This is a genomic window from Kribbella catacumbae DSM 19601, from assembly GCF_000372465.1.
Taxonomy (GTDB): domain Bacteria; phylum Actinomycetota; class Actinomycetes; order Propionibacteriales; family Kribbellaceae; genus Kribbella; species Kribbella catacumbae.
In genome coordinates, this window is the sequence record NZ_AQUZ01000043.1 from 1 (window position 1) to 57,435 (window position 57,435).

General features: G+C 67.2%; 50 protein-coding genes and 1 rRNA gene (1 of these 51 only partly in view). 24 read left to right on the top strand and 27 right to left on the bottom strand.

Features of this window, described 5'->3' with window-relative positions; translation table 11 throughout:
* The 5 genes from A3ES_RS0132890 to A3ES_RS0132910 form a co-directional block, all read right to left on the bottom strand.
* A 16S ribosomal RNA gene (locus A3ES_RS0132890) occupies positions 1-173 on the bottom strand; the annotation flags it as partial.
* A 798-nt stretch (positions 174-971) separates the two neighbouring features.
* A complete protein-coding gene (locus A3ES_RS0132895; RefSeq protein ID WP_020391100.1) occupies positions 972-2,024 on the bottom strand; it encodes a serine hydrolase domain-containing protein in 1,053 nt (350 codons plus the stop codon).
* 50 nt (positions 2,025-2,074) lie between these two features.
* Positions 2,075-2,302 (bottom strand): hypothetical protein, encoded by a 228-nt coding sequence (locus tag A3ES_RS0132900; protein ID WP_020391101.1) that lies wholly within the window; start codon positions 2,300-2,302, stop codon positions 2,075-2,077.
* Positions 2,303-2,381: 79 nt separating this feature from the next.
* Positions 2,382-2,591 (bottom strand): KTSC domain-containing protein, encoded by a 210-nt coding sequence (locus A3ES_RS0132905; protein WP_026163427.1) that lies wholly within the window; start codon positions 2,589-2,591, stop codon positions 2,382-2,384.
* Between the two features lie 59 nt (positions 2,592-2,650).
* The gene (locus A3ES_RS0132910) at positions 2,651-3,037 is read right to left on the bottom strand and encodes a helix-turn-helix domain-containing protein (protein WP_020391103.1); all 387 of its coding nucleotides are present in this window, start codon (positions 3,035-3,037) and stop codon (positions 2,651-2,653) included.
* 143 nt (positions 3,038-3,180) lie between these two features.
* Here A3ES_RS0132910 and A3ES_RS0132915 point away from each other — a divergent pair, with 143 nt between their 5' ends.
* Entirely contained in the window at positions 3,181-3,471 is a 291-nt protein-coding gene (locus A3ES_RS0132915; RefSeq protein ID WP_237745129.1) for a hypothetical protein, read from the top strand.
* Positions 3,472-3,530: 59 nt separating this feature from the next.
* Here the strand turns inward: A3ES_RS0132915 and A3ES_RS0132920 are convergent, their stop codons facing one another.
* Together A3ES_RS0132920 and A3ES_RS0132925 are read right to left on the bottom strand one after the other, a co-directional pair.
* On the bottom strand, positions 3,531-4,415 hold the full coding sequence (locus tag A3ES_RS0132920) for a hypothetical protein (protein WP_020391105.1): 885 nt from the start codon (positions 4,413-4,415) through the stop codon (positions 3,531-3,533).
* Positions 4,416-4,743: 328 nt separating this feature from the next.
* On the bottom strand, positions 4,744-5,373 hold the full coding sequence (locus A3ES_RS0132925; protein ID WP_020391106.1) for a hypothetical protein: 630 nt from the start codon (positions 5,371-5,373) through the stop codon (positions 4,744-4,746).
* 241 nt (positions 5,374-5,614) lie between these two features.
* On the opposite strand from A3ES_RS0132925, the gene A3ES_RS0132930 reads away from it, so the two are divergent.
* Entirely contained in the window at positions 5,615-6,403 is a 789-nt protein-coding gene (locus tag A3ES_RS0132930; RefSeq protein ID WP_272944656.1) for an aldo/keto reductase, read from the top strand.
* 74 nt (positions 6,404-6,477) lie between these two features.
* Here the strand turns inward: A3ES_RS0132930 and A3ES_RS0132935 are convergent, their stop codons facing one another.
* The 4 genes from A3ES_RS0132935 to A3ES_RS0132950 all read right to left on the bottom strand — a co-directional run bounded on the left by A3ES_RS0132935 (position 6,478) and on the right by A3ES_RS0132950 (position 12,608).
* Complete coding sequence (locus A3ES_RS0132935; RefSeq protein ID WP_020391108.1) at positions 6,478-6,873, bottom strand: hypothetical protein; 396 nt, start codon at positions 6,871-6,873, stop codon at positions 6,478-6,480.
* Between the two features lie 106 nt (positions 6,874-6,979).
* On the bottom strand, positions 6,980-9,874 hold the full coding sequence (locus tag A3ES_RS0132940; RefSeq protein WP_020391109.1) for a vitamin B12-dependent ribonucleotide reductase: 2,895 nt from the start codon (positions 9,872-9,874) through the stop codon (positions 6,980-6,982).
* Between the two features lie 92 nt (positions 9,875-9,966).
* Positions 9,967-10,446 (bottom strand): transcriptional regulator NrdR, encoded by a 480-nt coding sequence (nrdR, locus tag A3ES_RS0132945; protein ID WP_026163430.1) that lies wholly within the window; start codon positions 10,444-10,446, stop codon positions 9,967-9,969.
* Between the two features lie 329 nt (positions 10,447-10,775).
* Positions 10,776-12,608, bottom strand: coding sequence for a glycerophosphodiester phosphodiesterase (locus tag A3ES_RS0132950; protein WP_026163431.1), 1,833 nt, complete (start codon positions 12,606-12,608; stop codon positions 10,776-10,778).
* Between the two features lie 99 nt (positions 12,609-12,707).
* Here A3ES_RS0132950 and A3ES_RS0132955 point away from each other — a divergent pair, with 99 nt between their 5' ends.
* Positions 12,708-13,661 (top strand): nucleoside hydrolase, encoded by a 954-nt coding sequence (locus A3ES_RS0132955; RefSeq protein WP_020391112.1) that lies wholly within the window; start codon positions 12,708-12,710, stop codon positions 13,659-13,661.
* A 106-nt stretch (positions 13,662-13,767) separates the two neighbouring features.
* Positions 13,768-15,093: a Gfo/Idh/MocA family protein gene (locus A3ES_RS0132960; RefSeq protein WP_026163432.1), complete on the top strand. Its 1,326-nt coding sequence runs from the start codon at positions 13,768-13,770 to the stop codon at positions 15,091-15,093.
* A 1,051-nt stretch (positions 15,094-16,144) separates the two neighbouring features.
* Here A3ES_RS0132960 and A3ES_RS0132965 read toward each other — a convergent pair.
* Positions 16,145-16,669, bottom strand: coding sequence for a LysM peptidoglycan-binding domain-containing protein (locus tag A3ES_RS0132965; RefSeq protein WP_051084865.1), 525 nt, complete (start codon positions 16,667-16,669; stop codon positions 16,145-16,147).
* 344 nt (positions 16,670-17,013) lie between these two features.
* On the opposite strand from A3ES_RS0132965, the gene lexA reads away from it, so the two are divergent.
* The 3 genes from lexA (at position 17,014) to A3ES_RS0132980 (ending at position 20,938) form a co-directional block, all read left to right on the top strand.
* Positions 17,014-17,799 carry a transcriptional repressor LexA gene (gene lexA, locus A3ES_RS0132970; RefSeq protein ID WP_020391115.1) on the top strand — a complete coding sequence of 262 codons (786 nt, stop codon included), beginning with the start codon at positions 17,014-17,016 and terminating at the stop codon, positions 17,797-17,799.
* 48 nt (positions 17,800-17,847) lie between these two features.
* Positions 17,848-18,360 carry a glutathione peroxidase gene (locus A3ES_RS0132975; RefSeq protein WP_020391116.1) on the top strand — a complete coding sequence of 171 codons (513 nt, stop codon included), beginning with the start codon at positions 17,848-17,850 and terminating at the stop codon, positions 18,358-18,360.
* A gap of 325 nt (positions 18,361-18,685) precedes the next feature.
* Positions 18,686-20,938, top strand: coding sequence for a Vgb family protein (locus tag A3ES_RS0132980; protein ID WP_020391117.1), 2,253 nt, complete (start codon positions 18,686-18,688; stop codon positions 20,936-20,938).
* 12 nt (positions 20,939-20,950) lie between these two features.
* Here A3ES_RS0132980 and ligD read toward each other — a convergent pair whose 3' ends face one another.
* Positions 20,951-21,919 carry a non-homologous end-joining DNA ligase gene (ligD, locus tag A3ES_RS0132985; RefSeq protein WP_020391118.1) on the bottom strand — a complete coding sequence of 323 codons (969 nt, stop codon included), beginning with the start codon at positions 21,917-21,919 and terminating at the stop codon, positions 20,951-20,953.
* A 38-nt stretch (positions 21,920-21,957) separates the two neighbouring features.
* Entirely contained in the window at positions 21,958-23,934 is a 1,977-nt protein-coding gene (locus A3ES_RS0132990; protein ID WP_020391119.1) for an ATP-dependent DNA helicase, read from the bottom strand.
* A gap of 372 nt (positions 23,935-24,306) precedes the next feature.
* Here A3ES_RS0132990 and A3ES_RS51765 point away from each other — a divergent pair, with 372 nt between their 5' ends.
* The 4 genes from A3ES_RS51765 to A3ES_RS0133010 all read left to right on the top strand — a co-directional run bounded on the left by A3ES_RS51765 (position 24,307) and on the right by A3ES_RS0133010 (position 28,272).
* Positions 24,307-24,861 carry a MauE/DoxX family redox-associated membrane protein gene (locus A3ES_RS51765; protein ID WP_020391120.1) on the top strand — a complete coding sequence of 185 codons (555 nt, stop codon included), beginning with the start codon at positions 24,307-24,309 and terminating at the stop codon, positions 24,859-24,861.
* 9 nt (positions 24,862-24,870) lie between these two features.
* A complete protein-coding gene (locus tag A3ES_RS51770; RefSeq protein WP_020391121.1) occupies positions 24,871-25,437 on the top strand; it encodes a TlpA family protein disulfide reductase in 567 nt (188 codons plus the stop codon).
* A gap of 1 nt (position 25,438) precedes the next feature.
* The gene (locus A3ES_RS0133005) at positions 25,439-27,445 is read left to right on the top strand and encodes an ABC transporter ATP-binding protein (RefSeq protein WP_020391122.1); all 2,007 of its coding nucleotides are present in this window, start codon (positions 25,439-25,441) and stop codon (positions 27,443-27,445) included.
* Between the two features lie 371 nt (positions 27,446-27,816).
* Positions 27,817-28,272, top strand: coding sequence for a S26 family signal peptidase (locus A3ES_RS0133010; RefSeq protein WP_020391123.1), 456 nt, complete (start codon positions 27,817-27,819; stop codon positions 28,270-28,272).
* A gap of 69 nt (positions 28,273-28,341) precedes the next feature.
* On the opposite strand, the gene secD is transcribed toward A3ES_RS0133010, so the two are convergent.
* A complete protein-coding gene (gene secD / locus A3ES_RS0133015; protein WP_020391124.1) occupies positions 28,342-30,642 on the bottom strand; it encodes a protein translocase subunit SecD in 2,301 nt (766 codons plus the stop codon).
* A 284-nt stretch (positions 30,643-30,926) separates the two neighbouring features.
* Here secD and A3ES_RS0133020 point away from each other — a divergent pair, with 284 nt between their 5' ends.
* Positions 30,927-32,111: a S8 family peptidase gene (locus tag A3ES_RS0133020; protein ID WP_020391125.1), complete on the top strand. Its 1,185-nt coding sequence runs from the start codon at positions 30,927-30,929 to the stop codon at positions 32,109-32,111.
* 55 nt (positions 32,112-32,166) lie between these two features.
* On the opposite strand, the gene A3ES_RS0133025 is transcribed toward A3ES_RS0133020, so the two are convergent.
* Positions 32,167-32,805, bottom strand: a complete 639-nt coding sequence (locus A3ES_RS0133025; protein WP_020391126.1) for a response regulator — start codon at positions 32,803-32,805, stop codon at positions 32,167-32,169.
* The gene (gene macS, locus A3ES_RS0133030) at positions 32,802-33,956 is read right to left on the bottom strand and encodes a MacS family sensor histidine kinase (RefSeq protein ID WP_237745132.1); all 1,155 of its coding nucleotides are present in this window, start codon (positions 33,954-33,956) and stop codon (positions 32,802-32,804) included. The genes A3ES_RS0133025 and macS overlap by 4 nt, the downstream gene beginning before the upstream one ends.
* Before the next feature lie 239 nt (positions 33,957-34,195).
* On the opposite strand from macS, the gene A3ES_RS0133035 reads away from it, so the two are divergent.
* Positions 34,196-36,571 (top strand): immune inhibitor A domain-containing protein, encoded by a 2,376-nt coding sequence (locus A3ES_RS0133035; RefSeq protein ID WP_020391128.1) that lies wholly within the window; start codon positions 34,196-34,198, stop codon positions 36,569-36,571.
* A gap of 1,281 nt (positions 36,572-37,852) precedes the next feature.
* Here A3ES_RS0133035 and hflX read toward each other — a convergent pair.
* The 4 genes from hflX to A3ES_RS0133055 all read right to left on the bottom strand — a co-directional run bounded on the left by hflX (position 37,853) and on the right by A3ES_RS0133055 (position 41,557).
* On the bottom strand, positions 37,853-39,331 hold the full coding sequence (hflX, locus tag A3ES_RS0133040; RefSeq protein WP_020391129.1) for a GTPase HflX: 1,479 nt from the start codon (positions 39,329-39,331) through the stop codon (positions 37,853-37,855).
* 82 nt (positions 39,332-39,413) lie between these two features.
* On the bottom strand, positions 39,414-40,256 hold the full coding sequence (gene dapF, locus A3ES_RS0133045; RefSeq protein WP_020391130.1) for a diaminopimelate epimerase: 843 nt from the start codon (positions 40,254-40,256) through the stop codon (positions 39,414-39,416).
* A gap of 18 nt (positions 40,257-40,274) precedes the next feature.
* Positions 40,275-41,045: a hypothetical protein gene (locus tag A3ES_RS0133050; RefSeq protein WP_020391131.1), complete on the bottom strand. Its 771-nt coding sequence runs from the start codon at positions 41,043-41,045 to the stop codon at positions 40,275-40,277.
* Positions 41,042-41,557, bottom strand: coding sequence for a SigE family RNA polymerase sigma factor (locus A3ES_RS0133055; protein WP_020391132.1), 516 nt, complete (start codon positions 41,555-41,557; stop codon positions 41,042-41,044). Before A3ES_RS0133055 ends, A3ES_RS0133050 begins: the two co-directional genes overlap by 4 nt.
* Positions 41,558-41,642: 85 nt before the next feature.
* Here A3ES_RS0133055 and A3ES_RS0133060 point away from each other — a divergent pair, with 85 nt between their 5' ends.
* Positions 41,643-41,918 (top strand): hypothetical protein, encoded by a 276-nt coding sequence (locus A3ES_RS0133060; RefSeq protein ID WP_020391133.1) that lies wholly within the window; start codon positions 41,643-41,645, stop codon positions 41,916-41,918.
* A gap of 162 nt (positions 41,919-42,080) precedes the next feature.
* On the opposite strand, the gene ggt is transcribed toward A3ES_RS0133060, so the two are convergent.
* The 4 genes from ggt to miaA form a co-directional block, all read right to left on the bottom strand.
* Entirely contained in the window at positions 42,081-43,955 is a 1,875-nt protein-coding gene (ggt, locus tag A3ES_RS0133065; protein ID WP_020391134.1) for a gamma-glutamyltransferase, read from the bottom strand.
* 78 nt (positions 43,956-44,033) lie between these two features.
* Positions 44,034-44,750 (bottom strand): hypothetical protein, encoded by a 717-nt coding sequence (locus A3ES_RS0133070; RefSeq protein WP_020391135.1) that lies wholly within the window; start codon positions 44,748-44,750, stop codon positions 44,034-44,036.
* A 3-nt stretch (positions 44,751-44,753) separates the two neighbouring features.
* On the bottom strand, positions 44,754-45,275 hold the full coding sequence (locus A3ES_RS0133075) for a SigE family RNA polymerase sigma factor (RefSeq protein WP_020391136.1): 522 nt from the start codon (positions 45,273-45,275) through the stop codon (positions 44,754-44,756).
* Positions 45,276-45,439: 164 nt separating this feature from the next.
* Positions 45,440-46,402: a tRNA (adenosine(37)-N6)-dimethylallyltransferase MiaA gene (miaA, locus tag A3ES_RS0133080; protein WP_020391137.1), complete on the bottom strand. Its 963-nt coding sequence runs from the start codon at positions 46,400-46,402 to the stop codon at positions 45,440-45,442.
* A gap of 190 nt (positions 46,403-46,592) precedes the next feature.
* Between miaA and A3ES_RS0133085 the strand changes: the two genes are divergently transcribed.
* The 4 genes from A3ES_RS0133085 to A3ES_RS0133100 all read left to right on the top strand — a co-directional run bounded on the left by A3ES_RS0133085 (position 46,593) and on the right by A3ES_RS0133100 (position 49,878).
* A complete protein-coding gene (locus A3ES_RS0133085; protein ID WP_020391138.1) occupies positions 46,593-46,823 on the top strand; it encodes a hypothetical protein in 231 nt (76 codons plus the stop codon).
* Between the two features lie 75 nt (positions 46,824-46,898).
* Positions 46,899-47,159, top strand: coding sequence for an antitoxin (locus tag A3ES_RS0133090; protein WP_237745133.1), 261 nt, complete (start codon positions 46,899-46,901; stop codon positions 47,157-47,159).
* 332 nt (positions 47,160-47,491) lie between these two features.
* Positions 47,492-47,944 (top strand): NUDIX hydrolase, encoded by a 453-nt coding sequence (locus A3ES_RS0133095; protein WP_026163433.1) that lies wholly within the window; start codon positions 47,492-47,494, stop codon positions 47,942-47,944.
* Positions 47,945-48,135: 191 nt separating this feature from the next.
* Positions 48,136-49,878, top strand: coding sequence for a LamG-like jellyroll fold domain-containing protein (locus A3ES_RS0133100; protein ID WP_020391141.1), 1,743 nt, complete (start codon positions 48,136-48,138; stop codon positions 49,876-49,878).
* A gap of 59 nt (positions 49,879-49,937) precedes the next feature.
* Here the strand turns inward: A3ES_RS0133100 and A3ES_RS49265 are convergent, their stop codons facing one another.
* Together A3ES_RS49265 and miaB are read right to left on the bottom strand one after the other, a co-directional pair.
* Positions 49,938-50,513 carry a phosphotransferase gene (locus tag A3ES_RS49265; protein ID WP_020391142.1) on the bottom strand — a complete coding sequence of 192 codons (576 nt, stop codon included), beginning with the start codon at positions 50,511-50,513 and terminating at the stop codon, positions 49,938-49,940.
* A 103-nt stretch (positions 50,514-50,616) separates the two neighbouring features.
* The gene (gene miaB / locus A3ES_RS0133110) at positions 50,617-52,098 is read right to left on the bottom strand and encodes a tRNA (N6-isopentenyl adenosine(37)-C2)-methylthiotransferase MiaB (RefSeq protein ID WP_051084866.1); all 1,482 of its coding nucleotides are present in this window, start codon (positions 52,096-52,098) and stop codon (positions 50,617-50,619) included.
* A gap of 101 nt (positions 52,099-52,199) precedes the next feature.
* Here miaB and A3ES_RS0133115 point away from each other — a divergent pair, with 101 nt between their 5' ends.
* The 6 genes from A3ES_RS0133115 to A3ES_RS0133140 form a co-directional block, all read left to right on the top strand.
* Positions 52,200-53,744: an amidohydrolase family protein gene (locus A3ES_RS0133115; protein WP_020391144.1), complete on the top strand. Its 1,545-nt coding sequence runs from the start codon at positions 52,200-52,202 to the stop codon at positions 53,742-53,744.
* Positions 53,745-53,865: 121 nt separating this feature from the next.
* Entirely contained in the window at positions 53,866-54,636 is a 771-nt protein-coding gene (locus A3ES_RS0133120) for an amino acid ABC transporter ATP-binding protein (RefSeq protein ID WP_020391145.1), read from the top strand.
* A gap of 70 nt (positions 54,637-54,706) precedes the next feature.
* A complete protein-coding gene (locus tag A3ES_RS0133125; RefSeq protein ID WP_020391146.1) occupies positions 54,707-55,624 on the top strand; it encodes a transporter substrate-binding domain-containing protein in 918 nt (305 codons plus the stop codon).
* A gap of 66 nt (positions 55,625-55,690) precedes the next feature.
* Positions 55,691-56,338 carry an amino acid ABC transporter permease gene (locus A3ES_RS0133130; RefSeq protein ID WP_020391147.1) on the top strand — a complete coding sequence of 216 codons (648 nt, stop codon included), beginning with the start codon at positions 55,691-55,693 and terminating at the stop codon, positions 56,336-56,338.
* Positions 56,338-57,189 (top strand): amino acid ABC transporter permease, encoded by an 852-nt coding sequence (locus tag A3ES_RS0133135; protein ID WP_026163437.1) that lies wholly within the window; start codon positions 56,338-56,340, stop codon positions 57,187-57,189. The genes A3ES_RS0133130 and A3ES_RS0133135 overlap by 1 nt, the downstream gene beginning before the upstream one ends.
* Before the next feature lie 130 nt (positions 57,190-57,319).
* Positions 57,320-57,435 carry the beginning of an aminoglycoside phosphotransferase family protein gene (locus A3ES_RS0133140; RefSeq protein WP_026163438.1) on the top strand. The gene runs 784 nt beyond the window's last position, so only the first 116 of its 900 coding nucleotides appear in the window; the start codon lies at positions 57,320-57,322; the stop codon falls past the right edge of the window.

The window sequence follows — 57,435 nt, forward strand, 5'->3', positions numbered from 1 at the left end:
ATCCGGTATTAGACCCCGTTTCCGAGGCTTATCCCGAAGTTGAGGGTAGGTTGCTCACGTGTTACTCACCCGTTCGCCGCTCGTGTACCCCCGAAGGGGCCTTACCGCTCGACTTGCATGTGTTAAGCACGCCGCCAGCGTTCGTCCTGAGCCAGGATCAAACTCTCCGTTGAAATCCATATGTCAACCACAACAAAAGCTGCGGATAACAGACTACTTCGAGTGATCCTTTGATATCTCAGAAACAATCAAACTGACTTGAATCATAATTTCTCAAAGGAATCCGAACACGAACAACAGACAACCCAACACCCAAAATCCCGAAGGGACCAGGGCGGACAGGATCATCCAATGCCGTGAAACGGGTTAATGCTAAAATTTCGGCATTGACTTTCGGCACGCTGTTGAGTTCTCAAGAATCGGACGCACACCGCGCTTGATTCTTCCGAACCAAGCTCCGGGGCAACCCGCCGAACATTACTGTTTCGTTTGCAGCCAGTCAAACTGGCTACTTTCGTCCCAGTCTCCCCGTGTCGCAGTGACCGAGACCCGCACGAGGCGTGTTTCGGCTTCTATGATCTTCAGGGAGTTTGGAGCGTCCGGCCGCTTTCGCGTCCCGCACCCGCTCCAACAAGAAGAACATTACTGACATTCGCGGTGAAGATGCAAATCGGGTCCGGGACCCTGTCCGAACCCTTGCAGAGCCTCTCCGGCGAGCCAGCCGCCGTCCCTCTGGTCACACCAGTCACCCGCGTCTCCGCGAGCCACCTCCCCATGGTGCCGAACCCGATCAAGTCATCCCACCGGAGACGGCAGATGGGTGGGAGACCGGATCAACCAGCTCCCACCCATCGAAGTACCGCACCGTCCAGCAGACGCCTCTCGGCGAGTGGCCGCTCGTAGCGGCTGAGTGTGAGGCCCGGGGGTCATGTACCGGACGGCATCAGATGTAACCCACTCCCCCCACGCACCTATTCCCAGCCGTACGACGCAGCGATCCGGGCGAAGGCTCTCTCCACGACGGAGCTGCCGTTGTGCCCGTTGGTCATCACGGCTGCGCCGTGGCCCGTGTCCCGGTACGCGAGCAGATGGCACTTGAAGCCCCTGTTTCCTCCACCGTGTCCGAATCGCTTCCCGCCATCAGCCAGGAACACCCCGAGCCCCAGCGCATCCATCCCGTCGATTCGCTCGACCGTGGGGACATGCGGCGTCAGCTGCTGCCGAGCCAGCTCCTGGGAGATGAGAGCTCCCTCGACGCCGTCGTACGCGCTCTGGACTGCCAGCGCGAAGGTCACGAGGTCAGTTGGCGTGGTCCAGAGGCCGGCTGCGGCTAGTTCGGGATACGAGTGCCATCGGCCATCCACTGGTCGACCGAGTTCGTCGTGGGCGGTGGCTGCGCGACCGTGGAGCTCCGCCGGCAATGGTTGCGCGAAGTCGCTGTCGGACATGCCCAGCGGATCCAGGACGAGTTCGCGCAGGAGCTGGCGGAACGGCGTACCGGTGACATCTTCGAGGAGTTGCTGCATGACGACGGTTCCGCCGCCGGAGTACCGGAACTGGGTGCCGGGCACCAGGTCAACGCGGACCTCGGAGGTGTTCGCCGGCGGCACGCCGTTCAGGATCTGCACCGGGGTCGGCAGCTCGGCGCCTTGCCTGTACCCCGGGAAGCCGTGAACCGTCAGACCCGCACTGTGACTCGCAAGCTGCCGCAAAGTGACGACTGGCTGCCGCTCGTCCGTCGGCGGAATCTGCCAGGAAGTGAGTCTCCCGTTGACGTCCTCATCGAGGCCGAGCAGCCCTTGGTCAACGAGCCGAAGCATGGCGACCACCGCGACCGGCTTGCTGATCGAGCAGGCCTGGAACAGCGTTCCCGCGGTGACCGGATCCGCGCGGCCGGCCTCGACCACACCGGCGCTGCCCCGATCGGTGATCTCGCCGTTGCCGATCACCGACCAACTGATCCCTGGAACCTTGAACTCCTCGAGATCCCTCTCGATCTCGCTCCTCAGCCCGTCCGCCAACACCGTCGCCTCCCCAGTCAGGTTGCTACGGAGCCTAGACGTGGCGAGGCGTGTCAGCGGGACGGTTGTGGGGCTTCGCAATCGATCTTCGGGTTGGCGCCGACGTAGTTCAGGGGGCCGGCGATGATGGTGACGGCGACTGTGCCGATCTTCGCGCAGCTGGCATCCGAGCCTTTGAAGTAGTTTCGCTGGGCGGCCGCTGCGACGCCGATCAGCAACCACACGACCACAAGCACCGTGATGACACGAGACCCGGTCCTGGACGCTGTACGCGTGACCATCTCCACCTCCTGACGAGATCGCCCCCGTGAATCCACCTTCCGGTGCCCGCCCAATCACGCAGCGAAACGTGGCCGGCGCTCAGACCTCGGCGACATCGAAGTACGGCTTGATCTGGGTGTTGACGTAGTTGCCGATGCTGGGGGCGGCCAAGAGGCCGGCGTACGTCGGCTGCGGCACGTCGTAGTACTGGTAGGTGCTGCCGTTCACGTACTCCAGCTCGAGGGTGCCGCTGGACATGTCGTACCCCACCGACTTCACACTCGTCGAGGTCACCGGCCGTCGCCTCATCTGCCTGTCCCTTCGCTTTCCAAGCCGACGACAGTACGCCGTACTCGAACCGATTGGCGTCAAGGCGGCCCCGGCGACTCGGTCGTCGCGACGCCCCTGCCGGCCGGCTGAACGTCAACGGTCTGGAGCACCGCCAAGATGCGCGACAGCTCGCCCAACGCAGCGTGAAGTTGGTCGACCGTCGAGTCGTCCAGGCTCGGTTGGTCAGTCTGCGGTACGCCGATGCTCGCGGCGAACCTCGTCTGTGCCTCCGGCGAGGCCAGGTTGAGCGAGGTGTCGAGCGCCTCCTGCAGCTGAGGGCTGGGCACCATGTCGGGGCGCTTGCGCCACTTGGCCACGGTGCGTGGCGAGACGCCGAGGTGCTCGGCGAATGCCTCGCCGGTCAACCGCATCGCCGCCTGCAAGGCGCGTGCGTGCCGGCCCGTCCACTGGTCGATGACTGTCATCGGCCCCGCTCCTCCCAGCTTGCGATATCACTCTGTGCAATCAGATTACGTCGATCGAGTGACCTCGTGGGTGCATGTTCGGTGCCCTGTGGATACCGGTCGGGTTCATGGTCGAGCCAGGCTCGCGAGCGTTGACTGTCGGTATGGACGAGATCAGCGGCAGACCCGCGACGATGCTCCGGCCACCGCGAAGACATCTGAAAGTCGCGGCCAAGGCGGGACCACGACGCTTTCACCTCTTCCGGGAGCGCGACGTCTCAGGTGTCAGCGGCACCGGCATCGTCGCCGAGGGCGTCGAGTGGACCGACGGCACCGTCACCCTGCACTGGGGTGGCCGATACCCCACCACCACCGTGTGGCAGGACGGCATCGACGCCTTGCTGACCATCCACGGACACAACGGCGCCACCACAATCCAATGGATTGACAACTGAAAAGCCCGGTAGAGCCGGCGCCACCCCTGCACCAGCGCCGGCTCTACCGACCAAGCCGATCAGCCTTGCTCAGAAGGATTTTCGCCCGGATCCTCGGCCTTCTGAGCCAGCTGATCATCACGTCCGGACACCTCCGGTACTACGAGCGCCAGCGGGCCGTGTTCGTTCTCCCACCGGCGTTCGAGGGCCTCGAGCGGGAGGTCGTTGGCTGCCGCGGACAGCCGGGTGAGGGTGCCCAACAGATCCACACACTTGGCGACCTCGCCCGGATTGTTGGCCAGCCACCAGACGACGGCCGAGCCAGGCGTGGCGAGGACGTCGTCACGGAGGTAGGCGCGTTTGTCCTGCTCCAGTTGGCGTTCCAGCAGCAGTGTCTGCGCGCGGCGGTGAAGGGCGGTGACGTTCTGGAGGTGCTTGAGATCGGCGTCCGGAAGCTTCAGCCGTACCTCGGTGGCCCAGGTGCGGACCTGGCCTCGCTCGTCGAGATCAGGTTCGCCGAGCAGAGACGCCAGGCGGTGCTGGTTCAGCGCCTCCTCCGACGGTTGCTGAGCTGCCGTCAGCGCCTTCGCCCTGCTGAGCAAGGCGTCGACGGCGACACTGCCGAGGTCTGCATGCCGCAGTCCTGTCATCACAGGCGACCACTGGACGATCGCCGAGAAGCTGAAGGAGTAGTCAGGCGACGCCGACGGAAGCCGTACGCCGGCGATGGTTCGCGTGGGCGGCGTGGTGAAGACAGGTTCGCGATCCACCGGTTTCGGGGCGGGTGGAGTGGGAGCCACGACGGGTGCCGGTGGCTCTTGTTTCCAGACCAGCGCCAGGAGGATCAGCAGGAGTGTCGACGCCGCCGCCGCAGCCCAGGTAGGCAGGCTCAGCATCGTTGCAAGGAGGTAAGGAACGGCAACGACCACGGCCGCTGTCAACAGCACCCGCTTGGTGTGCGTCATCGCGGATCGCCTTCACCAGTGGGGGAAACTCCACGCACCCGACCGTCGATCGCCACGGCTGCTCGCCTCTCACCCCGCGCTGATCCTCACACCAGAGCCACAAAGAGTCTGCCACGCATCACACACGGTAGCGACGCCAAGCGTGTCGCCAAGCCGAACACCGGTGGAGTGGGTTTGGCCCGCAGTACCGAGGACAGCGACGGCCTGGTGCGGGCCACTTAGCAGCAGTACCGCGGGCAGAGACGTGCTGCGTGTCGGTCTGGTGCGGACCACCTAGCAGGAGTGCCGCGGGCAGCGACAAGGTGCGGGGCGGTTGGTTGTGGGCCGATTAGCCGGCTAGGGAGCGGAGGGCTCGGCGGCTGGGGGTTAGGAGGACTGGTTTGTAGGGGCAGCGGGCGTCGGTGAGGGTTTCGTAGGCGCGGATGGCTCGGTCGGCGGCGTCCCAGCCTTGTTCGGCGGGGCTTTTGCCTAGGCCTCGGTTGCGGACCAGGGCGCCGTAGAAGGCGGAGCAGAAGACGGTGGCTTCGTACCAGCCGATGACGGTGCTGGTGCCGATGTAGGTGATGTCGTCCTGGAGGCAGTCGCGGATGGCGCGTTGCCATTTGCCGATGCCGGTTTTGCAGCCGTCGGCGATGACCACGCCGCTGGCGATGCCCCAGGAGCGGTCGAGGAACCAGTCGGCCAGTGCGGTCAGGGAGACCTGGGTCTGGCCGTCCGTCGAGAGGAAGGACGGTTCCTCACTGTGATCACCGTGTGCCATCACGTGGAGAACGGACGAAGGGGTGGTGAGGGCGGAGAAGGCGGTTTCGTGGTCGCGGGTGCGGACGAAGTTCACATCGATCACCGGGCTGTCCCAGCCCGCGTTGATATTGCCCGTGATGCCCTGGACGAAGGTCATCGAGGCGTCGAAGGAACTGTCCAGGCCAAGGTCCACCAGCGTGATCAGTCGGTTCTTCATCGCCCCACCCCTCACCATGTTCCCGGTCCCGGCAACCCATGATGACCCAGCCCACCGACAATCCGCTCCCCACGTCTCGCCGCGCAGGCTCGGCGGCCGAACTGGTCCCGATCGGCTGCTGGGCAAGGGCTGAGGAAAAGGGTTGCCAGGTCCGGGATACGGTGGCCAGGAGACTGTCGGCGTGCTGTTTGGAGGATCGATGATGACCGTTCCAACCGTCACTTTGAGCAACGGAGGCGTCATGCCCCGGCTAGGGCTCGGGACCTCTCCGATGAACGACGACGACGCTGAGCGGGCCGTCGTACGGGCTCTCGAGGTCGGGTACCGGCTGGTCGACACGGCGGAGAACTATCGCAACGAGGTCGGCGTCGGGCGGGCGCTCGCGGCGTCCGGATTGGCGCGGGAGGACCTGTTCGTCACCTCCAAGTTCAACAAGCGGTGGCACAGCGTCGAGGGGGCGCGGACGGCGTTCGAGGCGAGCGCGGAGAAGCTGGGACTCGAGTACCTCGACCTGTTGCTGATCCACTGGCCGAATCCGGACCAGGACCGGTACGTCGACGCCTGGCGCGGGCTGATCGAGCTCCGCGAGGCCGGCCTGGTCCGTGCGATCGGCACCTCCAACTTCAAGCCCTCCCACCTCCAGCGGCTGATCGACGAGACCGGTGTCGCCCCTGAGGTGAACCAGGTCCAGTTGAGCCCGGTCTGGACCAAACAGACCGAACGCGAGTTCCACGCCACCCACAGCATCGTCACCGAGGCCTGGAGCCCTCTCGGCAAGGGCACCGACCTTCTGGACCACCCAACAGTCGCAGCAGTGGCCAAGGCCCACGACAAGACGCCCGGCCAGGTCGTACTCCGCTGGGAGGTCCAGCAGGACGTAGTACCGATCCCTAAGTCAGCTAACCGCGAGCGCCTTGAGCAGAACCTCGCAGTGTTCGACTTCGAGCTCACAGCCGACGAGCTGACTGCCCTCGACGCGATGGACGGCACTGGCAAGGCCCCTGCCGACTCGGACAGGTTCGGCCACTAGAAACAGCCAACTCAGTCAGTGACCTTGGCCAGTTCGGTCAGTAGCGTCGGGAGGACTGACTCCATCCGACGAGGTCAGGTGGTGAAGGAGCCGGTGACGACCGAATACGACTCGACGCCGTCTTTCTGGGACCAGAGGCGGATGCGAACCAGGGTGCCGTCGGTGACAGAGAAGTTGCAGAACGACCAACCCTGGTAGTCGGCGACCGTGGTGTCGTCGAAGCACTCGTGGGCGTCGTACCAGAAGCCGACCTGGCTCTGGTAGAGCTGAATGGCTACGCGGGCGCTGTGGCGGTCTACCTGATCGTCATGCACGCCGAGCCATTCGCCGTCGGTGCAGTAGACCGCAGCGCTGAGCCGCGAGTTCAACAGTTCCTTGGTCGGGTGGGCGTAGCAGTTCGCTGGCGAGTTGGCGTAGGCGGGCGCAGCGGTCAGCGCTGATGCGGCCAGCACGCCGGCGGCGGGATCCACTGGCCAGAACCGGAACCTGTCCAGTACTTGCCAACGGCAAGCAGACGCGCTGCGGCCCCCGGGGGAATGGGAAGTTCCCGGGGGCCGTGGCGCTGTCAACTAGGGGTTAGCTGCAACCCGAGGTGCTGCCGCAGCCTTCGCAGACGTAGCAGGAGCCGGAGGGGCGCATCTTGGTGCCGCAGGTGAAGCAGAGGGGGGCGTCGACCGAGGTGCCGGTGATGAGTTCGAACATCTCGGCGGTCGTACGGACCTCTGCGGTGACCGGCTTGGCGGCCGCGGCTTCGACCGGAGCCGAAGGCTCTTCGACCTTCTCCGCGACCTTGTCGACGGACTTCAGCGACTCTGCTTCCGACACCTCGACCGGGGCCGGCTCGTAGGAACCGGTGTCGAGCTGGCGGGAACGCTCTTCGGCGGAGTAGATGCCGAGGGCGGCGCGGTCGTCGAAGGCCAGGTGGTCCAGCGCCAGGCGGCGGAAGATGTAGTCCATGATCGACTGCGCCATCCGGACGTCCGGGTCGTCGGTCAGACCGGCCGGCTCGAACTTCAGGTTGGTGAACTTCTGGACGTAGGTCTCCAGCGGCACACCGTGCTGCAGCGCGACCGAGATCGCAATCGAGAAGGCGTCCATCACCCCGGCCAGGGTCGAGCCCTGCTTGCCCATCTTCAGGAAGACCTCACCCAGACCGTCGTCGGGGTAGGAGCCGGCCGTCATGTAGCCCTTGGCACCGCCGACCGTGAAGGACGTGGTGCGGGACGGACGCGACTTCGGCAGGCGCTTGCGGGTCGGCCGGTACTCGATGATCTTCTCGACGACCGGCTCGGCGGCGGCCGCGTCGGCGGCCGCGCTGGCCTTGGCGGACTTGGAGTCCGACAGCGGCTGGCCGACCTTGCAGTTGTCGCGGTAGACGGCGAGTGCCTTCAGGCCGAGCTTCCAGCCCTGGAAGTAGACGTCGGCGATCTCCTCGACCGTCGCGGTCTCCGGCAGGTTGACCGTCTTCGAGATCGCGCCGGACAGGAACGGCTGGGCCGCCGCCATCATCCGCACGTGGCCCATCGGCTTGATCGCGCGCTCGCCCATCGCGGTGTCGAAGATCTCGTAGTGCTCGGTCTTCAGACCGGGCGCGTCGACGACGTGACCGTGCTCGGCGATGTACTCGACGATCGCCTCGATCGTCTCCTCGGTGTAGCCGTACTGACGCAGCGCCCGCGGCACCGTCTGGTTGACGATCTGCATCGAGCCGCCGCCGACCAGCTTCTTGAACTTGACCAGCGAGAAGTCCGGCTCGATCCCGGTCGTGTCGCAGTCCATCATGAAGCCGATCGTGCCGGTCGGCGCGAGCACCGAGGCCTGCGCGTTGCGCCAGCCGTTCTTCGTACCGATCTTCAGTACGCCGTCCCACGCGGCCGTCGCGTGCTTCTGGACGTCCTTGTCGATCTCGTGCACGGTCCGGATCGCGTCATTGGCCGCGGCGTGCTTGCGCATCACCCGGGTGTGCGCGTCCTTGTTCCGCTCGAAACCGTCGTACGGCCCGACGATGCCGGCCAGCTCGGCCGACCGCTTGTACGACGTACCGGTCATCAGGGAGGTGATAGCGCCCGCCAGTGCGCGACCACCGTCTGAGTCGTAGGCGTGTCCGGTCGCCATCAGCAGCGCGCCGAGGTTGGCGTAGCCGATGCCTAGCTGCCGGTACGCGCGGGTGGTGTCGCCGATCGCCTCGGTCGGGAAGTCGGCGAAGCAGATCGAGATGTCCATCGCGGTGATGATCAGCTCGACGGCCTTGACGAAGTTGACCGAGTCGAAGGAGTCGTCGTCCTTGAGGAACTTCATCAGGTTCAGCGACGCGAGGTTGCAGGACGAGTTGTCCAGGTGCATGTACTCCGAGCACGGGTTGGACGCGGTGATCCGGCCCGTCTCCGGGGTGGTGTGCCAGTCGTTGATCGTGTCGTCGTACTGGATGCCCGGGTCGGCGCACGCCCACGCGGCGTGGCTGATCTTGTCGAACAGCTCGCGTGCGTCGACGGTCTCGATGATCGAGTTGTCGATCCGTGCCCGCAGCCCGAAGTCGCCCTTCTCCTCGACCGCGCGCATGAACTCGTCCGTCACCCGGACCGAGTTGTTCGCGTTCTGGTACTGCACCGAGGTGATGTCGCGGCCGCCGAGGTCCATGTCGTACCCGGCGTCGCGGAGGACACGGATCTTGTCCTCCTCGCGCATCTTGGTCTCGACGAACTCCTCGATGTCGGGGTGGTCGACGTCCAGCACGACCATCTTGGCCGCGCGCCGGGTGGCGCCGCCGGACTTGATGGTGCCGGCCGACGCGTCCGCGCCGCGCATGAAGCTGACCGGGCCGGAAGCGGTGCCGCCCGAGGACTGCAGCAGCTCCTTCGACGACCGGATCCGGGACAGGTTCAGGCCGGCACCGGAGCCGCCCTTGAAGATCAGGCCCTCTTCCTTGTACCAGTTCAGGATCGAGTCCATCGAGTCGTCGACGGCGAGGATGAAGCAGGCCGACACCTGCTGCGGGGACGTGGTCCCGACGTTGAACCAGACCGGCGAGTTGAAGCTGAAGTACTGGTGCAGCAGCATCCAGGTGAGCTCGTGCTCGAACACCTCGGCGTCGGCGGGGGTGGCGAAGTACCCGTAGTCCTCGCCGGCCTTGCGGTAGGTCTTGACGACCCGGTCGAGCAGCTGCTTGAGGCTCCACTCGCGGTTGTCGTGGCCGACGGCGCCGCGGAAGTACTTGGTGGTGACGATGGTGGAGGCGTTCACGCTCCAGTAGTCGGGGAACTCGACCCCGCGCTGCTCGAAGACGGTCTCACCCGTCTTCCAGTTCTGCTGTACGACGTCGCGGCGCTCCCACGTCACGTCGTCGTACGGGTGAACACCTTCGGTCGTGAAAATGCGGTCGATGGTGAGTCCCGCGGGCGCGTTCTTGCGCCCCCGGAACCCGGCCGTCGACCTTTTGGTCGACCCCGAGTGGCCGGTCACCGTCTCTGTCATGGTTGCTCCTCGCCTGGTGTCAATGCCGCGGTCTGTCGGGACCGCCCCGTTGGGTGCTGCTCTTTACCGCTCTTTACTGCTGGTTCCCCGATTTATGTCTGTACGGACGGCTCGGTGCCTTCGGGCTCTTTCTCCGCCCGGAGCAACGCGATCTCCGTCTCGAAGTCGTCGGCCGACTCGAACTGCCGGTAGACGCTCGCGAAGCGCAGGTACGCCACCTCGTCGAGCTCACGCAGCGGTCCGAGGATCGCCAGGCCGACCTCGTGCGCCGGCACCTCCGGCGAGCCGCTGCCCTTCAGCGCGTCCTCGACCTGCTGGCCCAGCCGGGCCAGGGCGTCCACGCCGACGGGCCGGCCCTTGCAGGCCTTGCCGACTCCGTTGATGACTTTTTCCCGGCTGAACGGTTCGGTGGCGCCGGAGCGCTTCACGACCGTGAGCTGCATCTGCTCGACGGTGGTGAACCGCTTCTCGCAGACCGGGCACTGCCGCCGGCGGCGGATCGCTCCGCCGTCCTCGGCGACCCGGCTGTCGACCACCCGGGAGTCCACGTGCCGGCAGTAAGGACAATGCATGGCAGACCACTCCTCCCGTGAGCGTTTCAGCCCCTGCCTGGGGATGAAACTGTGGATCAGCTGGGGACAACTTGTGCATGACCTGTGTGTAACCAACCACTACCTGTGGATGACTTACAGGCTTGTAACTACTACATCTAGGGATGTTACGTCCGGCCTCCGACAGTTTGCAAGAACGGTCGAATCTCGCGCGCGTCTCTTTGTTCCAACACCGGCGCGGCCCCATGTACTCCCGCGTGGCGCCACCGCGACGACCCTTTCGAGGAGCAAAATGCGGCCGGCCGGACCCCGGGTGAAGCACCCCCGGAGCCCGGCCGACCGGCCTGCGATCAGCTCGTTGCGAGGAGTCGCGCCTCGGTCACGATCTGCTGCCGCCGTACTGCGCTCAACCCGGCCGCGGCCGGCGTCGCGGCGTACGTGGCCAGTACGCCGTACTGGCGCCGGCCGAGCAGTGTCGTCATGGTCGAGACCGCCGTCTGGGACGCGCCGGAGGTCAGGATCAGGTGCGCGAGCCCGGTCGGGGTCGCAACGATTTCGAAGCTGGACACCACCGGCGTGTTGCCGGCCAGCACCTTGATCTCGTGCGCGCCGGCGGCCAGCGTGCTGGTGTCGACAACCGCGCCATTGTCCACAGGCCGCCCGTCGAGGGTGATCGAGTCCGCCGCGGTGGCGGCGATCGTCAGCACCTGAGCACGATCGACCTTCGCACCGGCGGCCGGAGAGAGCACGCGGGGCTTGGCGCGCTGGCGGAAGGCCGCATTCCAGCCGGCCAGCTCAGCCGGACGGTTGGTGATGATGCCGTCGACGCCCGCCTTCTCGAGCGCGTCCCAGCGAGCCGCGTCGTCGACCGTCCACACGTTGACGGCGACTCCGGCCGCGTGCAGCTCGGCGATCGCCGCCGGCCGGGTGGCCAGGGCAGCGTCTGACGGGTTGTACGCAGACAGGTCGAGATCCTTGGCGATGGCGACCGGGTCGGGATCGAGCGTGCTGCGGAGCAGGCCGAGCGGCAGTTCGGGTGCCAGTTCGCGCATCCAGCGGAGATGCTGCGGCTCGAAGCTCTGCACGAAGACCCGGCTGCTCATCCCCCGGCTCCGGATCTCGGTGACGATCCGCGCGACCGAATCCTTGGTGTGCGCGCCCTTCACCTCCAGCAGCAGGTTGCCGCCGCGCGTCTTCAGCCCATCCAGTTGCGCGGCCAGCGTCGGGACTTGCTGACCCTTGTACGCCGGTGCGAACCACGAGCCCGCATCCAGCGCGGCCACCTGTGCTGCCGTCAACGACCGCACAGCACCAGTTCCATCGGTGGTCCGATCCACGGTGGTGTCATGCAGGATCACCGGTACGCCGTCCTTCGTCGGCTGGACGTCGTTCTCGATCCACTCGGCCCGGGCGCGACGCGCGACCTCATCGGAGGCGGCTGTGTTCTCCGGAGCTGCCGATGAGCCGCCACGATGTGCCCACACGCGAAGCGGCTCGCCCGGTTTGCGGATGAACGACTCCCGCTGCAGCGGAGTCACCTTCAGATCGTCGAACGACACCGTGGCGCCATTGACCAGCAACGCCTGTACGCCGCCCGCGGTCCGGTTCACCATGCTGGTCCGAAGGGATTCGCGGCCATCGACGTACCAGGTCGCCCTGGAGCCGCGGACCTCGACGGCGACCGCGACCTCCTTGCCGACTCCGACCTGGATCGGGGCGGCGCCCGTATCGGTGACGTTCCAGGTGTTCGAGGCGGTCCGCTGGGCGAACTCAAGTCCGTTGTTCACCGTGGAGCCGTTGCGGAGGGTCGCGATCGACCACGGCACCGCACCGGTCGGAGCGAGGTCGAGCCCGATGGCGACCCAGCGCGCGGCGTCGAGTGCCGAGTCGAAGCGGAGATGGCTTTCGATCCGGTAGTCGGTCAGCGGCGTACCGAAGGTGATGCGACTCTGCTGGCTCGCGGTGGTCGACGTACCGACGAGGCGGCCGTTCTGGACCTTCCAGGTTCCGTCGACCGCATTCCACCCAGCCGGCAAGCCAGGGCCGTCGAAGGTTTCGTTCACAGTGGGCGCGTCGGCCGCGGGTTCGGCCTGGGCTGGTGGAGTAGTGAGCAGGGCAGTGACCGTGATGCCCGCGACGAGGGCTGCGAGCACTGCGCGAGGGCGGCGTCGAGTGAGCTTCATGGAGACCGACCGTAGGAAAGTCACGCTAACTTCGCCAGAGCCCGTGATGAATTAACTGCCAACGCTTGGTGGCGCCCTCGATGGGTGAGGATAGACCGCATGAAACCGGTCATCCTCGACGTCGACACCGGGCTGGACGACGCTTGCGCACTCCTCCTCGCCGCCCGGCACCCGGAGCTCGACCTCAAGGCGGTGACCTGTGTGGGCGGCAACGTCGGCATCGACCAGGTCGTCGTCAACACGCTGACGGTGCTCGACGCCGCCGGCCGCCCGGACGTGCCGGTTGCCCGCGGCGCCTCACTCCCCTTCCTGCAACCCGTCCGTACTGCGCCACACGTCCACGGCGCCGACGGTCTCGGCGACCTCGACTGGCCAAAATCCATCCGTACTGCGGACGCCAGGCACGCCGTCGAACTACTGCGGGACGTGTTGCTGGAGGCGGCGCGGACCGGCGAACTGGTGACGCTGATCCCGTTGGCGCCGATGACCAACATCGCCTTGCTCCTGCGGACCTATCCCGAAGCGGCCGCCGGGCTGCGCGAGATCGTCTTCATGGGTGGCGCGGCCGGGATCGGCAACGCGACCGCGTCGGCGGAGTTCAACATCTGGACCGATCCGGAAGCGGCCGCGATCACGCTGACCGCGGCGAGCGAACTCGGCGTACGGGTGACGATGTATGGGCTGGATGTCTTCTACGACGTCGTGATCTCGCTGGCCGAGGCCAAGGCGCTCAGTGGCTCGCCGTCGGCGGATCTGGCTCGGCGGCTGATCGAGCGGCGCAGCGAGCTCTACCGATCGGACGACGGTGCGAGCATCGGTGACGGCGGTGCGGTGTGCGCCGTGATCGACCCGTCCGGACTGACCACACTGCCCTTCCCGTTGCGGGTGGAGCTGTCCGGCAGTTGGTCGCGGGGACGCACGATCGTCGACACCCGCGACTGGGCGGGCGACCTGACCACCGACCCGCACGGCGTCGCGCCACCCGTCGTCCAGGTCGCCACCGCGGTGGATGGCCGGCGGTACGCCGACCTTTGGCTGGCGACGGTGCGCTAGTACCCACAGGGCACTGGCGGCCGGTTTCGGTCAGCGGGTTGTCCTGACAAGGTCGGCATGATTGAGTGGCAAACGCTTGCCATGCCGATCTCACCAGGAGTGTGCCTTGTCCGCACCCGCCCAGGAACGCCGTCGTTACGCTGTTGTCGGGTTGGGGGCCAGGGCGCAAGCCTTCGTGAACGCGCTGGCCGGCCCGTACGCCGATCGCGCCGAGCTGGTCGGGTTCTGCGACGTGAACCAGACCCGGATGGCGGTGCACAACCGCTGGCTGGCCGAGAAGCACGGAGCGGCCGCGGTGCCGCAGTACGACGCTGCTGATTTCGGCCGGATGCTGACCGAGCAGCGCGTCGACGCGGTCGTGGTGACGTCGATGGACCGGACCCACGACGACTACATCGTCGCGGCGCTCGAGGCCGGCCTGGACGTGATCACCGAGAAGCCGATGACGATGGATCCGGACCGGTGCAAGCGGATCCTCGCGGCGGCGGACAAGTCGACCGGATCGGTGCGGGTGGCGTTCAACTACCGCTACAACCCGGTGCACGAGAAAGTCCGCGAGGTGCTCGCAGCTGGCGCGATCGGCGAGATCGGGTCGGTGCACTTCGAGTGGTTGCTCGACGTGCGGCACGGCGCGGACTATTTCCGCCGCTGGCATCGCGACAAGGCCAACGGCGGTGGGCTGATGGTGCACAAGGCGACGCATCACTTCGACCTGGTCAATTGGTGGATCGATGCGGAACCGGTGACGGTGTTCGCCGACGGGAAGCTGTTCTTCTACGGCGACGTGAACGGCAAGAAGCGTGGACTCGCGCGCGACTATGACCGCGCTGACGGTTCGCCGGCGGCAGCGGACGATCCCTTTGCGATCAAGCTCGCAGCGGCACCGCAATTGCGCGAGCTGTATCTGGAGGCCGAGCACGAAGACGGCTATCACCGCGATCAGAACGTTTTCGCACCGGGGATCACGATCGAGGACGACATGGCGGTCCTGGTCAGGTATTCGACCGGTGCGTCGTTGAGCTATCACCTGACCGCGTATTCACCGTGGGAGGGCTACCGGATCGGCTTCAACGGCAGCGCCGGGCGGCTGGAACTCCTCGTCCGGGAGAACACTTTCGCGACTCCGCCGGCCGACCAGCAGCATGCGACCGCAGTACAGCATGGTGATGCGAAACCGGGCGAGACCGAAGCTCTGCTGACTTTGCATCCGTTGTGGGAGCCGCCGCAGACACTGCTCCACGGCGAACTCGGCCAAGGCCACGGCGGCGGCGACGCGCGCCTTCTCGAGTCACTCTTCGGCGACCCGGCCGACGACCCGCTCCGCCGCAGCGCGGACCACCACGACGGCGCCCGCTCACTCCTGATCGGTCTGGCCGCCAATCAGTCGTTCGAAACCGGCCAGGTCGTCCAGGTTGCGTCCCTCCTCAGCTGAGGGCACCTGGCACTAACCACCGGAAGCCGAGGGAGGCGGACCGCCAGCACTACCGAACCCCACCCAGCAACCGCTTCCCTCGGCGTGTCGCGGCCCCAGAGCCGACTTTGGTAGTGGCGGCGGTCCGCACCTCCCGCTGAGGCCGATGTGCGGGTCAGTCCTGCGGCGTGGCGCACGAGGTCGCCGGCCCTGATCTTCATCTGTCTGCGATTCCGCGCCAACCCCGGTGATCATTGGCCCCTTTCACCCGCGCTCCGAGCCACGGTGAATCGGATCAACTGCCTGGGAGGTAAGGGCTCCTTATACCCGTCGGTGGTGGTGGCGCGGCTGGAGTTGGGGAGGATTCTCGCTGGACCCGGGGCGGATCTTGCCCCGGTCCGGGGACATTTACCTCCCCGCCCGCGACAGATGCCCGACCTTTGCGGCACGGGCCGGGCGTCTTTCGGTGGAACGGGCGCCTGGCCGGTGCCCAAGGTGGCTCGGTGCTCAAAAGACCCCGACGCCCGGACCAGGTCACAAGAACCATCAAAAGGGGGCGAATGATCGGGTGCTGTTGACCTGGAGGGGATCGGGATGGAAGGTACGAAACCTCGTACGCCACTTTGCTGGACGCCGCCCGAGACATGTGAGTTGCTTGGGGCGAGCGAGCGCGGGCCGCTACAGGCCCGGGCGGACGCAAGCCGCCGTAGACCGGAGGGCACAGGCTGAGGTGGGCAAGCGCCTGAGGCCGCGCCGAGTGGGAGCGAGCGGATTGCCTGGGCGCAGGCAGGCCCGGCGGGGAGCGAGCGGATCGGCCGGGCGCGGGCGGCCGGCTGTCGCGAGGCAGCTAACGCGCCCACGGTGGAGATCCGGCCACGCTCGCCCAGCATGATGCGTTCCCGGCCCCGGGGCCCGTCGCCTGCTGGCCGGTAGGGCTGTGTCCGCTCGCTGGCCGGTAGGGCGGTGTCCGCTCGCTGGCCGGTAGGGCGGTGTCCGTCTGCTGGCAGGTAGAGCGGGTGTCCGTCTGCTGACGGGTAGGCGGATTACTGCTTGTTGTGAGAGTGCGGGGAGGTCAGCGGACGGGGATCTGGAGGGTCTGGCCGGGGATCACGTCAGCGGGAGTACGGAGGTTGTTGAGGTCGGCGATCTTCTCGACGACCAGAGCCGGATCTTCGGTCGGGTTGATCTCTTGGGCGATGGACCACAGGGTCTGGCCGGCGCCGACCTCCACCTGAATGGTGTGGTCGTAGCGGGGCTGGCCGTCGAGGACGCCGGCGACACGGAGGCCGAGGACGGCGATGGCGGCGCCGAAGACCAGGATCGAGACGGTGGTCAGCAGAAGCTTGCCGCGGCGGGTCAGCTGGAGGGCCGACGGCTCGATCTCGGCGGACCAGGCGCGTGATCGGCGGGTCTGCACCGCGACCCGGGGCTGGGGGCCGAGGTCGGCGCCGGAGCAGGCGCGGACCGGGAGTGGCTCGGTGCTGGTGCCGGCGATCCGCCGCCGCCGGCGGGTCTCGCCGGGTGGCTGCGTCACCTCGGTCGCGGGCGTCGTCACGCCTGATGTCAGGGCTCCTGACGCCAGTGCCGCTGTGCTCATCGGATCCTCCAGACCTCGTTCTACGCTGTCGATCCCTGTCTACCGGCCGCCGCCGACAGTTTTCGGTGGACCACCCGGGGCGACCGGCCCGAACACCTGTTCGATCGAACGCCTGTACGAATGATTAACCGACAGCCGCCCAGGATGCAACCATTTCCAACCAGGACACGCCGTGGAAATTCCCGGCCGGCCAGGCCCTATAACCCGACACGCGAACAAACGTGCGAACCGACACGCCTTCGAACAGATGTTTGAAGAATCTCAGGATTCGGTCTACGGTCTTCTCAGATCGACAAAGCCTGGCCGGTGCCCGACCGCCGGCCCGACCCGAGGAGTTGCCACCGATGGCCAAGCCGCCGAGCGGTTCCAGCAAGGACGATCGCAGTACCGCGAGGCCCACTGACAAGGCCGTCGCCAAGACCGTGTCCGAGCTGCCCGACGGCCCCGCCGACGCCACCGGACTGACTCCGCGTCAGCGCCGGGTCCTCGACGTGATCCGCGACTCCGTCGACAGCCGCGGCTACCCGCCCTCGATGCGCGAGATCGGCGAGAAGGTCGGCCTGACCAGTTCCTCGTCGGTGTCCCACCAGCTGAAGGTGCTCGAGCAGAAGGGCCTGCTGCGCCGCGACCCGAACCGGCCGCGCGCGATCGAGGTTCGCTATCCGGCCGAGGTCGCCGACGCGGCCCGCCGGGGTTCGCTCGGCTCGGTGCGGCAGACGTCGTACGACGAGACCGGTGCCGGCGACGCCCACCCGGCCGCGGTCTACGTGCCGGTGGTCGGCCAGATCGCCGCCGGTAATCCGATCCTGGCCGAGCAGGACATCGAGGACGTCTTCCCGTTGCCCAAGGCAATGGTTGGCGAAGGCACCTTGTTCATGCTGAAGGTCAAGGGTGAGTCGATGATCGAGGCGGCCATCTGCGATGGCGACTGGGTGGTCGTGCGGCAGGAGCAGACCGCGGAGAACGGTGACATCGTCGCTGCCATGATCGACGGCGAGGCGACCGTGAAGACGTTCAAGAAGACCGCGACCGAGATCCTGTTGCTGCCGCACAACCCGGCCTTCGAGCCGATCGACGGCAAGGATGCGGTCATTCTCGGAAAGGTCGTAACAGTTCTGCGGCGTGTCTGACATCTCAGACGGCGCGCGGACTCGCGCGCGACATGTCAGGATTGAGTTATGACGACTGTCTATGACTTCAGCGCCACCCGGATCGAAGGCAGTGAACAGTCTCTTTCCGACTTCCGCGACCAGGTGCTCCTGGTGGTGAACACGGCATCGCAGTGCAGCCAGACGCCGCAGTACACCGGACTCCAGAAGCTCTACAAGACCTACCGTAAACAAGGCTTTACGGTGCTCGGTTTTCCCTGCGACCAGTTCGGACACCAGGAGCCTGGCGACGAGAACGAGATCGCGAACTTCTGTTCGACGATCTACCACGTCACGTTCCCGATGTTCGCCAAGATCGACGTGAACGGTTCCAAGACGCTGCCGCTGTTCAACTGGCTGAAGCGTGAGCAGGGCGGCCTGCTCGGGGGCCGGATCAAGTGGAACTTCACCAAGTTCCTGATCGGCCGGGACGGGAGTGTGATCGCGCGCTACGCGCCGACAAACACCCCGGAGAAACTGGCGGACAGGATCGAGGCAGCACTGGCGGTGCCGGCACCGAGCCGGCGGGATGCGGGCGACTGACCAACCGGCGGTAGCTGGCATCGATTCCGGGTCACCGGTGGAATCGATGCCGTTCTTTTGTCTGCGACAGTGAGTCATCCCCCGTCGCACTGCAAACCAACTCTGCGCGTATTTCCTGATCGAACGGTCTTACGGCCACGCCCGAAATCAGGCGGCTGACGCCTGGCGTTACGGCCATGACCGTTATACGGTCTGGGAAACCGTCGCAGGGAGATCCGCCATGATTCCGCGCCGTAGCCGACTTCAGCGTGCCTTTGATTCCGCTTCCCACCCCTCGCCGCCTCATCCCGCCCGCCGTCGACGACCCTTCCGACACGGCGCACTGGTGCTGCTCGCGGCGCTGGCCATGCTCGGGACGAGCGTCGTACCGGTCGCCGCGCAGGCGGCCGCGCCTCCCGATGTCATCACCAATCTCGGTGCGCCTCTCACCTCGTTGACGGTGATGGAAGGCGCCTTCGGCCGCGAGCCGGACGGGCGCGATGTCGTCTACGCCGTGCCCGCCGGTGAGAACGCCCAGCTCAACGTCGTCGACGTGCACAGTCGACAACGGCTGCGGGCCATCCCACTCCCCGGCGCGGCAGGCGCCTGGGCGATCACCGTCGCAAGCGACGGCAGCGTGTACGTCGGCAGCTACGCCAACGCACACCTGTATCGCTACCGCCCCGAGACCGGCACCGTCACCGACCTCGGTCAGCCGATCCCCGGCGAGTCGTCGATGTACGGCCTCACCCCCGGTCGCGACGGCTCCGTGTATGCCGGGACGTATCCGAACGCGCACGCGTTCAAGTACGACCCGACGACCAACCAGGTCACCGACTACGGCTCGCTGGATCCGGTCCAGCAGTACGTCCGGGCCGCCGTGTACGACCCCGACCGTAACGCGCTGTTCGCCGGCCTGGCGACTCCGGTCGCGAAGCTGATTCGCATCGATCTGGACACCGGCACCAAGGAGGACATCACTCCCCCAGGGCTGACGGCCAAGGACTTCCAGGACCTCGACTATGCGAACGGCCGGGTCTTCGGCAACGCCAGCGGCCGTCTCGTGGTGTTCGACGCAGCCACGGGGAAACAGGTCATCTACACCGACACCACTACTGGCAGTCCGGTCACCGAGTACCCGATCGGAGCCCGTGGCGTCTCGGCCGCCGGCCCCGGTGGCGTGTACTTCACCAACAGCCTGGCTCTCACCCGCTACGACCCGGCGACCGACACGGTCGGCCCGGTCGCGTCAGGCGTCCGCATCACCCGAGGCGCCGCGATCGGCTACGGCTGGATCACCGACAACGGCCAGCCGATGCTGTACGGCCTGGGCGGCAACTACTCCGGTGGAACGTGGCGCTACAACCCGGCGACCGGCGTACTGGAGCAGTGGAGTTCGCCGTTCCAATACGTGCCTACGCCTTTGATGCACACGATCGCGGATCCGGTCACGGGCAAGATCCTGATCAACGCCTTCCTCAACGGATCCACCGCCAGCTACGACCCGGTCACCGCGCGGACGACGCTGACCGCCCGGCAAGGCCAGGTCGAGGGCTGGTCCTGGGATTCCACCAACAAGCTGTACGTCGGTATCTATCCGTACGGCCAGTTGTCGGCCTGGGATCCGAACCAGCCCGCAAGCCCAACAAATCCACGGGTTCTCTTCAGTCTGGTCGACAGCCACCTGCAGAACCGGCCGGTCTCGGTCATTCCAGCGGGAGATCGCGTCTACCTGGGCACGACGCCCGCGTACGGCGAGTACGGCGGCGCGCTGACCGTCTACACCATCTCGACCGGAAACCTGGCCGTCCATCGCAACATCGTCGTCGACCAGACCATTGCGTCGATCCAGCCGGTCGGATCGGCCGTCTGGGCAGGCTCCAGCATCGAGAGCGGGCAGGGCACGGAGCCGCGAGCGACCGAGGCGCATCTGGTCAAGGTCGACCCGACGACGGGCACGGTGACGACGGACGTCGTACCGGTACCGGGTGCGGCCAGCATCACCGAGCTGAACCTCGGTCCCGATGGCAATCTGTGGGGCCTGGCCGATGGGACGGTCTTCGTCGCAAACGCGTCGACGGGTGAGGTCCTCCGCCGGATTCCCGTCTTCACCGCGGGGACCGGAGCCGCCGACGGAGCCATGTCGTGGCGCGATGGATACCTGTACGCCGTCGCGGGTGGCCGGTTGTTCATGGTGGACAGCCTTACCGGCACGAAGACGGTCCTGCGCGACCACGGCCTCTACCGGCTCACGCAAGCACCGACCGGCATCTACTACATGCTGCTCCGGCCGGACGGCTACACGAACCAGACCAACCTGGCTTCCTACACTCCGCCGGTCGACCCCTGTCCGAAGTCCGATCTGCGGGCGACTGTCTGGACCGGCAACATCGATAGCAAGGTGGCGAACCGCCATCTGCGTTACGGCTGCACGCTCATCGATGACCTGCCGGACGCCAAGGCCGAATGGCCGAACCATAGGGCCTATGTCACCGCCGTCGGCGCCAAGGTCACTCAACTGGTGCAGGCCGGCTTGATCACCTATTCGGAGGGCTTCGCAATCCTGCACGCCGCGAACCGCTCGGATGTGGGCCGTTAGCAACAACCGGCGTTAGCGAACAACCGAAGCCGGGTCGATGTCCAGACGGAGGCCCCGCCACACCGGGTGGCGGAGCCGCCCGTCGCCGGCCCAGCCGGAATAGGTGACCTCGGCAACCAACAGCGGGTCGAGCCAGTGCGCGGCCCGGCGGTCGGCATTCGGGATGGTGGAGGTGTCGAACGGCGGGGTGTCGATCTCGAGAGCGGCGAGCTCGGCACTCAGCACCTCCAGCATGGCGAAGTCGAGGCCGGAGCCGACCTTGCCGACCAGCACAAGTTCCCCGCCGGGCGAGTCGTAGGCACCGCAGTACAGGGAGCCGATTCGGCCTTCGCGGTTGCCTTCGCCAGGATGCCAGCCGCAGAGGATGACGTCGCGGGTGAGCACGGGCTTGACCTTGATCCAGTCCGAGCTGCGTTTGCCCGGCAGGTACCGCGACTTGCGCCGTTTGGCGACGACGCCTTCCAGCCCGGTCGAAGCCGACAACTCCAGTGCCTCGTCGGCATCGGAGTACGCCGGTGGCACCTCCCAGAACGGGTCGCCGATGTCGAGCGAGTCGAGTAGCGCCCGGCGATCGTCGTACGTTGCCTCTAGCAACGAGCGGCCGGCGAACCGGAGTACGTCGAAGACCCGGACGGAGACCGGGACCTGCTTGATCAGGTGGGTCAGCTGGCGCCGGTCGCGGACGTGCATCCGCCGTTGCAGCAGGCCGAACGACGGCGCTCCGGACTCGTCGAGGGTGACGATCTCGCCATCCAGCACCGCGGGCAGCTCCAGCCCTGGCGCCTGCGCGAGCCCGACCAGCTCCGGATATCCGCCGGAGACGTCGCGGCTGTTGCGCGACCACAACCGGCAGCCCGTCTCGTCGACCTCGGCGATCACCCGGATGCCGTCCCACTTCATCTCGTACGACCAGCCCGGTCCGGACGGCATCTTCCCGAGCGCAGCCATCATCGGCAGCACCGGCGGCGCGGTCCCGGACATGGCGGATCAACGCCCCGGGTCAGCAGCGCGGGGCATCTTCAGTCCTGGAGTCTCTTCAAGGCGCCGAGCACCTTCTCACGATCGGCTGTCGGCCACATCGGAGGCAAGGAGGCGCGCAGGTAACCGCCGTACCGGGCGGTGACGATGCGGGGGTCGAGGATCGCGACCACCCCGCGATCGCTGGTCCGGCGGATCAGCCGGCCGGTGCCCTGGGCAAGCAGCAAGGCGGCATGCGTCGCGGCGACCGCCATGAAGCCGTTGCCGCCCGCTTCGTCGACGGCTCGCTGCCGGGCAGCCATCAGGGGCTCGTCGGGCCGCGGGAACGGCACCCGGTCGATGATCACCAGGTTGCAGGTCGACCCCGGTACGTCGATGCCCTGCCACAGCGACAGCGTGCCGAAGAGCGAGGTTTCCGGATCGTCCACGAACTCCCGCGACAACTCCCCCAGCTGCGCGTCGCCCTGGCAAAGCACCTTCAGGTCGGTGGCCTCGCGGACAGCGGCCGTCGCCGCCTCGGCCGCGCGCCGGGACGAGAACAACCCGAGCGTCCGCCCGCCGGCGGCGGTGATCAGGTCGATGATCTCGTCGAACTGCTTCTTGCCCAGCCCGTCGCGATGCGGCGGCGGCAGGTGCTTGGCGACGTACAGAATGCCCTGCTTCTCGTACTCGAACGGGGAGCCGACGTCGAGTCCGCGCCACGGCAGCGGGCCGGTCTCCGAGTCGGTGTCCACCGAGGGCATCTCGTCGGAGGCGTCCAGCTTGTCGGCCGGCCGCAGCCCGACCTGCCGGGCGATCGCGTCGAAGTCGCCGCCGAGAGTGAGCGTCGCCGAAGTCAGTACGACGGTGCGGTCCTTCAGCACCAACTCGCGCAGCAGCCCGGCGACGGTGAGCGGCGCGATCCGCAGCTCTCGGCCGAACCTGTCCCGGTCGACCAGCCAGACGACATCCAGGTCGCTCAGCGCGGCGACCCGCTCGGCGACGTCGAAGATCTCCTTCACCGCGCCCTTGGACTGCCGCTTGGCGCCGTCGGGGTCGTCGTCCTTGTCGTCGGACTTCTTGTTCAGGTCCGAGTACACGCCGCGGGCCGCGTCGCGAACCAGAGCGGCCGCCTCCAGGGCGGCGCCGTTGGCCGCCTCGATCCGGCCTTCGCGGGTTTCGTCGAGCGCCGCCCGGAGCGCGTCCGACGCATCGATCAGGTCGTCGGCCTTGTCGTCATCGATGAACCGGCGAGCCCGCTTGGCGGCCCGCTCGACCATCTGCGGCGACAACTCGTCCCCGGCCGCGCCGGTGACCCGGGCCGGCAGCTCATGCGCCTCGTCCACGATCACCACGTCGTGCTCAGGCAGGACGGTGCGGTTCTCGAACGCGTCGATCGAGAGCAACGCGTGGTTGGTGATGACGATGTCGGCCTTGCGCGCCTGCTCCTTGGCCTTCTCGGCGAAGCACTCGTCGCCGTACGGGCACTTCTGGGCGCCGAGGCACTCGCGGGCGGTGATCGCGACCTGCTGCCAGGCCTGGTACTGATGCGAGGGCGCGTGATCCCGGTCGCCGGCCTCGCCGTCGCGCAGCTGCTGCTCGGCCCAGTCGCGCAGCTCGAGCACCTGCTGGCCGGTCGCTCCCGCCGGCGGTACGTCGATCAGCATGCCGTCGTCGTCGGGCGCTCCTTCGCGGATGCGATGCAGGCAGGCGTAGTTGTTGCGGCCCTTCTGGATCGCGTACGACGGGCGGCGCGGCAGCAGCTTCTCGGTGGCGTCGAGCAGAGCCGGTACGTCGCGGTCGACCAGCTGCGACTGGAGGGTGAGGGTCGCCGTGGAGACCACGACGCGGCGGCCTTCCACGGCGTGTATCAGGGCCGGGACCAGATAGCCGAGGGACTTTCCGGTGCCGGTGCCGGCTTGGATTAAGAGGTGGGATCCGTCGTGCATGGATCCGTCCACCGCTTCGACCATCTCGACCTGGCCGGGACGCGTCTGACCACCGATCCCGGAGACCGCGGCCTCCAGCAGTTCCCGCACTTCAACACCCACCGCATCACCCTAGCTGGATCCGCGGACAGTTTCCGCCGAAGGGCTGAGGGTGTGGATAAGTAGCCGAGTGGTACAGCGGGCGTCGTACTAGCGGAGTCCGGTCCACCAGCCAGCTCCTGCATCAGGCAACTCCTCATGGCAGGGCGGTGACAGGTTGCCGACAGAAGCCCTGCCTATGGTCCATTCACTTGCGGGCATGAGGGCATCGCAGGCTCGCGACTGCTCGACCACTTTGCGCTGTGGCGCCCGAGGTGCCTTCACAGAGAGGATCGCCATGCTGGATCATCTTGCCGACATTGCCGTCACAGTGCCCCGGGCGATTCCAGCTCTGGCTATCCAGCTCCGGCCAGGAATCTGCCCATGAGGTACCTGGAGCTCGGCAGCAGGCTCGCGCTATTCCTGATCTTCGCGACATCGGCCCTCAGCAAGGTGCGACCTGCTGACTTCACTGACTTCCGGAGCTCCGTCAAGGCGATGCGGGTCGCTCCGCAAGGCTGGGCAGGACAGATGGCGGGCGGCGTGGTGGTCGCGGAAGTCTGCGCAGCCGCCCTGCTCGCCCTTGGATGGTCAATCACGGCATCCTTCGCGTACAGCCTCTGTCTCCTGATGGTTTTCACCGTCAGTCAACTGGTGGTGATCCGTCGTGGCAGCCGGGTCGCCTGTCGTTGTTTCGGCCCATCGACAGCTCCCATGGGCTGGCCGCAGGTGGCTCGAAACATCGTCCTGATAGTGATCTGCACCCTGGGCATCACAGCATCCGGATCTACCCCGCCGCCGGAACCGGGAGGCGTGATCATCACAACGGTCGCTGCCGCGATGGTCGCTCTCCTTCTGGTCCGAATCGATGATCTTGTCGCCCTCTGGTTGCCCCATCGAGTGGCCACGGCGAACGCCACTCCTCGATCGGAAAGATGAGGTTGTTCCATGCCTTATGTCGTTGCTGGGCTGATCCTAGTCGGCGTGATGTGCCTGTTGGACTTGCTGTTGACCTTTGGCGTGGTGCGCAGGCTGCGCGAACACACCGAACGGCTCGACGGCCTACCGACCTTCGCCTCGGCGGACAGCGCCTCGCAGTCAGGCCTCAAGGACAGCCCGCTGCCCGAGTTCTCTGCTACCGCGCGAGATGGCGCAACTGTCACGACCGAGATGTTGCGCGGGCGCCCACACCTGATCGGCTTCTTCAGCGCAGGTTGCAGCGCGTGCCATGATCGCCTACCGGAGTTCGTCGCCCTCGCTAACCAGGCCGAGAGCCACGCGGCACTTGCCGTTGTTTCGGGGACCGGGACGGATGCGACCCGGCTGATCGAGAACCTGGGGAACAGACCGATCATCGTGGCCGGGCCGGATGCGGCAGCAGTCGTCGACAAGCTCGGCATCAACCTGTTCCCCACCTTCCTCGCAGTGAGTCCAGAGGGCACAGTTCTGGAAGCAGGGCCATCAACCTCCACGCAGAGCTTCCTGGATGCCACCCTCGCGGCCGGATCCAGGTGAGATGGGACTAGCAGCGCCGTCAACCCCTCGGCGGATTGCGGCCGGGCTCAGGGGCGCCGCGTCGCTGATCGCGCTCTCCTGGCGAATTGGACCCCTGCTGTCACTTGGCCTGGTTGTCACCGCCATCGTCAGCGGCCTACTTCCGGCCAGCGTCGCCTGGTTGACCAAAATCGTGCTCGATGTCGTCGCGGATCAGCAGGAAGCCACTTCGCTGGCGTGGCTGGCTGCAGGTCTGGCCGCGGCCGGCCTCGCTCTCGCGGTCATGCCTCACATCTCCGCGTACTGGCAAGCAGAGCTGACCAGGCGGACGGATCGTCATCTTCAAGAGCGGCTCTACAAGGCCGTGACCTCCTTCTCAGGACTGTCTCGTTTCGAGAGCCCTGAGTTCCTGGACCGGTTGAGAGTGGCGACGACCGCGACCGGCGGCGCACTCTCGCCGGTTACCACCGGTACCTTCGACATGGCCCGAAGCCTGATCACAGTGGCTAGCTTGTTGACCGCTCTCTCGCTGATCAGCCCAGTCATGGCAATCATCTTGGTAGGGGCTGCCCTTCCGGCCCTAGCAGCCCAGATCTCCCTGTCGAGGCGTCATCTAGGAGTGATGTTCGAACTGTCCCCCGAGAACAGGCGGCATATTTTCTACACCTCCCTGATCACGGACGCCCGCGCAGCGAAGGAAGTTCGACTCCTTGACCTCGGCGGTTTCCTAGGCGGCCGGCTCCTCGACGCCCTCCGGCGGATCCAAGTCGGTGAGCGACTGATGGACCGACGAGTCATGCTGGTGCAGGCAGCGCTGGCGCTCCTCGGCGCTCTCCTGTCCGGAGCTGGGTTGATCTGGGTGGTGCGCTCGGCCGCCTCGGGTCAGATGAGCGTCGGAGACATCTCTGCCTTCATCGTCGCGGTGTCTGGAACACAGGCCGCCCTAGCCGCCCTGGTCGGGGGCATCGCCGCAGCGAACCAAGCTCTCCTGACGTTCGATCAGCACACTGCGATCACAACCCTTCCCGACGACCTCCCCTCAGCGACCCTCGAGGCACGACTCCCACCGCTGCACCATCAGATCGAACTACGCGGTGTGTGGTTCCGATACGACGACGCCCAGTCCTGGATTCTCCGGGGAGTGAGCCTGACGATCCCGGCCGGTCGGTCGGTAGCACTCGTGGGCCTCAACGGCGCGGGAAAGAGCACACTGATCAAACTGCTGTGCCGCTTCTACGACCCGACACGCGGGGCGATTCTCTGGGATGGGATCGACATCCGCGACGTCCCGGTCGCCGACCTCAGGCGCAGAATGGGCGTGCTGTTCCAGGACTACATGAACTATGACCTGACAGCCGCTGAGAACATCGGCGTTGGGGATCTGCCGGCGTTGCTGGACAGGTCCCGAATAGAAGTTGCGGCCCGCACGGCGGAAATCCACGAGCAGCTGCAGGCGATGCGCCGCGGCTACGACACTCTGCTCAGCCGCCTGTTCGCGACGGAAAGTGACGAAGGGACCTCGGAGGTGGGCGCAGCCTTGTCCGGTGGCCAATGGCAACGGCTGGCCTTCGCTCGGACGCTCATGCGGAGCGACCGCGACCTTCTCATCCTGGACGAGCCGACAGCTGGGTTGGACGCCGAAAGCGAGTACCGCCTCCACCGCCGGCTGAACGAATACCGTGCCGGCCGTACTTCGGTGCTCGTGTCCCATCGGCTCGGCGCCGTCCGGCAGGCGGATGCGATCGTCGTCCTCACCGACGGGAGGGTTGCCGAACTGGGGACCCACCTCGAGCTTCTCCGCGCGGGAGGTCTCTATGCCCGGTTGTTCACCCTGCAGGCACAAGGTTACGAAGGCCCCGGCGTGGGCGACCTCCCCGAGCAGGTCCAAGAGCTGTCGCTGACACAGCCACTGGCCACCGTCGACAAGACGCTGGCAACAGGCGGTTCCGGCTTTCCACGGGACCCGCACAGCGACCTTGAAGGTCGGTCCGCAGTTCCGGGAATCAGTTTCACGAAAGGAAGAGCATGATCAAGTATCTTGAACAGGCAGCAGATCGGGCGCTAGCCCTGCTGGTGCCGACCGTCGAGGCGTCAGCCATCCAAACCTGCCAGATCAACCAGTGTCCTGGATTCGGCGGGTGCAGCGATTGGGCCTGCTGCGGAAACGGACAATCCCTCCGGTGGTTCAGGACTTGCCGGGGCGCGTACGGCTGCTATGCCGAGACGTCAGGTAGCTGCCGGTAGCGTTCTTGGCTTCCACCACCATTGACCCACCAAGCTGAGGAAGAGAGGAAGTAGTAGTTCAGAAGTCATCGCGGACCGACCGTCCATCACCGCACGACCACGGTTCTGCCTTCCGTTTCCGAGGGCTGTCCGAGACGGAAGGCAGAACCAACGACGATGAGAACTCCCATCTCGATAGCACTGCTTCTTGGTGCGGGCGCCGTCTTCGCTCGTGCCTTCTTCATCATGGTGACCATCCGCGGGGACAGCATGGCTCCGACTCTCGGACCGGGAGACCGGGTGCTGGCTGTTCGAGCCTGGCGCCGGCCGCGAAGGGATGCCATCGTGCTTGCGAAGCTGCCGGAGGTTCTCCGCTCCCGGCAGGGGAACAGCTCCACGACCGGCTCGCCTGCGGAACCACCCGACCCGGGGCGCACCCGGCAGTCGTTGATGGTGAAGCGACTGGTCGCGCTCGCCGGCGAGCAAGGCCCAGACGGGAAAGTCGTCCCGGCGGGGCATATCTATTTGGTCGGCGACGGCATCGGCAGTTTCGATTCGCGCCAATTCGGTCCCGTCCCGGAACACCTGGTCATCGGTGTCGTCGTCAAGCGGTTGGGCACGGCAGGCCCCTGACGCACCGAGCCCGCCGCGGAAGCGCGGCGGCTGGGTGACGGTGCCGCACTCGACGGCTGGCGTCGGGCGTCAGACGACGGCTCCGCGGTCCGGTTCGGCGTCGCGGTCGCGTTGCTTGATCTTCGGGCGCGGGGGCGGAGCCGGGAAGCGGCGCTCCAGCTCGACCAGGAGCGGCGCCGCCGTCAGGTTGGACGAGTAGGTGCCGACCAGGATGCCGAGCAGCAACGCGAGGGCGAAGTCGGCGAGCGAGTCACCGCCCAGGAAGAGCAGCGCGGTGAGGATGAACAGCGTGCTGATACCGGTGTTGATGGTCCGTGGCAGCACGTTGATGATCGCGGTGTCGACCACCGGGCCGAGGTTCTCGGTCGAGCGCGCGTTGCGGGTCTCCCGGATCCGGTCGAAGACGACGACGGAGTCGTTGACCGTGTAACCGATGATGGTCAGCATCGCGGCCAGGAAGATCCCGTCGACCGGCTTGCCCGTCCAGGCGAAGATGCCGATGACCACCGCAACGTTCTGCAGCAGCGCCAGGACGGCACCCGCGCCGTAGGTCCAGCGGAACCGGATGGCCAGATAGGCCAGCTGGGCCAGCAGCGCGATACCTAGCGCGATCAACGCCTTGTTCCGCAGCTCGCTCCCCAGCGACGGGCCGATGCTCTCGTTGCGGATCAACTCGGTACCGCCACCGATCCGGGAGATCGCCTCACGGATCTTCTCGGTCTCGTCGTCGCTGATCGTGCCGGTCCGGACCGTGATGTCATCGGCACCGGAGGACTGGACCACCGCGTTCGGGTAGCCCGCCTCGGCCACCGCGGCGCGAGCCTGGTCAGGGGTGATCTGCTGGGCCGTACTCACCTCGAGCAACCGGCCACCGGTGAACTCGATCCCGAGGTTCAACCCGTTGACGACGACGCCGGACAGGCTGACGACGATCGCCGCGGCGGTGATGAGCAGCCAGCGACGGCTGTGCTTCATCAGCGGCGGCTTCTTCGCCTCCAGCCAGGTCCGCACCCGGCCGTGCCCGGCGATACCGCTCATCCCCGGACGGTTGAGGACGAACTTGCGCGAGACGAAGAACTCGGCCAGCACCCGGGTGATGACGAGTGCGGACAGCAGTGAGGCGATCACACCGATGCTCAGTGTCACACCGAAACCGCGGACCGGCCCGGCAGCCAGGAAGAAGAGCAGCCCGGCGGCGAGCAGAGTGGTGATGTTGGAGTCGGAGATCGCGGACAGCGCGTTCTGGAAGCCGCTGCGCAGTGAGCGGCGCAGGCCGTCCGTCCGGCCGCCGATATAGTCCTCGCGCGCTCGCTCGAAGACCAGCACGTTCGCATCGACGGCCATACCGATCGCCAGTACGAAACCGGCCAGGCCGGGCAAGGTCAGGGTCGCGCCCAGCAGCGTCAGGGCGGCGTACGACATGCCGGCGTACCCGATCAGGCCGATGACAGCCATCAGGCCGACCAGCCGGTACACGATGGTGATGAACAGGGCGGTCAGGGCGACGCCGATTAGGGCGGCCATCGCACTCGCGTTGATCGCGTCCTTGCCGAGCGACGGACCGACGACGCGCTGGTCGATCACCTTGACCGGGACCGGCAATGCGCCGCCCTCGATCAGCGCGGCCAGGTCCTTGGCACCGTCCTCGGTGAAGTTACCGGTGATCGTGCTCTGGCCACCGACGATGCCGATGTTGCAGAGCTGGGCGCCGCCGTTCGGGTCGACCTGCGGAGCGCTGATCACCTCGCCGTCGAGCACGATCGCGACCTGGCGCTGCGGGGTATTGACCGGCTGGCAGGCCGCCTTGCCGGTGATGTTCGCCCAGATCTTGCCGCCGTCGCCCTTGAAGTCCATCTGGACGAACCAGCCCTGCGCCGCCTGCGCCGGGTCGATCAGTCCGTCAGCACCGCTGACCAACTCTCCGGTCATCGCGGCCTTCGCCAGCCGCAGGAAGCCGGGTCCGTTGTCGTTAGGCAGGTACTGCTCCCCGGCCGCCGGCTTGGCGGGCTTCGCCTCCACCAGGTCGAGCACCGGGTGGAAGGTCAGCTGGGCGGTCTTGCCGATCACCTTCGCCGCCTCGCGCGGGTCCTGGACCCCGGGCAGCTCGACGATGATCCGCTTCTCACCCTGCCGGGTCACGCTCGGCTCGCTGACCCCGAGCGCGTCGATCCGGCGGCGCAGGACCTCCAGCGACTTGTCGGTGGTCTCCCTGTTCGCCTTTACCGTCGGCGAGTCGCTCGCCTCCAGCACGATCTGGGTGCCACCCCGGAGATCCAGCCCCAGTTCGGGCTTGGCCGTCAGGACGACGTACGTAGACGCCGCGAGGACGAGGAACGCGAACAAAGCGCGGACCAGGGACGACCGGTTCACTTCAAGCCTCCGGGGAGTGGGCACCCGCAGTTGGGGGTGTCGTGACACAGAGCATTCCACTGGGCGTGGAACGCACAGTCTACGAACGTGCGCAACCCGTCAATCGTCCCCCCGGGTAGGGGGAAAGTGTCAACACAGTGCCATGGCATCAGCGGGCTACTGAATTGATTGACGCGTCAGGTGAGCAGGCCCTAACTTCTCACCCACTCACTCCGTAGTCGCTCACGGACCGAGTGTGATCACCCCTCCGCCCCGGTGGGTGATGAGTTCCTTGAGGAGGAACCGTGCGTCGTAGCATCCGCCTGACCCTGGCCGCCGCCATCGTGCCAGCGATCGCCTTGACTACCGCCCTGAGTACCGCCAGCGCAGCCCCGTCCCCGGAGCCCGGTGACCGGATCATCCTGATCCAGCGGGCGCCCGCCGAGCCCGGCGTGACCGCGGTCAAGGACACCTACATCGTCGAGCTGAAGAAGGGCACCAAGCTCAAGAGCTCGCTCGGCGTCAGCCCGCAGCGCCAGTTCACCACCGCGGTGAACGGCTTCAGCGCCAAGCTCAACGCGGCTCAACTCGCCGCGCTGCAGAAGAACCCCGACGTCGTCGCGATCTCGCAAGATGCGCTCTACCAGGCGATCGACGCGACCCAGACGAACCCGCCGTCGTGGGGTATCGACCGGATCGACCAGCGCAACCTGCCGCTGTCGAACTCCTTCACCTACACCCGCACCGGTAGCGGCGTACACGCCTACATCATCGATTCGGGCGTCGACCCGAGCCACCCGAACTTCGGCGGCCGGGCGAGCTTCGACTTCAACGGGATCGACAGCAACAACACCGACTGCAACGGGCACGGCACGCACGTCGCCGGCACGATCGGCTCGACCTCGTACGGTGTCGCCAAGTCCGTCCGGCTGCACGGCGTGAAGTGGCTGAACTGCTCCGGTGGTGGCACCGCGTCGGCTGCGATCGCCGCTGTCGACTGGGTGACCCGAAACGCCATCAAGCCCGCCGTCGCCAACACCTCGTGGAACTACCCGGCGAACTCGACGCTGGAGACGTCGCTTCGCAACATGATCAGCTCCGGCGTCTTCCTTGCCACCTCGGCAGGTAACACTGGCGCTAACTCGTGCCACCTGCTGCCACGCAAGATCGAGACCGCGCTGGTGACCGCGGCCTCCACTAGGACCGACGCGCGGGCGTCGTACTCCAGCACTGGCTCCTGCGTGGACGTCTACGCTCCCGGCTCCGCCATCGTCTCCACGCTGCCCGGTAACACCACCGGCTCCTACAACGGCACCTCGATGGCCACGCCGCATGTCGCCGGCGTCGCCGCGCTCTACCTGCAGACAAGCCCGTCGGCCTCACCTGCCACGGTCAAGTCCTACATCGAGACCAACGCGACCCCGAACAAGGTCAGCGGAGGCACCACCGGCGGCACGGTGAACCGCCTGCTCTTCTCCAACGGTCTGTAACCCGCCCCAAGTACGCCGTGCCGGCTCCGCCCCAGCCGGTACGGCGTATGCGTGGCTACTGCTCGCTTTGGTCTATGCCGTGCTCTATGGCGTAGCGGACCAGCTCTGCGCGGTTGTGGAGCTGCAGCTTGCGCAAGGTGTTCTGTACGTGGTTCTCGACGGTCCGGTGCGACAGCACCAGCCTTGTGGCGATCTGCCGGGCGGTCAGCCCGCGCGCCACCAAGCGCAGTACCTCTGTCTCTCGCTCTGTCAGCTGCGGCACCTCTGGCCCGGCTCCGAGGCGCCGGTACTCCCCCAGCAGCAAGCCGGCCAGCCCAGCGGTGAAGACCGCGTCGCCTTCGGCAGTACGCCGTACTGCGTCGTCGAACTCGTCCAGCGACGCCGACTTGACCAAGTACCCCGAGGCGCCGTTCTTCACGGCAGCCAGTACGTCGGCCTGCTCGGCGCTGGCCGACAGCACCAGTACCCGGGTGTCCGGGAGAGCAGCGGTGATCTCCCGGGTGGCGTCCACGCCGGAGCCGTCGCCGAGCTGCAGGTCCATCACCACCACATCCGGCCGGGTCGCCTTGGCGATCCGGATCCCGCCGGCCACGTCCGAGGCAGTCGCGCAGACGTCGTACCCGCGGCTGCCGAGATCCCGCGCGACGCCTTCGCGCCACATCGGATGGTCGTCGACGATCATCACCCGCGTCATGCCGTGCTCACCTTCATCTCCCACTCGGTGCCTTCGCCCGGGGCGGTCCGGACCGTGACGGTGCCGCCCAGATCGGTGATCCGGCCGCGGATCGACTGGCTGACGCCGAGGTGCCCGTCGGACCGGTCCGCCTCGAGCCGGTCCGCAGTCGTCCCGACTCCATCGTCGCGGATCGACAACAGCACGTCGGCACCGAGGTCCTCGACCACTACCCAGGCCTGCGCCTGGGGCCCGGCGTGTTTCTGCACGTTGCTCAGCGCCTCCTTGACCACGGCCACCAGCTCAGTCGCCTTCGCGGTCGGCAACAACACCTGACCTGCCGGTACGACGACATCGACCCGAGGCGTTGCTAAGGGCAACAACAGCATGCACAGATCGATCCGGCCGCGATAGCCGGTGGCGGGCCGCGTCGCCATCAAGGTGCGCAAGGCAACCTCTTGCTCGGCCGCGAGCGCCGCCAGCTCGACAGCCTCGCCACCGATCGCAGTACCGCGCCGTTGCACCTGGGCGAGCACTTGGAGCACACCATCGTGGATGGACCGGCTGAGCCGGAGTCGCTCGGCGGTCGCGCTCTCCGCGGCGATGGCCTCGCGGAGTCTGGTGGTTGCCTTGCGCATCGTGCTGGCGGCGTACCCGGTGACCAGGCCGGCGACGAGCAGGAGCTGGACGTTGCTGAGGATCTTGGGGGCATTGTCCACACCGCGCAGCGAGAGCAGGGCCAGGCTGATCGTCGCGGCGCCGAGCAGACCGCCGTCGCGACCGCGCGAGATCGCCAGCGCGAGCACCGGACCGGCGGCCCAGACAGACGTGAGGACTGAGGCGCCGGCCCGGATGTCTAGCAGCGGCTGGGCCAGCAGAGTGAGGTACATGCAACCGACAGTGACGATCAGGTCGGCGAACGCGAGCCGGGTGTTGCGGCGGCCCCAGTGCCGGCTGTAGCCGATCGAGGCAATGACGGTCCAAAGACCCATCACCGCCAGCTGGATCACCGCGCCGGACGGCCGGTAGATGCCGTCCCAGCGGCTCCAGACGCCGAAGCAGGCGAATCCCCAGGTGATCACCCGGAAGACCACCAGCGCGCGCCACAGCGGCAGCATCAGGTCGACCATGTCGCCACGTGACCGGCCGGCATCAGGGCGCAGGGGTTCCATAGCCGACAGTCTGCCAATCCGGCAGGCCTGACGCTGCGTTGTTGTACTCCAGTGATCTAGGTGGTCTTACTCATTGCGTGCGTGAATGATTCCCCGCTGTTGCGTGGAAATTTCTGGAGAACTACTTCAGCAACGATCGATTTCCCCGTACTGTCGCGCAGAAGTACCACGCTCGGGGGAGCCATGACCACGTTGCGTCACCAAGCGCGGCGTGTTTTTCAGCACCATGGGAGGGAATCGTGCGCAAAGTATCTGCCGGGCTGTTCAGCCTGGCTCTAGCGGCAACGGTCGGTTGGAGCATCAGCTCCGGCGCGGCCGGCAACGCCGCTTCGCTCCAGGGCGCCGGCACGGCGCCAGCGGCGAGTGAGGCCGCACCGGGAGCGGATGAGCTGCCCAGTCCGATGGAGGACAAGCGCCGGGAACTGCGTCAGGAAGGCCTGACGAAGGTCCTGAACGGAACCGCGAAGGCGGAGAAGCGCGGCGCCAGCACGGTCGTGAAGCTCGGCACCAAGAACGCCGCCTTCAAGGGCCAGAAGGCCGCCAAGGGCAAGGTCGACCAGTACGTCGAGCTGAGCCGCGAGAAGACCGACCGGATCTTCGTCGTCCTCGCCGAGTTCGGCAACGAGCGGCACCCGAACTACCCCGACCAGGACACCGCACCCGCGATCCCCGGTCCGGCGACGTTCGAGGGACCGCTGCACAACGCGATCCCGCAGCCGAACCGCGCGGTGGACAACTCCACCGTCTGGCAGGCCGACTACAACCACCAGCACTTCAAGGACATGTACTTCGGCAGCGGCAACTCCGTGAAGAAGTACTACGAGAAGCAGTCCTCCGGCCGCTACAGCGTCGACGGCACCGTCACCGACTGGGTCAAGGTCAAGTACAACGAGGCGCGCTACGGCCGGTCGAACAACCCGACGGGCTGCACCGGCAACGTCTGCAACAACACCTGGGCGCTGGTCCAGGACTCGGTGAACCAGTGGGTCACCGACCAGAAGGCGGGCGGCCGGACGACGGCGCAGATCACCGCTGAGCTGAAGACGTTCGACCAGTGGGACCGTTACGACTTCAACGGCAACGGCAACTTCAACGAGCCCGACGGCTTCATCGACCACTTCCAGATCGTCCACTCCGGTGGCGACCAGGCCGATGGTGACCCGCACCAGGGTGAGGACGCGATCTGGTCGCACCGCTGGTACGCCGGCTTCCCCGGCGGCCCGGCCAACAACCCGATCGGTGGCGCCCAGATCGGCGACACCGGCCTGTGGGTCGGCGACTACACGATCCAGCCGGAGAACGGCGGGATCAGCGTCTTCGCGCACGAGTTCGGCCACGACCTCGGTCTGCCGGACCACTACGACACGTCGGGTCCCGCGATCGAGAACGGCGTCAACTGGTGGTCGATCATGGCGCAGAGCCGGGTCGGCAAGCCCACTGACGGCGGTATCGGCGAGCAGGCGGCCGACCTCGGTGCCTGGGAGAAGCTGCAGCTCGGCTGGCTCGACTACGAGATCGTCGCGGCCGGTCAGAACCGGACCCTCGAGCTCGGGCCGCACGAGTACAACTCGAAGAAGGCCCAGGGCCTCGTCGTCACCCTGCCGAAGAAGCTGGTGACCTCCCCGCTGCAGGCACCGTTCGCCGGTACCAAGTCGTGGTGGAGTGGCGACGGCGACAACTTCACCCGCACGATGAACCGTCAGGTCGCACTGCCGGCCGGTACCTCGACCCTCACGCTCCAGGCCAACTGGGACATCGAGGACTGCGGCACCACCGCTTGTGACTACGCCTACGTCGAGGTGAACGACGGCACCGGCTACAAGCCGATCGCCGGCTCGATCACCAACCCGGCCGAGGGCAACGGCATCGACGGCGCCAGCGGCGGCTGGAAGCTCGGCACCTTCGACCTGTCCGCCTACGCGGGCAAGACGATCGGTCTGCAGCTGCGCTACACCACCGACGCGAACACCGGCGGCTTCGGCTTCCACGCGGACGCGATCAAGGTGACCAACGGCTCGACCACCCTGGTCGACTCGGGCGCGGAGGCGACGCCGGAGGGCTGGACGCTGAACGGCTTCTCGTCGGTCGGCTCCACGCTCACCACGCCGTACGACAACTACTACCTCGCCTCGCACATCAACTACACCGGGTACGACGCCCACCTGAAGACCGGCCCGTACAACTTCGGCTGGGCGAGCACGCTGGGCGACAAGGTGGAGCACTTCCCGTACCAGGACGGTCTGCTGCTCTGGTACTGGGACACCTCGCAGCGCAACAACAACACCAACCAGCACCCCGGCGAGGGCCTGGTCCTGCCGATCGACTCGCACCCGACCCCGATCAACCGTCTCGACGGTGGCATCTGGCGTCCGCGCGTCGGCGGCTACGACGCAACGTTCGGGCTCGAGAAGGCCGACTCCTTCTCGCTCCACCTGAACGGCAACGCGAGTTACATCCGCGGCCAGAACGGCGTCTCGACGTTCAACGACAGCAAGCAGTACTGGTTCCCCGAGCAGCCGCAAGCGGGTGTGAAGGTGCCGAACAACGGCGTCAACATCAAGGTCCTGGAGCGCTCAGGCACCACGATGAAGGTCAAGGTCTCCAGCCGCAGCTGACGACCTGAGCTAGACAGCTAGAAACCAGCGGCCCCGGGATCGATTCCCGGGGCCGCTGGTCTGCTCGCGGCCGGCGTGGGCTCGCGACGCTCGCTCCGCTGCGCTACGCCAACTGCATCGCCGACCATGGCGCCAACGCGCGTGACCCCGCGGCGGCGATGTGGTGCGCGGGTGCGGGCGAGCTCGCGACGCCTGCTCCGCTACGCTACGCCGGCTGCATCGCTGGTGAAGGTGGCGCTTCCACGCGACGTCCGCGGCCGGGCGAATGCGGTCGGGCCGGAACGCTAGCTGCGCTACGCCAGCTGCATCGCCGATCGTGGCGCCAACGCGATGGGCGGGCTTTCGGGTTAGGGGCTGGCTGCGGGTGGTGTTCGCCGGTGGTCGGGCAACGCGCTGAGGTCAGGTCGGGATCAGTCAGGGGGCTGGCTGCGGATGGCATCGACAACGCGCTGAAGCCAGCTCCCGCTTGCCCGAGCGCCGCCAACAGTGTGCTCAACCCCGCTTCACGGGGTTCGCCCCCTGCTAGACCAGGGGGCGAACCCTCCCTCGAAGGGCTATCCCCTCCCAGCCCGACGGAAGAGCGGAGCAACGGAGTGGAGGCACCCCAGGTCGCTGTGGGCCGACGTGGCCGCCCGCGTGACCCCGCGGTGGCGAGGTGGGTGAACGGGTGCAGGCGGCTGCTCGCGACGCCTGCTCCGCTGCGCTACGCCAGCTGCTTCGCGCTGGGGGTGGCGCCGGTGACGCTTGCCCTGCGCACCCTTCCGGCGGCGGCCCCGCGGCTGGTTGCGCTTCCGCGCGATGTCGGCGGCCGGGCGAAATACGGTCGGGCCAGGGATGATTGCTGCGCTATACCGCCTGGACCGCAGGTCGAACAGCAGGAGTAGAGCGCCCCTGGCCTGTCCGGTACGCCGTGCCGACTCGACCGCGCCGACTCGACCGCGCCGGTACGCCAGCCCGGTGCGGCGGTACGCCGGTGCTGCGGTGCGAGCCCACAAGTTGCGGGTCCGGACACGAAGGAACTATGGCGCTCGGGTCTGTTCGATAGCGCCTTAGCTGACCAATAGCCCCCTACGACCGGCCATCGGTCACACAACCGGCTATCGCACTCCGCAGTCGGCGCACCCGGATCGACCTTGGGCACGGGCCGGGCGTCGTTCGGCGGAATGGGTGCTCGGCCGGTGCCCAAGGTGGCCGGAGTCGGCGAGGAGCCGCGAGGGGCGGGCGTAGTACAAGCACAACAGCCCGGGGACGTGGGTTCCCGGGCTGTTGTGGTGGGTGTTGTCAGGCGGTTACGGCGTACTGCGTGAGGTCGCCGGCCAGGTCGGCGTGGACTCGGGCGGTTAGCCTCGTCCCGTCGGCGGTGTGCTCGAGTTGGTCTACCGAGCCTTCGGAGTGGATGCGGGAGACCAGGTCGCCGCGGTCGTAGGGCAGTAGTAGCTCGACTGCGACGTTCGGGATCGGTAGGGACGCCTCGACCAAGGTGCGGAGTTTGTCGATGCCTTCGCCGGTGTGGGCGGAGACGACGATCGCGCCGGTTTCGCGGTGCAGGATCGGGGCGAGTGCCATCGGGTCGGCCAGGTCGGCCTTGTTGATCACGATGATCTCCGGGACGTCGGAGGCGCCGATCTCGGTGAGCACCTCGCGGACCGCGTTGATCTGCGCCAGCGGGTCCGGGTGTGAGCCGTCCACCACGTGCAGCAGCAGGTCCGCGTCCGCGACCTCCTCCAGCGTCGAGCGGAACGCCTCGACGATGTCGTGCGGCAGGTGCCGGACGAACCCGACGGTGTCGGTGAACGTGTAGACCCGGCCGTCAGACGTCGTCGTACGCCGTGTCGTCGGGTCCAGCGTCGCGAACAGTGCGTTCTCGACCAGTACCCCGGCGTTCGTCATGCTGTTCAGCAGCGAGGACTTGCCCGCGTTCGTGTAGCCCGCGATCGCGACCGACGGGATCGAGTGCCGGCGACGCTCCTGGCGCATCGTCGCGCGGGTGCCCTTCAGGTCCTTCAGCTCACGGCGCAGCTTGGCGATCTTGGTGTTGATCCGGCGCCGGTCGGTCTCGATCTTGGTTTCACCAGGGCCACGACCACCGATACCGCCACCGGCCGCGCCGACGCGACCACCGGCCTGGCGGGACAGGTTTCCACCCCAGCCACGCAGCCGCTGCTTCATGTACTGCAGCTGGGCCAGCTCGACCTGTGCCTTGCCTTCCTTGCTCTTCGCGTGCTGGGCGAAGATGTCGAGGATCAGCGCGGTCCGGTCGACCACCTTGACCTTCAGCTTGTCTTCCAGGTTGCGCAGCTGGGCGGGCGCGAGCTCGCCGTCGGCGATCACCGTGTCGGCGCCCAGCGCGGCGACCAGGTTGCGCAGGTCGGCCACCTTGCCGCTACCGATGTAGGTCGCCGCGTCCGGCTTCTTGCGCCGCTGGATGACGCCGTCGAGCACCTCCGACCCGGCGGTCTCGGCGAGCAGTTTCAGCTCGGCGAGCGAGTTCTCGGCGTCCTCGGCGCTGCCATCGGTCCACACGCCGACCAGCAGCACGCGCTCCAGCAGCAGCTTGCGGTACTCGACCTCGCTGATGTCCGTCAGCTCGGTCGACATCCCCACCACGCGCCGCAGCGCCTGGCGTTCCTCGAGCTCGAGGCCCTCGGTGTTCAGTTCGCGGTCATAACCCGACGAAGGCTCCTCGTCGTCGAGCACGTCGTCCTGGATCAGGTCGAGGTCGCCGTCGGTCACTTCGTCTGCGTTCGATTGGGTCGTCATATACCTTCCATCGTGGCACGGCGCACCCAGTCAGGCGAGCCGATTACTGGTTCAACGACCCCGCACCTCGGCGAATTCCCCTTCAGGCGGGCAACCAGGCCCGATCGAAGTCCCCGCGAGCGTGTACTACGGCCGGCCCGGTCAGCTCCAGATGGTTGTCCTCACGCCAAGTGACCGTGACAACACCCCCCGGTACGTCGACCCGGTACGTGACCGGCACGCTCTGGCGAGCCGCCCGGGCGGAGGCCACCGCCACGGCACAGGTACCCGTCCCGCAGGACCGGGTCTCCCCCGCGCCGCGCTCGTGCACGCGCATCGCCACCTCGTTCGGCCCGAGCCGCACCACGAACTCGACGTTCACGCCTTCCGGGAACGCCTCGACCGGGGACCAACCGGGCTGCTCGACCAGCCAGCCGGGCTCGTCGAGGCTGTCCACGAAAGCGACGGCATGCGGGTTGCCCATGTCGACGGCCAGGGCGGGCCACTGATGACCGTTCGCCTCGACCACGACGCCTGCCGGCCCGGGGAACCTCGGCTCACCCATGTCGGCGGTGATCGTGCCGTCGTCGTTGAGCACGACCTCCTTCACCCCGGCGCGCGTACCGACCCGAACCGGCTTGTCACCGGTGAGCCCCGCCTCTTCGAGGTACCGGACGAAGACGCGGATTCCGTTGCCACACATCTCCGCGATCGAACCGTCCGCGTTGCGGTAGTCCATGAACCAGTCGCCGCCGTCCTCGACGTACGACTGCTTGGATCCCTCGATCACCCGCAGGACGCCGTCGGCGCCGATTCCGGCGTACCGGTCGCAGAGGAATCGCACGACCGCCGCATCCAGCTCCCCGTGGACGGACCCGTCGGGATCGGGCAACAGCACGAAGTCGTTCTCCGTGCCGTGCCCCTTCAACCAGGGAAAGGTGCTCATAGGAAGATCGTACGGGCGCTACTTCGGATAGCCGCAGGAGCCCGTGAACCTGAGCAGGGTCGGCAGGTCCCAGCCGAGACCAGCCGCATCGACGACCTGGATCAGCTTGGTCTTGCTCATCCGCATGTGGACGTCGCGCATGCCTTTGGCCGCGCCGGCCACGATCGCCTGCCGGGATCCCGCTTGCACATGTGGCAGTTCGTCCCAGGTCTTGTCGTACTTCTCGACCAGCATCCGGCCGGTGCCGTCGGGATAGATCCCGGCATGCCGGACCTTCAGACTGATGCTGCCGGGAGCGTACTTGGCCGGGTCCAGGGCAGGATCAGTGAAGTACAGCTCTGAGCCCATCCCGTTGTTGAGCTTCATGACAACCGGCTTCCAGCCTTCGGGTTTCAGCCCACAGACCAGATCGACGCCGGGCCGAACGATGCCATCGGCAACCAGTCGGACGGGCTGGGCCGGCACCGGCGGCCGCTGGGTCGGCAGCACCGGAAGGCCCTCTCGCCCCGGCAGGGTGCGCCCGGCCTGCGGCGTCGCCGTGGTCGTGCTGGCCGGAGGTGGCGTCGCGGAGGCCGCTGGGACGTCGAGTCCGCTGGTCCCCGTCCCTGGCAGGACGGCCCAGGCACCCGCCACGACTACGGCGATCGCCGTGGCTCCCCCGGCCACTCCGGCGAAGCGCCGGCGGCGTACCGACCTCTTTCCCCGCCTGAGATCAGCGGCCAGGTCGGCATCGGTCAGCGCTGGGTCGGTTCCCGCAGCTTGTTCCAGTAGGTCCTTCAGATCCGTCATCGCACACGCTCCAAGATCTCCAGAGGTTCGTCGATGAGATCGCGCAACTTCTCCAGGCCGCGGGCGGTCTGACTCTTCACCGTGCCCTGGCTGCAGCCCATCAACTCCGCCACGGCGGCGGTGTCGAGGTCGCGGAAGTACCGCAGGACGACGGCGGCCCGTTGCCGTTTCGGCAGCTGGGCGAGCGCGTCCAGAACGGTCAGCCGGTCGGCCTGGTCCGGGCCCGGGGCCGGTTCGGCGTCGAGCATCTCCGCCGTGGCCGTCTCGCGGCTGCGCCACAACCGCCGCCGCTCATCGATGAAGGCGTTCACCAGGATCCGGTCGGCGTACGACGCGGCGCCCTCGGTCTGCCGGATCTTGCCCCAGTGCACGTAGAGCTTGGTCAGCGCGACCTGGACCAGGTCCTCGGCCCAGTACGCGTCACCCGATGTGAGCAGCCGGGCCGTCCTTAGCATTCGTCCGCGATGCGCGGCGACGTACTCGAGATACTCCCGGTCCTGCGCCTCAGCCATCCAGCCCCTCCTCGATGCGATCTCCACCCTGAACTACAGGTCGGGTCGTCGATCGGTTGCACGGGTTCGTCGTACCGTTTCCGGCATGGGCGAACAGCTGGTGGCGTACTTCTGGGAACAGGAGGACGCGGAAGAGGTCGCGGCGCGGCTGGGCGCAGTCGTGCGCCGGGGGCGGTTCCAGGGTGAGGACGACGACGAGGACCACCCGTGGATGGTCCTCGTCCCGGCTGACGCCGATACCGCGGTACTGGAGCCGCTCGTCGCGGAGTACGACGGATGGCTCGACGCCGGCAGTGCCGAGACACCGCCGGTCGAGCCTCCGCCCCTACCTACTGCACCGAAACGGTTGAAACGCGGTTAGGGCGTGTCTCCTTGTCTCGTGCAGTCGCGAGCAGGTGCTCGGTGCGGTAGCTCGGCGTGCTGGAGTGAAGGCCTCGATGTTTTTCCATCGTGGCCTTTGCTCCAGTGCGGCGAGGTGCCGCACCGAGTGCCGCGCAGCACGCACGAGACAAGGAGACACGCCCTAATTGGGCCAGAGTTGGTGAACCGTGCCGGCTGCGCCGCCGCCGCGACGCTTGGGTTCGGCTGCGGCGAGGTAGCCGCCGCCAGGCAGGACCTCCAGCGCTGCCACGGCACCGATCTCCGCGGCTGAGGTGAGGGCGTCACCCGCCGGGACCAACGTGTGTCCGTACGGCTTGAGATCGGTGCCATAGGCATCGATGAATGGCGGCTCGGCGGTCACGTTGGCCGTGTTCCGTTGCGACGCGCGCGGTGCGGCGACGGCCTCGGGCAGTGTCATCCCCCGGTCGAGCCGGTTCGTGAGGGTCTGCAGCACGGTCGTGATGATCGTCGAACCACCCGGCGAGCCGAGCGCGAGGAACGGCTTGCCGTGCTTGAGCACGATCGTCGGCGACATCGACGACCGCGGCCGCTTGCCGGGCTGGATCCGGTTCGGGTCGGTCTCGACGTACACGGTCGAGAAATCGGTCAGCTCGTTGTTCAGCAGGAAGCCACGACCCGGCACGGTGATGCCGCTGCCGCCGGTCTGCTCGATCGTCAGCGTGTATGAGACGACGTTGCCCCACTTGTCCCCGGCAACGAGGTGTGTGGTCGACAAGCCTTCTGTGTCAGGCCTTTCGTCGGTCGCGACGCCGGGCGCGCAAGCGGAGTACGAACCATCTGGCGAGCCCGCCGGCACCGGCTTGACCGCCGCCTTCGCGGGGTCGATCAGGCAGGACCGCTCGGCGCCGAAGCCCTCCGACAGCAGCTCCTTGGTCGGCACGTTCACGAACGCCGGGTCACCGACGTACGCGCCACGATCGGCGAACGACAGTGCCGACGCCTCCAGGTAGGTGTGCAATGCCTGCGGGGTCGACTGCTTCGACAACTGCTGCGGCGTAAGGATGTTGAGCGCCTCGCCGACCGTCGTACCGCCCGAGGAGGACGGCGCCATCCCGTAGACATCGAGGCCGTCGTACCGGACCTTCGTCGGGTCCTGCCGGAGCACCTTGTACTTCGCCAGGTCGGCCGTCGTCAGGTGGCCGGGCATCACCGGCAACGTCGTTCCAGGAGTCTTCGGCGGCGCCTTCACCACCGACTCCATCTCCTTGGCCAGCGGGCCGGTGTAGAACGCCGACGGTCCCTGCTTGCCGATCAGCTCGTAGGTCTTGGCGAGCTCCTTGTTCTTGAACACCGTCCCGACGACGGGCGCGTCACCGTTCGGCAGGAACAGCTTCGCCGTCGGTACGACCGCCGAGAAGCGCGCCTTGTTGTCGAGCGTCTGGTTCCGGAAGGTCTGGTCGATGATGAAGCCGCGATCGGCCAGCTCCCCGGCCGGTTTCAGCGCCTTGCCCAGCGACAGCGTGCCCCACGAGCGCAACGCCGAGTCCCAGGTCGCCAAGGTGCCGGGCGTACCGACCGAGACGCCGGACGTGACCAGGTCGGGGGTGAACGTGTACGGCTTGCCTGTCGCCGGGTTGATGAAGGCGTCGGACGGCATCGTCGCGGGCGCGGTCTCGCGGCCGTCGATCGTGTACACCTTGCGGTTCTTCGCGCTGTAGTACACGAAGTAGCCGCCACCGCCGATCCCAGCGGAGTACGGCTCGGTCACCCCGAGCGCGGCGGCGGTCGCCACTGCCGCGTCGACGGCGTTGCCGCCACGGCGCAGTACGGACAGGCCGATGTTGGTCGCGTCGGCGTCGACAGACGCGACGGCGCCACCAAAGCCGATCGCGGTGGAGTGCTTGGCGGGTGACTGCGGGGCGCGGTCGGCAGTACTCGCACTCTGGGTGGCAGCGGCCGTACTGGCGCTTTGGGTGGCGGCCGCGGTACTCGCGGTCAGGCCGGCCAGGACGAGCGCACCCGCTGTCAGGGCAGCGGCCAGGCGTTTCGGTGTCACGGGTCCTCCGCAGAGTTGGGGCTTACAGGGACAGGCCCTGCCTACCTTCTCAGCGGCGTGAGCGCTAGTTCTGGCGCGTCAGTTGACGCTGCAGGATGCCATGAACTGGCGGAGTAGGTCGTCGTTCCAGGCTGCGTTGCCGGCTGGTAGCTGGACTACTAGCCAACGCTGGCCGAGCAGCACCTGGCCGGTCTCGCGGCCGTCAGTCGTGCCGAGGTGGAAGACCTTGCCGCCTGCCTCGGTCACCCGAGTGGCCTGCAGGCTCGTCGCCTCCGGAGCCGTCCTCAGGTCCAGCCCGCCTTTCGGGCCAAGGTCCGAGGTCCGCAGGTTCGGCGGCGTCAGGAGAACGTGATCGGCCTTGAGCGGCCGTTGCGGCGTCCAGCCCTGCGGTGCGAGCGTGCAGCTGATGTTGTTCCACGGTTCCTGGTTGGCGCCGAGCGAGACGACCGTGGCGGTGGAGTACATCGAGATCGTGTCGTCGGACTTCGTCGGCGCCGGGCTCGCCGAGCGCATCGTGGTCGCGCCGGCCTCCCCCGCCCCAGCCACCGAGGCGGCCTCCCCGGGGCCGCCGGCCACCGCCGCCTGGCCGTCACCCCACCACTTGATCTGGTTTCCGACGGCGAGTACGGCGGTCGACACCGCGGCGATGCACAGGACGCCGGTGACCCGGCGGCGCGCCCTGATCCGGCGCAGCGCGCGGCGGCCACGCGCCACGTCCGCATCCACATCCGCGGGCGGGATGCCGTCGACCGCACGGTCGGCGAACTCCGCCAGCAGCTTCTTCACGTCGTCCACTTCTCAGCTACTCCCGGTCGCTGGATCCGTGGCCGGGTCCTCGGCCATCAGGTCCTTCAGTCGTTTCAGCGCTTTCGCGGTCTGGCTCTTCACGGTGCCCTCGGTGCACTCCAGGATCCGGGCGCAACTGGCCACGTCGAGATCCTCGAAGTACCTCAGCACCAGGACGGCCCGCTGCCGTGGCGCGAGCTCCAGCAGCGCCTTGCGGACGGCCAGTGTGTCCACCGGATCCGTCTGCTCGGACAGCCTCGGCTCGAACGTCTCGGCGGTCACCACCTCGGGGTGGCGGCCGGCCCGGCGGCGCTCGTCCAGGAAGGCGTTGACCAGGATGCGATGGGCATACGGTCCGGCGCCCTCGTGCCGGATCCGGTGCCAGTGCACATACACGCGCGTGCAGGCGGTCTGGACCAGATCCTCGGCGGTGTAGACGTCGCCCGCGGTGAGCAACATCGCCGTTCTCAACAGTCTGCTGCGGTCCGCGATGACGTACTCACGGAACTCGGCCTCACGGTCACCCCCTCGCATCGACAGCCCCTACGGCATGTCTGATCGCTACGTGCAGTCGCGAGCAGTTGCCCGGTGCGGTAGCTCGCCGTGCTGGAGTGAAGGCCTCGATGTTTTTCCATCGTGGCCTTTGCTCCAGTGCGGCGAGGTGCCGTGCCGGGTGACGCGCAGCACGCACGTAGTGATCAGACATGCCGTGCGCCCTCTTCCACTCCGACTACGCCGGCGGCGCCCGGTTGGTTGCCTCGTACTACTTCGAGGGCTCGGTCGACAAGGTCGGGAGCATCCCAAGGGAGCCAGGTGATCCGGGGGTCCTTGCGGAACCAGGAGTCCTGCCGCCGGGCGAACCTGCGAGTCGCCTGCGCTGTCCGCTCGCGAGCCTCGGTTTCGGACAGCTCGCCCCGCAGCAACGCGATCACCTGGGAGTAGCCGAGCGCGCGGTTCGCAGTACGGCCGTCCAGCAAGCCCTTACCCAGCAGGTCCTTCACCTCGTCGACGAAGCCCTGCTCGAACATCCGGTCGACCCGGCGGTCGATCCGCTCGTCGAGAATCGGCCGCGGTACGTCGAGTCCGAGCTGGACGGCGCCGGGGTAGACATAGGTGTGCTCGGGCAGCGTTGCGACGTACGGGCCGCCGGTGATCTCGATGACCTCGAGCGCGCGCACGATCCGGCGACCATTGCTCGGCAGGATCTGCTCGGCGGCGGCGGGGTCGACCTCGGCCAGCCGGCGATGCAGTACGCCGGAGCCTTGCTCCTCCAGCTCGGCTTCCAGGCGCTCCCGTACGGCGGGGTCGGTGCCGGGGAAAGCGAAGTCGTCGAGGATCGCGCGGACATAGAGCGCCGACCCTCCGGCCAGGACCGGAACCACCTGCCGCCCCAGACAGTCGTCGATCGCCGCCCGGGCGAGCTGCTGGAACTCGGCCACCGTCGCGGTCTGCGTGACATCCAGGATGTCGAGCAGGTGATGCTGTACTCCGGCCCGCTCGGCCGGCGTGATCTTCGCCGTACCGACGTCCATCCCGCGGTAGACCTGCATCGCGTCGGCGTTCACCACCTCGCCCGGAAGTTCCTTGCACAGGGCAACCGACAGGTCCGATTTTCCGGCCGCCGTGGGGCCGACGACGGCGACGACGAGTGACCTGGCCATCTCTGTAGTGTGACAGTGCCCCTGACCGGGCGGACGGACGGCGTGAACTCTGGGACAAAGTCGGCCCAGCGGGGTTGTGGTCACCGCCGGAGTTCGGTAGGAACAGGGGCAAGGAAATTACGGTCCGGACCGCATTAGCGATTCGGGGGGCCGACAACACATCGCAGCACCGACTCGGGAGGAAGATTCAGTGACGAATCCGTTCGAAGAAGAGGCCGACGCGGCCAAGGAAGCCCTGGGCAAGGACACCACCGCGGAGGACCTCAAGCGCAGCGGCGGGGATGTCGAACTGACCCGCAGCGGCGGCGACGTCGAGTCCCCCGGCGACGGCGGCACCGACTCCGGCGGCGACGTCGAGTCCGGTGGCGACGTCGAGAGCGGTGGCGACGTGGAGACCGGCCCCACTGGCGACGGAAGCTGATCACCTCCCACACCTGGGGCCCTGATGGTGGGAAGATCACCGCTAGCTGTCTGTAAGTAGTTCACTACGCTAGGAATGGGAGCCCCCGAGATGGGCATCTTCGACAAGTTCAAGGGCAAGGCCGAGGACCTCAAGGACAAGGCCGGGGACCTGGTCGACGACCACGGTGACAAGGTCGGCGGCGGACTCGACAAGGCCGGCGACTTCGTTGACGACAAGACCGGTGGCAAGTACGGCGACAAGATCGACCAGGGCGTCGACGTCGCCAAGGACCGTCTCGACGGCCTGGACGGGCAGGACGACGACATCGACAACGGTCCGAACAAGCCCGCCTGATTCAGCACCCTCCGAGGGCCGCAAGGGGAACACCCCCTTGCGGCCCTCGGCCTTTCCCCCACTTTGAGCACCCACCAGTCGGCGGATCCAGGATCGCGTGGCCGGCCGGTGCCCAAAGTCCCGCCCCGCCACCACGGCGCCCCCACTTTGAGCACCCGCCACCTTGGGCACCCACTAGGCGCCCGATCCGCGATCGCGTGGCTAGCGGGTGCCCAAAGTCCCGCCTCACCACCCATGCCGCGGCCACCTTGGGCACCGGCCAGGCGGCCTATCCGCGATGGGGTGGCTGGCGGGTGCTCAGAGTGGGGGTGGGGGTCTTTAGGGTGGGCGGCATGGATCGGTTTCGAGTGGTTCCGGCTGCTTATGTGGCACTGCGGCGTGGCGATGAGGTGTTGCTGTTGCTCAGGGCCAACACCGGCTACATGGACGGGTACTGGGCCGTGCCGGCCGGCCATATCGAGCAGGGTGAGTCCGTGCTGGCGGCGGCGATCCGCGAGGTTCGCGAGGAGGTCGGCGTGGAGATCGACCCGGCCGACCTGGTCCCGGTCACCGCGATGCATCGGACCGGCGGTAACGGGCTGCCGATCGACGAGCGGGTCGACTTCTTCTTCACCACCACCCGCTGGACCGGCGAGCCCCAGCTGATGGAGCCCGGCAAGGCGGCCGGGCTTGACTGGTTCTCGCTCGACAAGCTGCCGGATCCCGTCGTGCCGCACGAGGCCCGGGTCCTGGCCGGCCTGCGCGATGGCTCGATCCCTGCGGTGATCGCCCAGGGTTTCGAGTAGTTCTCTTGTCGTTCACCGTCGGGGGGTCGGCTCGGCTCTAGAGTGCGGTCGATGCGCCGGGGCGTGAGGCACCCGGCGGTTCGAGGCCGGAGGCACCGATGGGCACGCAGTACGACGGAACGAGCAGGCGGCGGGTTCTTCAGGCGGGGGTCCTGGGTGCGGGTGTTGCCGTCGGGAGTGGAATCGCTGGGGTGCAGAGTGCTTCGGCCGCCTCGTCCTCTTCCTCACCTGATCCGGAGAACCCGCGGTTCACGCTGGCCGTCGTACCGGATACGCAGTACCTGTTCGATCTGGATCGGGGGGACTCCGCGCCGCTGACCGCGACCTTCGAGTACCTGATCGAGCAGCGCGGCGTGGACAACATCGTCTTCACCGCGCAGCTGGGCGACGTGGTCGAGAACGCGCAGGCCAGTGAGTTCGCGCAGGCCGACCAGGTTTTCGCGATCATGGACCGGGCACGGATGCCGTACAGCGTGCTCGCGGGCAACCACGACATCGACTCCAGCAAGGACGACCAGCGCGGCGATTCGCCGTACCTGAAGGTCTTCGGACCGCAGCGGTTCCGGCGGATGAGCACGTACGGCGGGTCGACGCCGGACGGGTACAACTCGTACCACGTGTTCCGTGCGGGCGGGCGGCAGTGGTTGCTGCTGGCAATGGATTGGCGGCCGTCGGACGCGAGCTTCGCGTGGGCGCGCAAGGTGATCGCGGAGCACCCGCGGCTGCCGGTGATCCTGACCATCCACGAGCTCGTGTGCGCCGACGACGGGCAAGGCGTCGCGGAGTTCTCCGACCATGGCAAGCGGGTCTGGGAACAGCTTGTCGACGGCAACGATCAGATCTTCCTGACGCTCAACGGCCACTTCTGGCCATCCGGCCGGACGATCCGGAAGAACGCCGCCGGGCATGACGTCCACCTGCACATCACCAACTACCAGGACCGGTACTACGGCGGCGGCGCGATGATCCGCCTGTACCACTTCGACCTGGCCCGCAACGCGATCGACGTCGAGACGATCAACCCGTGGATTCTGGCGCAGAAGCCTTCACGGCGTTCGCTGTTGGCTGAGGGTGAGGTCGAACTCACGGACGAGGTCAACCGCTTCAGCGTGCCGCTTGACTTCACCGAACGCTTTGCCGGCTTCGCGCCGGAGCCGGTGCGGCCTGCCCGCCCGGCTCATGAGTTGGTGATCCCAGGGACGGTCGCGTACTGGCGTCTGGATGGCCCGGTGGGTTCCCGCGTGGTGGATCACTCGGGTCGGGGTAACGACCTGACGCCGGTATTGCTGCCGGGGTCGCCGGCCGACAGCCTTCGGGTGTCGGGCGAGTATCACGCGGATCAGCCGGGGCATGGGAGCTGGGTGTTTGCCGGCGGCAAGAATCCGGCTCGCGGTGGGTATTTGCGGACGGCTGACAATGCGCCGTTGAATCGGATGACCTTTCGCGGTGGGTACACCATCGAGGCCTTCGTGAAGCTTGCTGATGACGGGCGGGATCACTCGTGGGAGGGCCTGCTCAGCCGGATGGGCACTGGCGCTGATGCTGGGAAGACGGGGAGCGATCCGTCTGAGCCGGTGGTCAACCTCGGCTTCTCCGGCGGCCGCCAGGTCCAGTGGGCCGTCTACCCCCTCGACAAGAACGAAACCTTCACCAACTGGGGTCACGAGGAGGTGGCTGGGCGCTGGTTCCACCTTGCGGTGGTCAACGACGGGCGTCGGACCACTTTGTATGTCGACTCTTCAGAGCTGCTGCGGAATCCGTCGACTCGCTCCAACGGGCTCGCCACCACCGGGGCGGCTTGGCTGCTTGGTGCAAACCACTACGCCAGCAAGATCGAGCAGTCCTTCGCGGGCAACATCGGGGAGATGCGGATCGTCGACCGGGCGCTGACGTTGAAGGAGTTCCTCAGTTTCGTCCCGACCGACAGGACGTAGTCGTCTACGTATATCCCTCCGCCCGCCTGAGCTACCCGCCAAACCCCACGATTCGGCGACTATGTCCTGTCGGTCGGGACAACAAGCGACCGGATCAGTGCGGCTTGGGCTGGGAGGAGGGCTAGCTCTGCTGGGGTGAGGGTTGGGTTGCGGGCGCGGGTGGCCACGGCAGAGTCCAGGCCTGGGGTGGGGTCTATGGAGTTGGCGAGGTAGGTGGAGAGGGCTTCGCGGAGTAGGGGCGACAAGGTGGCGAAGGCTGGGTCGAGGGCTACCTGGGCGAAGATGATCGCCGTCATCGCGATGTCGAACTCCGCCGGGCCTTCCTCCGCGTTGCGCCAGTCGATGACGACTGGGCCGCCGGGGCTCAGGATGACGTTTTCGGGGTGGAGGTCGCCGTGCATGACGACCTGGCCGGGGGTGCCGCTGGGGGCGGGGATCGCGTGCAGGCGACGATGGAGGTCAGCGTGCATGAGGCCGAGCCCGGCGGGTGACAGGTCACCGGCGATCGCGGCGTCGGCGACGGTCGGGCCGGTGAGGCGCTCGATCACCATGTCGGGGCCGTCGATCTGACGGACCGCGGGCACCGGGTAGTCGTACTTCGCCACCCAGCGCATGTACTCCGCTTCGTCGCGCACCGGATGACCGTTGCGGTAGCGGCGGAGTACCTAGTCGTCGTCGATCGAGTAGACGTCCGCATCCCGCCCGGAAGCGAACGGCTCAGCGCCCTCCGGTATCAAGTCAGCCGACCTGGCAGCCGCCGGTTGCGGGTTCTAGGGGGGTCGGTTTGCCGATGACCGGCATGCCGAGCATCACGCCAGGTGCTCCAACTGCGACAGGCGCATCCTGGGCTCGTTCCCAGGCGTCGCCGGCGCGCGTACGGCGTACTGAGCCGAACTCGTCGGCGACCAAGTGGTGCGGCGCAGCGTAGGTGACCTCGACCGTTGCCATGTCGCCCGGCCGCGGACGCTCGACGCCCTCGGGCAGGGCGAAGTGGACCAGACGGTTGTCGCGGGCGCGACCCGAGAGGCGGTGGGTGGCGGCGTCCTTGCGGCCCTCGCCCTCGGCGACCAGTACCTCGACGGAGCGGCCGACGACCGCCTTGTTCTCGGCCCAGGCCATCTCGTCCTGCAACTCGACGAGTCGCTCGTAGCGCTCCTGGACGACGGAACGCGGCACCTGGTCTTCCATCGACTCGGCCGGCGTGCCGGGCCGCTTCGAGTACTGGAAGGTGAAGGCGCCGGCGAAGCGTGCCTCGCGGACGACGTCGAGGGTGCCCTGGAAGTCTTCCTCGGTCTCGCCGGGAAAGCCGACGATGATGTCGGTCGTGATCGCGGCGTCCGGCATCGCGGCGCGGACGTCGGAGATGATGCGAAGGTAGCGGTCGCGGCGGTACGAGCGGCGCATCGTCTTGAGGATCTGGTCCGAGCCCGACTGCAACGGCATGTGCAGCGACGGCATCACGTTCGGCGTCTCGGCCATCGCCTCGATCACGTCCGCGGTGAAGTCGCGCGGGTGCGGCGAGGTGAACCGGACCCGCTCCAGGCCCTCGATCGCGCCGCACGCGCGGAGCAGCTTGGAGAACGCGTACCGGTCGCCGAACTCCACGCCGTACGAGTTCACGTTCTGGCCGAGCAGCGTCACCTCGAGCACGCCCTCGGCGACGAGCGCCTCGACCTCGGCGAGTACGTCGCCCGGGCGGCGGTCCTTCTCGCGACCGCGCAGCGCCGGGACGATGCAGAACGTGCAGGTGTTGTTGCAGCCGACGCTGACCGACACCCAGGCGGAGTACGGCGACTCGCGGCGGGTCGGCAGCGTGGACGGGAAGACGTCGAGCGACTCGAGGATCTCGACCTGCGACTCCTCGGCGATCCGGGCCCGCTCCAGCAGCACCGGCAGCGCGCCGATGTTGTGGGTGCCGAAGACGACGTCCACCCAGGGCGCCTTCTTGGTGATGGTGGCCTTGTCCTTCTGCGCCAGGCAGCCGCCGACGGCGATCTGCATCCCCGGGTTCTTGGCCTTCACCGGCGCCAGGTGGCCGAGGTTGCCGTAGAGCTTGTTGTCGGCGTTCTCGCGCACCGCGCAGGTGTTGAAGACGACCACATCGGCCTGGTCGCCCTCGGGCGCACGGACATAACCCGCGTCCTCCAGCAGCCCGCGCAGGCGCTCGGAGTCGTGGACGTTCATCTGGCACCCGTGGGTGCGGACCTCGTATGTACGCATAACAGCCACTAAGAGTACGTCGCTTGGTAGACATATCCCTACCTGGGACAGGGCGGCTGCAACCCCTGACCGCGGGCCCGGCGCAGACAATGGTAGGACCCATGAACAGTTCCCGTCGTCAGTTCCTCGCCCGTACCGCCGCCGGCGCCGCTGTGGTTGCCGGCGGCACCATCGCCGCCTCACCCGCCTCCGCCCTGGTCCGGCCGCCCGCCGCCGGCACCACCGGGTTCACCGCGCTCACCGACGTCACGGTCATCGACGTCGCGACCAGCCGGCGCGATCGACACCAGACCGTACTGATCAGCCGCGACCGGATCATCGGAGTCGGCCGCCACCTGCCGATCCCCCGCGGTGCCATCGTGCTCAATCTGCCCGGCAAGTTCGTCATCCCCGGCCTGGCCGACATGCATCTGCACACAATCGGCGACGAGCACGTGACGCCGCCGCTCTGCCTGGCCAACGGGCTGACCACAGTTCGCGAAATGGCCGCGGCCGACCCGGTGGTCTACGACTGGCGCGACCGGATCGACGCCGGCACGCTGCTCGGCCCGCGGATGATCGTCGGCAGCCAGATCATCGACGGTGACCCGACCCTGTGGGATCCGAACCTCCTCCAGGTGCTGGTCGTCAACGACGAGGCCAGCGCGCGGGCCGCAGTACGGCAGGTGAAGAAGGAGGGTGCCGATTTCGTCAAGGTGTACTCGCGGCTGAGCCCCACGGCGTACCGGGCGATCCTGGACGAGGCGCGGCGGCAAGGGCTGACCGTGCACGGCCATGGGCCGGACCAGGTATCGGTCAAGCAGGTCAGCAACGCCGGGCAGCGCAGTATCGAGCACATCCACGCGCTGGCGCTGGCGGTATCGAGCCGCGAGAGCGAAGTACGCCGGATGCTGCAGGCCATCTCGGTCCGGACTGGTGACTACAACGGGTGGTTCCGGCAGCTGCACCCGATCGAGTGGATCGCGGCGAACAGCTTCAGCCGGTCTCGCGCGGCCGCCGTCTTCGGCACGCTGCGGCGCAACCGGACCCGCGTGACCCCGACGCTGACCATGCACAACGTGCTCGACATGCCCGACTACACAGCGCCGGACCCGGCGACGCAGAAGTATCTCAGCGCCGACACGATCGGCGGCTACGAGTACGGGATCGAGAACCTCTACAAGGCCAACCGGAACGCCGAGGAAATCTCCCGCCAGCGGCAGATGTGGGAGTACCGGCAGCGCTTCGTCCGCGAACTCTTCGCCCACGGCGTCCCCGTCCTCGCCGGAACCGACACCGGTACGCCGTACATGGTCCCCGGATTCGCCCTGCACGACGAGCTCGAACTACTCGTCAAGGCCGGCGCCACCACCCAGCAGGCCCTGTACTCCGCCACGGTCGAGCCGGCCCGGTTCCTCGGGATGAGCGCCGACCTCGGCTCGGTGGAGTCGCGCAAGATCGCCGACTTCGTAGTACTGGACGGCGACCCGCTGCAGGACATCCGGAACACCCGGCGAATCCACACCGTAGTCACCCGCGGACGGATCATCTCCCCCGCCGCGAGGGCCCGCATGCTCGCCGACGTGGAGGCAGCCGTCAAGGCTCCCCCGGCGGCGGCCGCTCTGGCTGCAGGTGGTTGTTGCGGAACAGGCCGTTCCGGACACTAACGTCCAGCTTCGAGCAGGCTGTGACCGCACGGTCACGGCCTGCGCCGCGAGATAGCAGATCGTTACCACCGTGGAACCGGGGATCCGTGCAGTCACCCCCAGCCTCCGCTAGGTTCTCGCCATGAGCGATTCCTCCGCCGTCGATACCGTGACGACCACAGGTCTTGTCGCCCTGACAGGTGTGAACAAGCATTTCGGTGACCTGCATGTCCTGAAGGACATCAACCTGTCCATCAACCGCGGCGAGGTCGTGGTGGTGATCGGTCCGTCCGGTGGCGGCAAGTCCACGCTGTGCCGCGCGATCAACCGGCTGGAGCCGATCGACTCCGGCACCATCACGCTGGACGGTCAGCCGCTGCCGAACGAGGGCAAGGCGCTGGCCCACCTGCGCGCCGACGTCGGCATGGTGTTCCAGTCGTTCAACCTGTTCGCGCACAAGACGATCCTGCAGAACGTCACCCTCGGCCCGCTGAAGGTCCGCAAGACCGACGCCAAGACGGCCGAGAAGCGCGCGATGGAACTGCTCGAGCGGGTCGGCGTCGCCAACCAGGCGTCGAAGTACCCCGCCCAGTTGTCCGGCGGCCAGCAGCAGCGGGTCGCGATCGCGCGGGCGCTGGCGATGGATCCCAAGGTCCTCCTGTTCGACGAGCCGACCTCGGCGCTCGACCCGGAGATGATCCAGGAGGTCCTCGAGGTGATGATCGACCTGGCCAGGCAGAACATGACGATGGTCGTGGTCACGCACGAGATGGGCTTCGCCCGCAGTGCCGCCAACCGGGTCGTGTTCATGGCCGACGGCGAGATCGTCGAAGAGGCGACCCCCGAAACCTTCTTCACCAACCCGACCTCACGCCGTGCGCAGGACTTCCTCGGGAAGATCCTCAAGCACTGAGAGACGCCCGGCGGGCCCCTGGGCCTGCCGCAACAGCAGTAAAAACACACGAAGGGGATCCCCAATGAGAATGCGCAACCTCGTCGCCACTGTCGGCGTCGCGGCGCTGGCGCTGACCGTCGGTGCCTGTGGCAAGGAAGACACGCCGACCGGCAGCGGCAGCCCGGGCAGCACGACCGGTGGCTGTGGTGAGCTGCACAAGTTCACCCCCGCCGCAGCCGGTGACGTAGCCGGCAGCGCGACCTTCACCAAGATCAAGGCCCGCGGTAACGCGGTCGTCGGGGTCAAGGCGGACCAGCCGAACCTGGGCTACAAGGACGCCAACGGCAAGCGCTGCGGCTTCGACATCGAGATCGCCCGGATGGTNTCGGCCCAGCTCGGCCTGGACCCGGAGAAGATCGAGTACAAGGAGATCCCGTCCGCGAACCGCGAGACAGCGATCGCCGGTGGTGAGATCGACTACTACGTCGGCACCTACTCGATCACCGACAAGCGCAAGAAGCTCGTCGGCTTCGCCGGCCCGTACTTCGTCGCCGGCCAGGACCTGCTGGTCCGCAAGGCCGACACCTCGATGGACGGCGGCAAGACCGCGCTGAAGGGCAAGAAGGTCTGCTCCGCGACCGGCTCGACCCCGATCCAGCGGGTCAAGGACGAGAACCTGACCGAGGCGAGCAACATCTCGGAGTTCAAGACCTACTCCGAGTGCGTCTCCCAGCTGCTCGACAACAAGACCGACGCCGTCACCACCGACGACGCNATCCTCAAGGGCTACGCCGCCAACGCACCCGAGGACCTGCGGGTCGTCGGCAAGCCGTTCAGCACCGAGAAGTACGGCATCGGCCTCCCGCTGGCCGACAAGCCCCTGCGTGACAAGGTGAACGCCGGCCTGGAGACCTCCTTCACCGACGGCACCTGGAAGACCCTGTACGACGGAACCCTGGGCAAGTCCGGCTCGCCCGGCACTCCGCCCACGCTCGAGAAGTACTGATCCACTCCGGCTGCGGCGACCCGGGTTCGCCCGGGTCGCCGTAGCCGCATTTTCTGGAAGGTCACGATGCTCTCGGTCCTCACCGACAACTGGGAACTGTTCCGGGAAGGGTTCTGGACGACTCTCAGGTTGTTCCTCGTCTCCGGAGTGCTGAGCCTGGTTCTCGGCACCGTCCTGGCCGCGTTCCGCGTCTCGCCGGTGACCGCGCTGCGCGGGATCGGCACCGGCTATGTGAACATCGTGCGGAACACTCCGCTGACGCTGGTGTTCTCGTTCCTGTTCTTCGGTGCCGCCAAGATGCAGCTCAGCCTGCCGACCTTCTTCTGGGCCGCGGTGGCGTCACTGACGCTCTACACCTCCGCGTTCGTCTGCGAGGTGGTCCGGTCCGGCATCAACACGATCTCGCCAGGCCAGGCCGAGGCTGCCCGCTCGGTCGGTATGACGTTCGTCCAGGTGCTGACCATCGTCGTGCTGCCGCAGGCGTACCGGGCGATCGTGCCGCCGATGACGAGCATCCTGATCGCGTTGCTGAAGAACACCACCATCGCGGCCGGCTTCTCCGTCCTCGAGGCGGGCGCCATCCCGGCGGCGATGGCCGAGCGCGGCCAGAACCAGATGCTCACGCTGGTCTGGATCACCATCGGCTTCCTGATCCTGATCATCCCCCTGGTCTTCCTGCAGCGGTGGGCCGAGCGACGGACGGCGGTGGCCTGATGAGTGCGGTCCTGTACGACGTACCCGGCCCGCGGGCGAAGGCCCGCAACCGGATCCTGAACGTCATCGTGCTGCTCGCAGTGGCGGGTGTGATCACCTGGGTGGTTCTGCGGCTCAACGACAACGGACAGTTCCAGGGCCGGCGCTGGGCGCAGTTCCAGTACGCCGCGATCCAGCGTGAACTGCTCACCGGTCTGGTGAACACGCTGCGGGCAGCGGGCCTCGCCACCGTGCTGGCGATGCTCTTCGGTGCGGTCTTCGCGGCCGGGCGGATCAGCGACCACAAATGGGTCCGGATGCCGGCGACGCTCGTGGTCGAGCTGTTCCGGGCGATCCCGCTGCTGATCCTGATGTTCTTCTTCTACTACGGCAGCCTGGAGTTCCAGCTCGGCCTGACCCCGTTCCACGCGGTGGTCTTCGGTCTGACCCTCTACAACGGCTCCGTCCTCGCCGAGATCTTCCGGGCCGGCATCACCGCCGTCCCCAAGGGCCAGCGCGAGGCGGCGTACGCGACCGGGCTGCGGAAGAACCAGGTCGTCCGGCTGGTCCTGCTCCCGCAGGCGATCCGCTCGATGCTGCCGGCCATCGTCAGCCAGTTGGTGGTGTTGCTGAAGGACACCGCGCTCGGCTTCATCATCACCTACAACGAGCTGCTCTACGTGGCCAAGCAGATGGGCGGCCGGCTCGAGTTCGGCTTCCCCTACATCCCGACGTACTTCGTGGTCGCGGTCATCTACATCGGCCTGTGCTCTCTGTTGTCGATGCTGGCCAAGTACCTCGAAGGCCGCTCCCGCCGGTCCCGCAAGACCACGGCGCCTCCCGTCCAGATAGAGGAGAGCACCGCCGCCTGACCGATCACCAGAAAGGCCTGTACTGCGAACTCGCAGTACAGGCCTTTCTGCTTGTCCTTCCGCGCGCTCTGAGCGGGCCCGTCCGGAAAATGGGTTGCGAGGGTGGTGAGCCGGGTCGGAGACTTCCGGGATGGTTTCCGATGGGCGTGCTGGGATTGATGCGGGGCTGGTGCAGCGGCTGGTGAAGGCGCAGTTTCCGCAGTGGAGTGAGCTTTCGGTCTCGCCGGTCAAGGTGGATGGGTGGGA

Coding starts and splice junctions, on each gene's coding strand:
- A3ES_RS0133075 (WP_020391136.1), bottom strand. CDS start 45,275: ATGCGAGGGGGTGACCGTGAGGCCGAGTTCCGTGAGTACGTCATCGCG.
- miaB (WP_051084866.1), bottom strand. CDS start 52,098: ATGCGTACATACGAGGTCCGCACCCACGGGTGCCAGATGAACGTCCAC.
- macS (WP_237745132.1), bottom strand. CDS start 33,956: ATGGAACCCCTGCGCCCTGATGCCGGCCGGTCACGTGGCGACATGGTC.
- A3ES_RS0132920 (WP_020391105.1), bottom strand. CDS start 4,415: ATGACGCACACCAAGCGGGTGCTGTTGACAGCGGCCGTGGTCGTTGCC.
- A3ES_RS0132915 (WP_237745129.1), top strand. CDS start 3,181: ATGGACGAGATCAGCGGCAGACCCGCGACGATGCTCCGGCCACCGCGA.
- A3ES_RS0132930 (WP_272944656.1), top strand. CDS start 5,615: ATGCCCCGGCTAGGGCTCGGGACCTCTCCGATGAACGACGACGACGCT.
- ligD (WP_020391118.1), bottom strand. CDS start 21,919: ATGTCCGGGACCGCGCCGCCGGTGCTGCCGATGATGGCTGCGCTCGGG.
- A3ES_RS51770 (WP_020391121.1), top strand. CDS start 24,871: ATGCCTTATGTCGTTGCTGGGCTGATCCTAGTCGGCGTGATGTGCCTG.
- A3ES_RS0132905 (WP_026163427.1), bottom strand. CDS start 2,591: ATGAGGCGACGGCCGGTGACCTCGACGAGTGTGAAGTCGGTGGGGTAC.
- A3ES_RS0133090 (WP_237745133.1), top strand. CDS start 46,899: ATGGGAGCCCCCGAGATGGGCATCTTCGACAAGTTCAAGGGCAAGGCC.
- A3ES_RS0132940 (WP_020391109.1), bottom strand. CDS start 9,874: ATGACAGAGACGGTGACCGGCCACTCGGGGTCGACCAAAAGGTCGACG.
- A3ES_RS0133060 (WP_020391133.1), top strand. CDS start 41,643: ATGGGCGAACAGCTGGTGGCGTACTTCTGGGAACAGGAGGACGCGGAA.
- A3ES_RS0132910 (WP_020391103.1), bottom strand. CDS start 3,037: ATGACAGTCATCGACCAGTGGACGGGCCGGCACGCACGCGCCTTGCAG.
- dapF (WP_020391130.1), bottom strand. CDS start 40,256: ATGAGCACCTTTCCCTGGTTGAAGGGGCACGGCACGGAGAACGACTTC.
- miaA (WP_020391137.1), bottom strand. CDS start 46,402: ATGGCCAGGTCACTCGTCGTCGCCGTCGTCGGCCCCACGGCGGCCGGA.
- A3ES_RS0133115 (WP_020391144.1), top strand. CDS start 52,200: ATGAACAGTTCCCGTCGTCAGTTCCTCGCCCGTACCGCCGCCGGCGCC.
- A3ES_RS0133130 (WP_020391147.1), top strand. CDS start 55,691: ATGCTCTCGGTCCTCACCGACAACTGGGAACTGTTCCGGGAAGGGTTC.
- A3ES_RS0133010 (WP_020391123.1), top strand. CDS start 27,817: ATGAGAACTCCCATCTCGATAGCACTGCTTCTTGGTGCGGGCGCCGTC.
- A3ES_RS0133135 (WP_026163437.1), top strand. CDS start 56,338: ATGAGTGCGGTCCTGTACGACGTACCCGGCCCGCGGGCGAAGGCCCGC.
- A3ES_RS0133095 (WP_026163433.1), top strand. CDS start 47,492: ATGGATCGGTTTCGAGTGGTTCCGGCTGCTTATGTGGCACTGCGGCGT.
- hflX (WP_020391129.1), bottom strand. CDS start 39,331: ATGACGACCCAATCGAACGCAGACGAAGTGACCGACGGCGACCTCGAC.
- A3ES_RS0133005 (WP_020391122.1), top strand. CDS start 25,439: ATGGGACTAGCAGCGCCGTCAACCCCTCGGCGGATTGCGGCCGGGCTC.
- A3ES_RS0132975 (WP_020391116.1), top strand. CDS start 17,848: ATGACGACTGTCTATGACTTCAGCGCCACCCGGATCGAAGGCAGTGAA.
- A3ES_RS0133025 (WP_020391126.1), bottom strand. CDS start 32,805: ATGACGCGGGTGATGATCGTCGACGACCATCCGATGTGGCGCGAAGGC.
- A3ES_RS0132965 (WP_051084865.1), bottom strand. CDS start 16,669: ATGAGCACAGCGGCACTGGCGTCAGGAGCCCTGACATCAGGCGTGACG.
- A3ES_RS0133120 (WP_020391145.1), top strand. CDS start 53,866: ATGAGCGATTCCTCCGCCGTCGATACCGTGACGACCACAGGTCTTGTC.
- nrdR (WP_026163430.1), bottom strand. CDS start 10,446: ATGCATTGTCCTTACTGCCGGCACGTGGACTCCCGGGTGGTCGACAGC.
- A3ES_RS0132950 (WP_026163431.1), bottom strand. CDS start 12,608: ATGAAGCTCACTCGACGCCGCCCTCGCGCAGTGCTCGCAGCCCTCGTC.
- A3ES_RS0132955 (WP_020391112.1), top strand. CDS start 12,708: ATGAAACCGGTCATCCTCGACGTCGACACCGGGCTGGACGACGCTTGC.
- A3ES_RS0132900 (WP_020391101.1), bottom strand. CDS start 2,302: ATGGTCACGCGTACAGCGTCCAGGACCGGGTCTCGTGTCATCACGGTG.
- A3ES_RS0133050 (WP_020391131.1), bottom strand. CDS start 41,045: ATGACGGATCTGAAGGACCTACTGGAACAAGCTGCGGGAACCGACCCA.
- lexA (WP_020391115.1), top strand. CDS start 17,014: ATGGCCAAGCCGCCGAGCGGTTCCAGCAAGGACGATCGCAGTACCGCG.
- A3ES_RS0132925 (WP_020391106.1), bottom strand. CDS start 5,373: ATGAAGAACCGACTGATCACGCTGGTGGACCTTGGCCTGGACAGTTCC.
- A3ES_RS51765 (WP_020391120.1), top strand. CDS start 24,307: ATGAGGTACCTGGAGCTCGGCAGCAGGCTCGCGCTATTCCTGATCTTC.
- A3ES_RS0133055 (WP_020391132.1), bottom strand. CDS start 41,557: ATGGCTGAGGCGCAGGACCGGGAGTATCTCGAGTACGTCGCCGCGCAT.